Below are 40800 nucleotides of genomic sequence, written 5' to 3'. Positions count from 1 at the left end.
CGTTCCAGACGACGGTGGTGGCGGAGCCGAACCGGGCGTACTGGTTGGAAGCGCGAAACAGCCTGACGGAAGGAACGTGGACGTTCGTGCTCGGGGTGACGAACGTGACCGGGCCACAGGTATTGCAAGACGCGGCGGCAACCGGGGGCTTCAAGTTCTACCGGATCGGCAGCGCCCCAACGCCATAACCTTAGATTTCCGCGTCAACGGACGCGAATGCACACCAACACAAAAGCCGGGCTTAATCGCCCGGCTTTTTTTGTAGCCGTCGAGCAAGGAGACGGATACCAGAGATTTCGAATTTCGGGTTCACTATGTCCCTGCTTCACCGCCATGTGCTTTCTTGCATTTTCTACTTTACGAAAGTCTCCGGCTGGCGATAATTTCCAGCGTCATTCATCTGGTAGCACATTGTGAAAAAAATCATTTCAATTCTGCTTTGGGCAGGCTTGGCAGTGGCGGGTGCGTTTGCATACACCGCGCTGGCCATAAACCGTAATGAACCAATCAATTCCATTTATATCCTGGTTGCCGCGCTGTGTACCTACGCCATTGGCTACCGTTTTTATTCCAAATGGATCGCGACGCGCGTGCTAATGCTGGATGATCGGCGGGCCACACCGTGCGAGGTGCATGAGGACGGAAAAGATTACGTAAAAACCAACAAATGGATCGTCTTCGGCCATCATTTCGCCGCCATCTCGGGACCCGGACCGTTGGTGGGCCCGGTGTTAGCGGCCCAGTTCGGCTATTTGCCGGGCACGTTATGGATTCTCATCGGCGTGGTGCTCGGCGGGGCGGTGCAAGATATGGTGATTCTGTTCGCATCCGTGCGGCGGGATGGCAAGTCGCTGGCAACAATGGTGCGGGATGAACTGAATTCGCTGGCCGGTGCAATCGGCTTGGTCGGCATCCTGGCAATCCTCACGATTCTGCTGGCGGTGCTGGCGCTGGTGGTCGTCAATGCGCTGGCGGAAAGTCCGTGGGGCGTTTTCACCGTGGGCGCGACGATTCCCATCGCCATGTTCATGGGCGGTTACCTGCGTTTTATTCGCGCCGGCAAAGTGATGGAAGTTTCCATCATGGGCGTGATCCTGCTGCTGCTGGCGGTATGGGGCGGGCAATTTGTATATCGCGACCCGGAACTCTCCAAACTTTTCACGCTGGAAGCCAAGCCATTGGCGTGGGCGGTAATCCTCTACGGCTTGGCCGCGAGCGTGCTGCCGGTCTGGCTGCTATTAGCACCACGCGATTACCTGAGCACGTTCATGAAACTCGGCACCATCTTTGCCTTGGTCTTGGGCGTATTCATCGTGCTGCCCAACCTGCAAATGCCGGCGATCAGCCAATTCGTGGATGGTTCTGGCTTGGTGGTTCCCGGCAAGCTCTTCCCCTTCTGCTTTATCACCATTGCCTGCGGTGCGATCTCCGGCTTTCACACCCTGATTGCCAGCGGCATTACCCCCAAGATCATCACGCGCGAAAGCTACGTTCGCTCCATTGGCTACGGTGCCATGTGCTTGGAATCACTCGTCGCCATCATGGCCATGGTGGCCGCTTGTGCCATGGACCCAGGCATTTACTTGAGCATGAACGTCAAAGCCCCAGGCGCGGACCTTCCCGCCGTCGCCGCCGCCACCAAAGCACGGGTGGAAAATTCCGGTTTCAAAGTCTGGCAGACCGATCCCGTCACCAAAATCGGTCAAGCTGTGCCCGTCAAAGTCTCGACCGAAACCATGGATACCCTGGCCAAGCAGGTTGGCGAAAAAACGTTATACGGCCGCACCGGCGGTGCCGCCACACTCGCCGTTGGCATGGCACAAATCTTTTCCAAAGTCACCAAAGGTCGCTGGATTGACCTTTGGTACCACTTTGCCATCATGTTCGAGGCGCTGTTCATTCTTACCACGGTGGACGCCGGTACCCGTGTGGGCCGCTACCTCCTGCAAGATGTGCTCGGACGAGTTTGGAAACCATTGGGTGACATTAAGAGCACCAAATCCAACCTCATCGCCAGCACACTCTTCGTCATGGGCTGGGGATTCTTCCTCATCATGGGTGTACTCGATCCTGATGGCGGCATTAAAGCCCTTTGGCCAATTTTTGGCATCGCCAATCAAATGCTGGCGGCCATCGCCCTCTGCCTGGCAACGACCGTCATCCTCAAATCCCAACTTCAACCCAATAAAGCCGGGAACCCTTGGTTCGCCATGGTGACTTTGATTCCCTTGATCTGGCTCCTGGCGGTTACCCTCACCGCTGGTGGTCAGAAAATCTTCAATGCCGACAAACGCATCGGTTTCCTGTCTGCCGCCCATAGCCTTTCAGAAGCCCGTCCGGCGCTCGAAGCCAAACTGGCCGACCCGCAAATCACCAGCAACCCCGATGCCTTGAAAGCCGCGCAAAAGGCCTTGAAGGACAATCGTACCCAGCACTTCAACAACACCGTGGATGCAACCGTCACCGCCGGCTTCATTATTCTGGTACTGATCATCCTGGCACTGAGCATTCGCGAGTGGTTCTTTCTGATCACCCGCCGCAAACTCGCGCAACTCCAGGAAACCGAAGCCGTCTGGCTGCCGAACTACGCTGTGGCCGAAGGCAAGCCTGTCCAATGGTTGGGCATCTTTGCCTTTCTGGCGCTGGCTGCCCGGGAAATCTCGGGCGAAGCCGCCATCGAACGCGCCCAGAAAACCGGGAACGACTGTGCTTGTGTTGCCCAAACCACCCACACCTGTGCCCCAACTATCAGCCTCTTAGGTAGTTCCAGTCGCGCGAACACCAAAACCGCCGCCGAAGCTTACGTCGAAGTTGCTGAAAAGAAATACACCGGCATAAATCGCTGCTGCTAACCAGCCTATTGGCATAATACCTGCTATACACGGATTTTATGCGTGTATTTGTACGATGGCTTAATTGGTGGTTGGTCACAGCCAGCTTTGTGCTGTTTGTGATCTTGGAAGTGCTAGTTGTGGATATTGCGCTCCGCAAGTTGGGAATGATCCAAACGGGCCTATTTTCGCTTTACGGCGTGTAATGGACAGCCAACTTGGCCCGGTATGCACTTATGCGGCGGGCAAATAGGTTTATTTTGCCGTCCAATTGGCGAGGGGCTTGACGGCTGGGTTGGCCGCCGCCGATTCCCCTTCACGCAGGGGAGTCAACAGCACCACCAGTCGCTCATCGGCCACTGCCTTCAGGTTAATTGCCAGCTTTTTGATTTTGGCGTTTTTATTCTGCATTTCCGGGTTGAGCGACGTCGGCAAAGGCTGCGCGTTCATAACCGTGAACCGGGCGCTGGCAGGTGACAAGATGCTGGCCACTAAACGTTGACCGTCCCGCTGTAACGTCGCCTTTGAACCGCTATTATCGAGTTGAATGGTGGCCGCTGTGTGCATGAACCACCAGAGTTCTCCCGGCTTGGCCATCCGTACTTCATCCTGAATCAGCACTTGTTTTCGATTCAACAAGGCGATGCCGCGCAACACGCTGGCAGCCTGCCGCGCATACGCGGGCGACAAATCAGTGATGCCAAACGCCAGATTGGGCGAGGTTTCAAAACGAACTACCTTGGCGACGGACTTCGGGTCCTGATCCGCCTCTTTGCCAGGGTTAAGCACCAAAGTATTATGCCCTTCCGCGCGCATCCGGTAATAGTTCCATCGCTGCCCGCCAAAATATCCCGGCATGTTATAGTTGTCTGCGCCAAGGTCCACCGCCCAGCGCACCCCCAAGGCTTCCATGACAAATACCCCGAGATCCAAATTACTATGATTCGCCTTGTTATCGCCCGCCTTGAAAGCGACCCACGAGGCGTTCTTATCATTCCAAGCCCCGCGCAGCGAGACCACTTCCGCCCCGCGAAAATACTTGTCCAAGGGCGCTTGCTTGGCGGTCTTAAGGTCCAGGCGAGAGTTATACCAGATCATATCCGTTGGCGAACCGACGGTGCCTTGAATCTCATACACCGCATAATCCGGCCGGTTAAACTTGTTCGCCAGCCATAAGAGGCAGGAGGCGGTGATGCCGCCTTCATGGGCATCAGCATAGTTGAAGGATCTACCGGTGGGACCAACCGCCGTGATGGGAAACGAGCCGGCTTCCGAAAAGCCCGGGATGCTGGATAGCTTATAATCGGTTCCCAAGGCCGATTCGAGGCCCGCGAGGAACGTCACATTGTACATGGTGGCATAATTCCAATAGCCGGGCCCTTCCGCCCAAGCGCCATCCGGTCCATATTCCATCATCGCAAGTTGAATGGATTTCAGGGACGCCTCCAAAAACTCGCCCGCCAAGGCAGGCACCTCATCCGCGACGGCCAAGGCCCCCATGCCAATGCCGCCATTGCACACTTGGTTCCAGTTGTGATGCGCACGCACCCAAAAACTGCCGACTCCCTTGGCCGCCTTGCCACGTTGACAATCCACGCCCAATTTTAGCCCTTTTTCCACAATCGCGGTGCGCAGCACCGTCTTTTGCTGGGGTGTCCAATAATCAAACAACCAGTCGTAGCCAATGGCAAAGCCAAGACTCATTTCAGCGGTATCCAGAAAGTGTTTGGGATTCCAGTCTTGGAACGCCGCCGCTGTTTCCAGTTCCTTCCAGGCGCGTTCCGCGTATTTGGCATCGCCGCTCAGACGATACATGAGCGCCAGACAATACACCCGATCCACCACTTTTCGGCTGGTGGCCAAAAGACGCAACCCATCGGGAATTTCATATTTGACAGGGGTTTCCCGGAGGATTTTGCCGGCGTTATCGCGCACCCGTTGAAACCATTTCTGCAGGTTTGGATCGGTGTCCACTTCCTTGCGCAGCCGCGCAAAATCTTCGGTGGACATAAGCAGGCGTGGATGGGGCTTTTTGAGGGTCGCCAGAATTTCGGGCGCGGCAGGGGTGGCAACCGGCGATGGCTTCTCAGCGGCCTGGGCCAGCCAGGCAATCGTTATCAGCAGCAACACCGGCAAATATTTCTTTTTAAAACACGTATGCATGAAATGTCTGTAATCAGACGGTAGCCAGAGGAAGATTATTCGGTATCAGTTGCGTTTCATTGACCACGGTGGGAATTGCTTGCATTCTTGATCCTCCCGTGTCACAAGAATCTCATTCAGCCCGTGAATGAATTAATGAAAACATACATGAACACAAACATGAATCGCCGCCCGTTGCTCAGCCAAAGGGCGTACCTCGGATAGCCTGCAAACCATGCTGGCAAACCCAAACTCGCGTAGTCGAACCGCCTTGCGCGGACTGTTTCTGTTGGCGTCCGTCATTGTGGCATTGCCCGCACGAGAGATGGCATGGACGGCGTCATGCCTCCCTGCCCTGAGCCCTCATATTGCCTTGGCTTCCGTCCTCGCACTTCGAGAGGCTTCCATATTGGCCGTCCTCGCCCTGCCAGTGGTAGTGTTGGCTATGCTCATCCCGCGTTGGTTTTGTCACTATGCCTGCCCCACCGGAACCCTTCAGGAATTGCTGGCCCGAATTCATCCCAATGCGATGCTGAAAAATCGGACGCTGCTACCGATTGGTAAAATTTTGGTATTGCTGACCTTGGGTGGTGCGCTTGTGGGGTACCCTTTGTTGCTCTGGTTGGATCCGCTCGCCATTTTTAACAGTTTCATCAACGCCTGGCATCGCCCGCTAACCCTTGCGGCTTTATTGCCAGGCGTGAGCCTGCCATTGCTGTTGCTGTTCGATTGGCTCTTCCCGCACGTTTGGTGTACGCGCGTTTGCCCGTTGGGCGCCACCCAAGAGTTTCTGGCTTGGCCTCAGCGTTGCCGAAAATCCGGGAAGCGATGCGACGTTCTGGAACCGTCGGGAACTCCCACCATGACTTCCCGGTTCACAGCGGGGCGTCGTGAATTCCTTTCAAGCAGCGCTGGAGCCGCACTGGCCCTCTGGGTGACCTGCGGAAAAGGCCAAACGAAATCTCCCTTGCGCCCGCCGGGCTCCGTTGCCGAGGAAAACTTTGCCGGAGTATGCATTCGCTGTGGCAATTGCAGTCAAGCGTGTCCCGCGCACATTATTCAACCCGATCTGGGAACATACGGTTTTGCCAACCTGCTGACGCCCTGCCTCGCTTTCACCAGTGATTTTTGCCGCAGCGACTGTCATCGCTGCACCGAAGTCTGCCCCAGCGGGGCCATTAAACAACTCTCCTTGGAACAAAAAAATGCGTGCCACATTGGGCGGGCAATAATTGATTTGGATATCTGCCTGTTGGCGAGCGGACGGGAATGCACCGCCTGCATCAGAGTTTGTCCCTACCACGCTCTATTCATCCAAACCTCAAAGGACGGCTTCGCTACCGAACCCAGCGTTAATCCGGACAAATGCAACGGCTGCGGCGCCTGCGTACCCGCCTGTCCAGTTCGCCCTCAGCCAGCCATCATCATCAATGGCTCTTTTTCGCAGCGTCAAGGGTCTTGATCCACTTCTGCACATCGCCCTGGTACCCAACGTTTTTGTGAACCACCTCGCCCTGGGCGTCCAAAACGATCAGCGTCGGATATCCTTTTATCTCGTATTTTGACTTCAGTGCCTCGTTGGCTTGCTTTTGTTCAGCCGCGAGCGGCTTGCGGGGAAAATCCACAAAAACCATCACCAGTTTTTTGTCGGCGTATTCCTTGAATTCCTTTTTCGAAAACACATCGGCATCCATTTTTTTACACCAGCCGCACCAGTCCGATCCGGTAAAGTTCATAAAGACGAGTTTATTGTCGGCCTTGGCTTTTTTCTGAGCCGCCGGCAGATCAGTCATCCAGTTGAGGTCTGCCGCGCACAGCGCAAAAGCACCACCGCAAACCATGAGGGTGAAGAGTAATTTTTTCATGCCATTATTTGATATTATTTTCATGCACGGTCTAACGTGCCATCAACCTGCCAAAGTGCAACCACGACCGGTCTTCCTGATGCAACGCACACCCTGCCCTCAACCCGCTTCGGGCTTCTTGACGGTACGACGACGGCTGCCTTTCAGGCGCGGCGCATCCCCCCATAGACTTTCCAGGTCATACTTGGCCCGCACGTCATGTTTCATGATATGCACGATCACATCCAGATAGTCGAGCACCTGCCAGGAGGTGGGCATTCGGCCATCAATAGCTCGTGCCCGCTGCCCGTGCTCCTCGTGCAGTGTAGAAGTAATTTCTTCCGCGATCGCCCTTAAATGAGGCTCGCTTGAACCAGTGCAAATGACAAAATAGTCCGTGACGGAAGCCAACTCCCGCACGTCCAGCACCACGATATTTTCCGCTTTCTTGTTATCGGCCAGTTCCCGACACAAATTCGCCAGCTTTTTCGAATCCATTTGATTAGTCTAACAGAGGTTTGGTTAAAGATAAAGCCCGGATTTTTCGATTATTTCCACCGCGGTTTCCGGCACAAGCCCGGCGATGGGCAAACCCGCTTTGAGCCGCGCCCGCACTTCCGAGGCGGAAACTCCCAGCGGGAAACCTTTAAGCAGACGCCCGCGGAACGGCGGCGGCAACGCTGCAGCAACCTCGCCGGGGCGTGGAATGACGAGAAACTCCGCCAAGTTCGCCAAGGTGCCGGCATCCCGCCATTGCGGTAACTTGCACAGATGGTCCGCACCAATCAGATAACACAAGGTGGCATCGGGAAATCGCCGGGCGTAATCGCGCAACGTATCCACTGTATATGAAACCCCGCCGCGTTTCAATTCCTGATCGTCCAGTTCGCAACGTTCCCAACCCGCCAGTGCCAACCGCAACCAACGACAACGGGCGTCGCCCGATGCCAACAGTTGATCCGGCTTGAACGGTGATTGTGCGGCAGGGACGAAGTGCAAACGATCGAGTTGGGCCTCTTCCAGCGCGGCGCGGGCCACCAACAGATGTCCGCACGTCACCGGGTTAAAAGAGCCGCCATATATTCCAATCCGTTCCATAATCAAACCATGCCACGGGCAATCATAACTTATCCACTGGCGGTTCCAACCCAGCGTCTTGCAACCATTTTTTGGCGCATTCCGGGCACATTCCATGGCTGAACCGGGCACCCGAATGGCGTCCGACATACCCTTCCACGGTCTCCCAATAACCACGGTCATCCCGAATCCGCTTGCAAGAGGCGCAAATGGGCAGCAACCCACTCAAAGTCTTGACGTTGGCCAGCGCCTCGCGCAAATCGTTGACCAATTGTTCCCGTTCCTCCTCCAGTTGTTTTCGGAGGGAAATATCCTCTTTGACCGCAATGTAATGGGTAATCTGCCCCACCTCATTGCGGAGGGGAGAGATTGAGGCGGATTCCCAATAGATGGTGCCATCCTTTTTCCGGTTATGAAACTCGCCCCGCCACTCTTTGCCAGCGGTCAAGGTCTGCCACATTTCAAGATAAAATTCTTTGCCTTGCACCCCTGATTTCAAAATGCGGGGATTTTTGCCCAAGGCTTCCTTGGACGAATACCCGGTGACACTGCTGAACTTGGGGTTCACATACTCTATGGCACCCGCTACATCGGTGATGACGATCGTAGCAGGGCTTTGTTCTGTTGCCCGGAACAATTGACGCAACTTTTCTTCGGTCTGCCGATGAACCGTCACATCCCGCGCCATAAACAGCAATTCGCGCTCCGCCACACTGGAATCCGAAATATCCGTGAGCATCGCCTGCACTCGGACCTCCGTATGATCCGGACGCATCAAGGTGAATTCGCGCTGTTGCCCACGCCGCAACGACCCTTCCATCAGCCAGTTTTCCATGAGTTGACGGCTGGCTTCATCGAAAAATGAAACCAGCGAAGTGCCAGACAAATCACTACTGGGATGCCCGAGGATACGCGCAAGGGTGACATTCGCAAAGCGAACCGTGCCATCCTGCGAAAGCAGCGCCATGCCATCCTGCGCCATTTCCAGCAACGCGCGATATTTGCGCTCACTGTGCCATAGCGCGGACTCCGCCCATTGCAGACGCAGAAAGATGCCAATCCGTTCAAGCATATCTTCATCACTGATGGGTAATCGGATATGACCATCCGCACGATCCATGGAAGACGCCTTACCGACGTTTACTCCCACCGGTTGGTCCACATCCATGAAAACCACCCCTACTTCGGCAAAATCCGGCTCGCTCTTGATTTGAACGCAAAACGCATCCGCATCCAACCCGGCCCGATGGTGAGCCAGTAGAACGAGGTTCGGACGCTGCTGGTAAAGCAACTGCCAAGCGTCGTTGCCAGAGGTACTTTCCTGCACCTGCAAGCCCATGCTGCTCAATAGCAGAACCAGTTTTTGCCGGGCAGCAGCGTCGGGGTCCACCACGAGGATTAGCGGCTGTAACTCGACCCTAAAATGATCACTTGGCATATTTGTTTACCGGGCACTTCAGGCCAAACGGCGAGCGAAATGTACTCGTTCAATCATCATTTATCAAATCTCATTCGTACTATCTATCCGCTGCCGCCCATTTTTGGTATTCAGCCTCAATCACGTTCATCGCGGGATCGCCGGCATGAACCAGCACGCGATAGCGCAAGTTGAGCTTTTCTCCCTTCGCCAGTTTTAACCCGTCCTTATCCAGCCAATTCATGGGCGCGGGGGAAAAAAATCCGTAATCACGGGTGAACCACTGCGGTATGCTCCAACGGTTTTTAGGATGATTCAAGATCGCCAACCCCTCGACGGCATCGCCATTCTTGCCGCGCGCATCCATCCACGGTGAGGTTTTTCCAAAAGTGTCTTTCTCACCAGAATCCCCTTGGGCATTCCGCAACCTGCCGCCGCCCTTGACGGACAGCCCCGGTTTCATGCGGGCGGAGAACAACGAATGATTCGTCTTGCGGATGACTACGTCAATCTTCGGCGTTAGTGTGATTTCAAAATCAATATATCGCAATTCCCGGGTGGGCGCGGCCAGACGGATGCGACGTTGATCGTCAAAGGGCGATTCAGCACCTGGACGTTCCCATGAACATTGCTGCTCAAAGACCACCTCCCGCCCCTGCCCTGTCACAATCTTCACGCCCTTTGAAATAATACGCCCCCGGTCCAAGCCCTCCTGCCAGTAATTACCGCCATTGACCTGGTCACAGCCAAAGAACAGCGAACTATGATGCGGATAGTTGGTTTCCCGTTTGGTGGTGACGCCTTGAAGCGTGATTGGCCCGTTCACTGGAAAGAAATACGGATATTTCTCCGTGTCCAGGAAGAGATATTCCGTGAAGACGTCCTGGCCGACATATATGACGATCCGATCCGCCTTTTGTTCCGCTCTCAGTTCCAAGCCATCCGCCGCCGAGAGCGGCAGGCGCGCCGCGCACAGTGTCAAAAGTACGCCGGTCATCACGCAATAGTTCATGCATCTCATAAAATAAGTTTCCTGCCAAATCAAACGTCGCTCAAATGGTAGCAAGCCGTCCGTCGGCGTCGAGTCTCGAATTACTCTCCCTTACATTCTTGTAATGTTCAGGAAAGGCTCCGGCAATCCGGGTGTGGCATGGTTGAAGCAGATGAAACCGGGCGACCGTGGAACGGCACCCCAACGACAACAACGAAATTGAATTATACAACTATGAAAACCTGGATGATGAAATGGATGGCGGCGGGGGCCCTGGCCCTGGCCGGTGGAACAACGCTCTATCTGTCCGCTGGTAATGCCTTCGGCGGCGCACCCGCCATCAAACTGGCCAAGGCAGAAGTCAACGTGTCCGTGAATGACCACCCACTGACGCGTGACTCCCGCCCCACGAGCAGCTTCGCGAGTGTGGTCAAGAAAACCGCGCCCAGTGTGGTCAATATCTTCACCACGAAGAAAGTGCGCAATGAGCTGGCCATGGGCGGGAACCCCATGTTTGAAGATCCGATGTTCCAACAGTTCTTTGGCCGGCCCTTTGGCCAGAACCCGCAGCAACCCAAGACGCACACCCAGCGCAGTCTTGGCTCCGGGGTGATCGTCACCGAGGACGGCTACATCCTCACCAATAACCACGTTGTGGATGGAGCGGATGAAATCAGAGTGATGCTGGAAAAGGACCGCAGGGAATACACGGCCAAGGTTGTGGGGCGCGACCCCAAGACGGACCTTGCAGTATTGAGGATTGAGGCCAAGGGCTTATCCTATGCGACGTTTGGCAACAGCGACAACCTGGAAGTCGGCGACATCGTGCTGGCGATTGGCAATCCGTTTGGCATCGGCCAGACGGTAACCTCCGGCATCATCAGCGCCATGGGGCGCGGCGGCATGGGCATTGAGGAGTATGAAGACTTCATCCAGACCGATGCCTCCATCAACCCCGGCAACTCAGGCGGCGCACTGATTGACGCCGAAGGTCGCCTCATCGGCATCAACACCGCCATCCTGAGCCGCAGCGGCGGCAATCACGGCGTGGGTTTTGCCGTACCGTGCAACCTCGCGCGGCAAGTGATGGAACAACTCATTGAATTTGGCAAAGTCGAGCGCGGCTTCCTGGGCGTAGCCATCCAGGATCTCACGCCTGAATTAGCCAAACAATTCAGCCTGAACGATGCCAAAGGCGCGTTGGTCGGCGAAGTCACCGCGAACAGCGCCGCCGCCGAGGCGGGTTTGAAGGATGGCGACATCATCACCGGCATCAATGGTAAAGAGGTGCGAGACAGCCGGCATTTGCGGCTGACCGTCGCGCAACTCAAACCCGGCAACAAGGTGGAACTCAAACTCATGCGTGACGGCAAAGAGAAAACCGTCAAAGCCACTTTGAAGACCTTGCCGGAAGCACGCGTGGCCGCCGCCAGCCAACCCAATGGCAGCACCCCCGGAGAAGCGCTGGATGGCGTGGCCGTCACCGACCTATCCCCGGCATTGCGTCAGCAATTCAAGCTACCCCCGGCGCTCAAAGGCGCGCTCATTACCGATGTGGCACCCAACTCGGCATCGTTCGAGGCGGGTCTGCGCCCCGGCATGGTGTTGCAAGAGATTAACCGCAAATCCGTCACCAGCGCCGAAGATGCGGTCAACTTGACCAAGAACGTAAAAGAAAAACAAACTTTGGTCCGCCTCTGGGCCAACGGTGGCAGCCGTTACATCGTGGTGGATGAAACCAAGGTTTCGTGAAATAACGGCGGAAACGGCACTGGAATGGGTGGTCAACAGATGTACCACCCATTCCTGATTAATTTGAAATTGCAAAAGTTTTGGTGCAAAAGATGAACGAAAAGAAATTTTGTGGGCGATTTTTGCACGCCAACTGCTCCGAACGAGTATTGACGGCTGAATGGTGGTTCGGTAATCTCCACGCCATGCAAACAAGTATGTTTAACAAATTAAAGATAGCGGCCATGGCCGCGTTGTTTTCGACGGCAATCGTTTCTGATGTCCAAGCACTCGATTGGTATCGCTGGCGCGGGCCGGACCTGAACGGCATCTCGAAGGAAACCGGCTGGAAAGCCGACGCGGCCAATAATCCGAAAATCCTTTGGAAGGCAGAAGTAGGGATGGGTTTTGCTTCTTTCTCTGTCAGCGAGGGCCGGTTTTATACCAGCGGCAACGCCAGCGAAACGGATACCGTTTATTGTTTCGACGCGAACACCGGCAAGGAAATCTGGAAACAGAGCTACGCGTGCGGATTGGACGCCAAATATTATGAAGGCGGCACCAGCGCCACCCCCACGGTGGATGGCAAGAATGTCTATACCCTGAGCAAACGCGGGCATCTTTATAGTTTTGATGCCGCAACCGGTAAAATCAACTGGTCGAAGAACATCGCCGAGGAAGTCGGTGCCAAGTTGCCCACTTGGGGATACGCGAGTTCCCCATTGGTTGAGGGAGACCTGTTGGTTGTGAATGTGAACAAAGCCGGGGTGGCGGTGGACAAGGCTACCGGCAACGTAGTGTGGAAAACCGAGCCGGACGCCGCCGGTTATGCGTCAGCGGTGCCGTTCGACAACGAGGGAAAACGCGCCTTGGCATTCTTTGGCAAGGAGACGTTATTCTCCGTGGAGCCCAAGACCGGCCAGATTTTATGGCAGCATCCGTGGAAAACCCAGTACGACGTCAATGCAGCAGACCCGATTTTCAACGGTAACCAAGTGTTTCTGTCCTCCTCATACGGCAAGGGTTGCACGCTGGTAGAATTCAAGGGTGGACAGACCAAAGAGGTTTACATGAATAAAAACATGATGAACCACTTCAATAGTTGCGTGTTGCTGGATGGTTTTTTGTACGGCGTCACCGGCCAATCCGGAAAGACCTGTCACCTGATCTGCCTGGAGTGGAAGACTGGCGAAATCAAGTGGCAGGAGGCGTCGGTGGGCCTGGGCTCGCTGATGGCGGCAGATGGCAAATTGATCGTCTTGGGAGCCAAGGGAGAACTGATCATCGCCAAGGCACAAACAACCGCGTTTGAAGCGATTTCACGCGGGCAAATTCTGGGTGGTAAATGCTGGACAGTGCCCGTGCTGGCCAACGGAAAAATCTACGCGCGCAATGCCGCTGGCAATGTCGTGTGCGTAGAGGCCAAGTAGCCGAGCAACTCCTATAGCGCTTTACTCTGTAACAACCCGTTGGGCGTAACATCGCCTGACGGGTTTTGCTTTGGGAACGAGACCAACCGGGGCCTAGGCCGCAGGTTTTACGCGCAACCAGGCCTGGCGTTGCGTTTCCGGGTAGCGCTCGATGGCATACCGCAGCATCGTGCGCGGCATGGCCAGAGCGTGTTGTTCGAGAAAGGCTGACAACACAACCACCTCGCGTTTACCCACCTCGCGCAGCATCCAACCGCACGCCTTGTGCATCAAATCATGCGGATCATTCAACAGACGTTCACACAGCCGCAGCGTATCATCGAACTGCCCGTGACGGATAAAGGTGAATGTGGCGAGCACCGCAATGCGGCGTTCCCATAAAAGTTCGGAGCGAGCCAAGTCATCCAGAAGCTTGCGTGGCCGGATCAACAGCCAACCACCCACGATTTGCGGCGCGGATAAATCCACCAGGTCCCAGTTATTGATGTAGCGGGTTTCGCGCAGATACAGTTCGAAAATCTTCTGTTGCATCGGCGGTTCACTCCGCTGAAAGCGGCGCACCAGAATCAGCAGCGCGAGCAGGCGCTCCTCGTGGTAACGGGAATGCAGAAGCTCGCACACCTCGGCCAGCGCCATTTCATCGCCCGATGGCACCAATCGGCGAATCGGCGGAACCTTGATGCCCAGGAAGACGTCGCCCGCTCCGTATTGGCCGGGCCCGGTTTTGAAAAAACGCTGTAAGTTGGCCGCTTGCTCCACACTGGCGGCAGTGTGCAATTGTCGGCGAATGTCAGGCAACGTGGTTTTCAAGGCCAACACCGTTGCTTATTCGGGACGAATAACGGCCACCACCATGCGATCCGGCGTCAGAAATTTTTGCGCGACATGCCGAATCTGCTCCAAGGTCACCGCCGCATAGCGAGCATCCTCGGTTTCGTGATTCTGGTACCCCAACCCGTAAAGCTCGTCCAAGGCAGCCACAGTGGCACAGTGTCCTAAATCCTGGCGACCAATTTTCTTCTGACCAATGATCTTGGCCTTGGAACGTTTCAGCTCTTCGTCCGTCAACCCCTCGCTGCAGAGGGTGGCGACTTCCCTGAGCATTTCGGCTTCGCAGACGCTGATTTTATCCGGCTCCGTCCCCGCGTAAAACGCAAAGAAGCCCGGCGTGAGTCCCAACATATTTTGCGCACCGACATAATAGGCGAGCCCGAGTTTCTCGCGAATGCGGGTGAACAATCGCGACCCCAGATCGCTGCACGACTCCTGGATCAATTCGAGCGCGAAACGATCTTCATCCAGCATCGTCGTCCCGCGAAAGCCGATGACCAGCACGCCTTGTTTTTTATCGCGAGTCTCGTCGAGCCGCAGAATTTCCGTCAGCGCCGCCGATGGCTGCAACGCCGGAATGTGCGCCTTGCGCTGCCATGCCGCGAGTGCTTTTTCCACCTCGGCACAGACCTCCCCGGTCTGGAAGTTGCCGTAAATGGAGAGCACACAGTTTTCTGGCGCACCAAGGTCCTGCCAGCACTTGGCCGCGTGCGCAGGCGTCAACTGCGCCAACCCCGCCTCGGTCCCCAAGGCATCATACCCATAACCGGTATCGCCAAACAGACCGCGCCGCATCATCTTAATGGCGCATTGCAACAAATGATCCCGCTGCGCGCGGATCGAGGCCAATTGCACTTCCCGTTCGCGTTCAAACGCCTCTGCCGGAAAAACGGGATTCAAAATCACATCGGCAAACAGTTCCAAGCCCTTGGAGAAATCTTCGCGCATCACTTCCATGCTAAGGCCAAGGGTATTATTGGCGCTAAAGGTGTCCAGACTGCCGCCCAGCGATTCGATTTCGCGTGCGATTTCATCCGCCCGGCGCGTCTTCGTGCCCTTGAGCAGCAGTTTGGCGGTCAGCAAGGAAATGCCGTTGGTCGCCGCGGTTTCAGAAAGAATTCCCCCGCGCAAGACGGCGCGGAATTCCACGAACGGAAGGCGGTGATCCTCCTTCAGCAGCAACCGCATTCCATTGGCCAAAACAAAGCTTTGGACGGGAGTGCGTGTTGCCGTATCCGCCATCAGGGCGACGCGCTGCTTGCTCCCTTCCGGAACGAGCGCATAAATGGTGCGATTATCCCTGGTCAGATAACCACGGGCCACGCGCTGCAAATCGGACGGTGTGATCTGCTTAACGGTTTCGAGATAGCGTGCGGAGAAATTAAGGTCGTTGGCCGCAATCCAGTTGCCGCCCAAATCCTGCCCCTGCCCCGCCATGGTCTTGCGGGCGGACAGCGTGCCGGCGATGAATTGTTTGACAGCTTTGGCGAGTTCCGCTTCGGAGGGTAATTCGTTTTTGAACCGCTCCACTTGCGACAACAGCGCTGCTTTAGCCGAGTCATATTTATCGGCTTCGATCATGGCGCTCATGCCAAACAAACCAGGATTACCGGGATTGTAGGTCCAGGCATCTGCGGATACGACCAGGCCTTTCTCGCGCACTTCCTGATACAGGCGGGAACTCCTTCCGGAACCCAGCAAGGTGGCCAGCACATCCAGCACGGGGATATCCGTATGCCGGACATCGGGAATGTGCCAACTGAAATGAACATGCGCCATCTCCACCGGGGCTTCCTCCACCACTTCACGCTCGGCGAGTTGCCGTGGCTCCTCCGGCAGGACTTCGGGCGGCATGGGACGGGCCTTCGTGTTCGCGAACGCGGCGCGCACCTGGGCGATAACCTCCTCCGCCTTGAAGTCGCCCACCACCACCATGAACAGGTTGTTGGGCGTGTATTTCTCGCGATAATAATTAAAAATATCTTCCCGCTTGAGTTCGTTAAAAATATCCGGGTAACCAATGACGGTAAACCGGTACGGGCTGCGCGTATAGGCGGTTTCAAACAGCCGACGGCCAGACCGTTGATTGGGATCATCCTGGCCCATGTCCATCTCACGGCGAATGACATCCATTTCCTTGGCCAGTTCCGCCTCCGGCAGGGTGGCGTGCTGCATGATGTCGCACAGGATATCAATCGCCACCGTCGCACCGGTGTTGGGCACGTCAATAAAGTAAACCGTGCGATCAAAGCTAGTGTAAGCGTTCATGTACCCGCCCGCATCATGGACCTCCTGGTCAATCTTGCCTGATCCGCGCGTCGTTGTGCCTTTGAACAGCATGTGCTCGAGTACATGCGAGAGGCCGGCCCCCAACCAGCGACCTTCATGAATGCTGCCAGTTTTGCACCAAGCCTGGGCAGACACGACCGGGGCGCTGTGATCTTCGCGGAGAATCAGCACCAACCCATTGTCAAGGTTGACCACCTGCACGCCGGGCGGCAAAGCGGGAACTTCATCATTATTTGTCATCATGGCATCAAATTCATGGCTGTAAGCGAAATTACGCTCGGAAACAAAACGTGTGGCAGGCTATTACTTCACCATCCCCTGCCCTCCAGCCAATGCGGCAAGCATGCGGGGAACAGCCCCTCAGGTCAAGCGGATGGCGCGGGCGTTGGCGGACATTTCGCGGCAGGCAAAAAGGGTTTCCGAAAGGCATCCTGAAAATCATATCCGGTCTGAAAATCCGCCCGGCTGTCCTTGTCGGTCTTGGCCAGCAATCCGGCCTCAATCATGTTGAACACGATGTCGCCAAAATCCTGGCAGCGGGTAATGCCCCAATCCTCCAGCACCGTGATCGCCATGGGGCCGAACTCGCGCAAGGCGTACTCACGAATGCCGATGAGCAATTGCTGGCCGCTGACGTGACGCAACTCATCCTTGGGCGCTTTGCCGCTGATTTTCTGCGTGTGATCCAGACCGGCGCGGACAAAATGATACGCCTCCCGCTCAAAACGCGGGTCGCGACTCACAATCTTGTCCAACTCTTCCTCAAAATTAATCCGCTGCATAATCAATGTGACTGCGCTACCGGAACCACCGTACGGGTTGGCAGATGGGATAGCCGCCAGTGTTTGACGATCCACCCCAATAACAACAGCAACAAGATAGCACCGATCAGCCCCCGCTGCTGCCGGCTCAACCAATTATCCAGCCAGCGCATAAATGACGGAGACACTTGTACGGCGACTTTTATTCTTGTCAATCATTCTCCACGCCAGGCTGGCGTCCCACTGGTTCAGTCCTTTTCAAACGCTTCCATGAACTTAACCATCGCGCGCACGTCGTGATAGTTCGCCTTCCACGCGTGCGCTTTGCCAGGGCTTTTTGGGTTTCCTTCGCTCGTCACGGTATCCAACCAGATGCCGTCGGGTGCGGTTTGTTTTTCCGCGATAAAACGAATCTGTTTTTCCAGGGCAGCCTCGTACATGGGATTCCATTTGCGCTTGAGGCCATCGGTCAAGGCGGCAATCAATTCCGCTTCCGCCCACCAGACTTTCTCCGTGGCAGTAGCAGGCTGGTTGTCTATTCCACGGGCATAGATGCCGCCATTGATCCAGTCATAACCGTATTTCAACGCATGTTCCAGATGGGCATTGAAATGGCTCCAGGACGGCTTGCGTCCCAAAACCAGCTCCGCGCGAATCATCAGCCAGGCAAACTCCACATTATGCCCATAGGACAGTCCGGCACTGGCTGGACGCGTGACGAGTCGCCAATCCGGTTGCCGGTGAAAACAGGATTTGCCCGCTTCCAACGGATAGAAATAATCCTGATTCAAACGCAAGCATTCCTCCAACGATTTTTTCACCTCCGAATGATGGGTAACGTCATATAGTTCCGTAAGGCATTCCATCAGGTGCAGGTGCGTATTGGCGCTTTTGTGACCACCCAATTCGACCACGATGGTTTCATCATGCTGCATGAGGGGAGTCCAATCCCGTTTGAAATGTTCAAACCATCCGTCATTGTTGGCATCGTGTGAGCGCTGTTGAATCGAACGATACAGCTCCATGGCACGGTCAATGGGTTCCTGGCGGCCACTGGCCCGGGAATACTCGACCATGGCATAGATGACAAAGCATTGGCCGTAGAGAATCTTGCGATCATCGAGGATTTTCCCGTCGGTGCCCAACTTCCAGTAATAGCCGCCATTTTCTGGATCGCGAAAATGCTCCAGCAGGAATCGGTAGCCGTGTTCCGCCGCTTTAAGATAATTGTGCTGTTTGTCGCTGAATCCCTTTATATCAGCATGAGCGAATCCCCACACCATGCGGCTTTGCGTCACCAGGCTCTTATCCGTGGCGACCTGGCGTCCGCTCAGGGCGTCCGCCAGCAGGTAGCCACCGTGCTCCCGATCCATGGTGTCATACCAGTACGGCATGATTTTTTCCGCCAATTGTTTGCGATACTCTTTGGCGTAATCCTGGAGCGTCGCGGCTTGCCCCGCAATGCCCAGCCAAAGCGCGCACCCAGCGATCCAGATTGTCCGATTCCGTTGCATGGGACTACTGTAAACAACTTCAAATCCCGGGCAAGTGAAACATGCAGGAAATCCGAAGACCGAATATGACAGGATTAACAGGATGGACAGGATAAATCCAAAACCGAAAGCAGCACTACTGACCATCCATTGATTACCCGATCTAACGCCCATTTCGGAATTCAATTTTCGGATTTCTTTCGGTATTCGGTGTTCGGTGTTTAGGTCCAACTGGAACTTACGCCGTCTTTTCTTCCACACTCGCGGCGGCCAGTTCCACACCACGCAAATTATTCACATTCACAATGCAAGTGGCTTCATCAAAACCATTGATGCGCGCCAACCCGGACAGAATGCGGCCTGGGCCGACTTCAAAGAGCTGCACCGGTTGTTTTGCTTTCAGACAGTCCATGCTGGCACGCCATTGCACGGGTTCAGAAAGATTACGGATCGCCAAATCCCGGATGTGCGCCGGGTCGGTTTCCCAACTGGCCGAGGCATTCAGCAGCAAACCGATCTGCGGCGCATTAAAATGAGTGGCTTGCAGCCAAATGGCAAACTGCCGTTGCGCCTCCCGCATGAACGGGCTGTGCCATGGCCCGGCCACCGGCAACACCCGGCAATGCCCCAGCCGGGCACCTTGAATAAACCGGACGGCTTCCTCCAAAACCACGCGTTGCCCGGAAATCACCATTTGCTCGGGCGCGTTGTCATTCGCCACCGTCAGGCGTTCACGCCAGCTCGCCGCAGTCAACTCCTGCAACAGCGGATCGCGTTGCCGGGTGGTGACGGCCACCATGCCGCCATCCACCTTGACGGCAACCTCATCCATGTATTCACCACGGCGGGCCGCCATGTCCACCGCTTCCTCGAACGTCACCACGCCGGCGGCGGCCAGCGCCGTGATCTCTCCGAGGGAATGCCCAAGCACGCCTTGGGGATGAATCCCACGCACCGCGAGCTGCCGGAAATATCCCAGCGACACACAGACCAACAACGGTTGGAGATGGCGGGTTTGGACGAGCAGCTTTTCCGGCCCACGCAGGCAGATGCGCTGGAGATCGGCATGAACGTGGTCGCTGGCGCGTTGCACCAACCCCTGAAAGAACGAATCCGACTTGAACAAGTCGGCCGCCATGCCGACCTCCTGCGACCCCTGGCCCGGGAAAAGGAAAACATTCATGCAGCAATCACTGGTCCAAAGCGGCAACCAGATCAGGGCGCGGTGGCTGTAAGACCGCCATCCACCACGATCATTTGCCCCACGATGTACGACGCGGCTTCGGAGGCCAGAAACGTGACGACGGAAGCGACCTCGGCAGCCTTGCCAAAGCGTTTCAGGACGATGTGTTCCAGATTGCGTTCCTTGATTTGCCGCGGCACTTTGGCGGTCATGTCGGTTTCGATGAACCCCGGCACCACGGAATTCACCCGAATCCCCTTGCTGCCCAGTTCCGCCGCCAGCGAACGCGAGAAAGCGAGCAACGCGCCCTTGGAAGCCGCGTAATTCGCCTGCCCCATCACCCCCACCAGACCGGAAATCGAGGCGAGATTAATGATCACGCCGCGCCGCGCCCCCAGCATGGGACGGCTAATGGCTTTGCACCAGCGAAACGCGCCGTTCAAATTCGTGTCAATCACCTTGTTCCAATCATCGGCGGACATAAACAGCAGAAACATGTCGGCGGTGATCCCGGCATTATTGACCAGCACATCAATCTTGCCGGCCTCCGCAAGAATACTGGCCACCGTCGCATCAATGGCTGCCGCATCAGTTTGTGAACATTGAATGGCCTTGGCCCCGGCGGCTTCCGCCACCAGTTTCGCCTGGTCTTCCGCCTTGTGATAGGTGAAGAACACTCGCGCCCCTTGGGCGGCAAAGCGTTCCACGACCGCCCGGCCAATGCCGCGCGATCCACCGGTTACCAGCACTACTTGTCCCTCAAATTCTCGGTTCATAATTATTCATTCTTGCCGTCCATGGGGTAAGTGATGGCCATGAATTAGTCAAGGCTTATGGCAAAGTACTCCAAGAGTAGCCCAAAATTACACCAGCGTGGGCGATGTCGTGGTGGCGTCCGGAAAGGGGGGCCGGACCACCGGAAAACCGCCTCGCGGCCACGATTTGGAATTACCGCCCGAATAGTCGTCGAATTCAGGAAACGCTCCATTCCGCAATCCGCATTTCCCCAAGTATCCGGCACTCTGGCACATGTGTCCGGCGGGAAAACACCAGTTAGCGAAACTCGTGGGCCAGGAATTCTTCAAGCTTTTGGCACGCGGACCAAAGATGGTTACGACAGCGCACGGCGGCGGCGGATTGACTGAAGTCCCAAGGCTGAGCCAGCATCGCCTGATAGCGCTGGCTCAGGGGTTGCGCGGTTTCCGTCGCGCCTAATTGGCGCAATCGGCGTTCCACGGCGGCCATCAGGCGACGGGCTTGGCGGATGCGCTGAAGGGCCTGGGCGGGAGATAATTCCCCGCTTCGCACGTTCAATAGCAGCCGGCATTCAAAGGCGCGGCAGCGTCCAGGACGGTCGGCGTAGCAGCGGCACCATCTGCCGTCAAAGGCCGGACACGGCTGCGGCAGCCGCCAGGTTTTCCCATGACGCGACGCGGGGAAACCGAGTTGCCGTAACTTCCAGGCCGTCACGGCGGAGCGCAACCGGACATCGGCGAACAAGCCACCGTTGCAACACAGCCCGCATTGGCCACACAGCTCGGTCATACGCTATTTCTTCCCGGTCAACTTGGCCCACCAGGTCGGCAGCAGGAAAACGGAGATCAGCATATTGGCGCCGATGCCGACGGCGCAGACTTTGCCCAGACTGGCCATCCCGGCGTTGCCGGACCACGCCAGGGAACCAAACCCGGCCACCGCCGTAGCCCCGCATAGCATCAACGCACGGCCCACCGAGCGCCGGGCCTGGATCAGGCTGCCGTGATAACGTCGCAAGGCGAGCTGCATGAAGATGCAGTAATCCACGCCAGTACCGAGGATGAGCGGCAGCGCCATCAGGTTGAGCAGATTCCAAGACCAACCAGCCAGCCCCATCGTGGCCAGCAGGCAGAGGCCACTTAGCAGGATCACCGCGATGCCCAGCAGCACTTCCGTAAGCCGCCGGAACGCGAACAGGAGCGAGGCCAGCACCAACAGCACCATCGGCAACACCAACTGCCAGAGATTTTGGCGTACTTTGTTCAACGTGGCCGCGCCCAGTAACTGCCAGCCGGACAACCAGACCTTCTGGTCCGGCAACCGGGACAACAGATCCAGCCGCGCCGCGCCAGCCACTTGGTTGGTGGCGGGATACACCAGCCCCAGCACCAGCCATTCGTTTGTCGGATGAGCCACAAACCGTTTCAGCAGCCATTGGCTCGTGGCGTTGGTGGGCCAGAGCACACCAGTCGCGCCATCCAGGCGGGTAAAGGTGCGCAGCATTTCCGCCGTGAGAAACAAGGCGTTGGTGGAGAAGCCCTCCTGCAAGGCCGTCGCCGTAAACAACGGTCCCCGGCTCGCCAACACGCGCGCGGCGGCCTGGTTGGACGCCTGGCAATCCGGACGCGGCCACAACATTGAGGGCAATAGATACCCGCCGATGTCCTGCCGCGCTTGCGCCTCATTCAGGAAGGTCTCGGTTTTTTGCAGCCGCTGAGCGACGTCGCGTTCGTCCGCGCCGGCGACAATAATCCACAGCGGATCCTTGGGAACGCCCAACGCCGCCTGCATCTCTTCAAGCGCCGCCTCCGCTTCACTCTCCATTGGGCGCAATGGATCGGCGCTTTTATCCAGCACCGGATGCTTGACCACCACCACGATGGCACACGTCACCAGCAACACCGCCGTAATCGCCAGCACCCGTCTCGAATAATCGGGCAGCGCGGAATCGCTCGGCACCTCGGCCGTGGCAAAAGGATTGCGCCGAGGAGCGCCGGCCGGTTCGGACGGCGGCTTAAGCCGATGAGGAAACAGCGGTGGCAGATAAGCAAACACCATCACCAGCGCGGCCAGCGCCACGCCAATGGCGACGAGCGACCCAAGCTGCGCCAGGCCAGGCAACCCCCCGAAGTTCAGCACCAGAAACGCGCTGATGGTGGTCACCGCCGCCCAAATGATGCTGGGCGCAATCGCCCGGCGAATCTCTGGTATTGTGGCGTGTGGATGCGCCAGCGCTTCCTGGTAATGGACCACCGCGTAATCCACCGCGAGCCCCAGGAGAATCGCGGCGAACCCCATGCTGACGACGCTAATACTTCCCAGCACCAGGCTACCGACGGCCAGGGTGCTGACCAAGATCAACGCCAGCAGCACCAACAACCAGAGCATGGGCATCAGCCGCCGGTGCGCCAGCCAGAACAGAATGCCGATCAGCAGCGCCGTCCCGATCACCGAGCCGCTCATATCCCGCTGCATACTGCCCGCAATCTCCGTGACAAACGCCGGACGCCCGGTAAAGCGGATGGTCACCCCTTGCCAATCCGATTGACTGGCCCGCAAGTTCCCCACCAGCTCACGTACCGCCGCCAGCCACGGTTCGCACGCCTGGTAACTCGTCAGGTCCTGACTCGCCTGCACGTACAGCACGCGGAACGTACCCTCGGCGGAAGCAAACATCGCCTGCGAATTCTCGAAAGAGGCGCCGCCGAACCCATTCGTGCCGGGCAGATGAATCAGATCGTACGGATCAAACGCGCGCCGGGCGATGTCCATGGGGGAAAACGACGTGGCCAGCACCTCGCGGGAATTGGCCAGCACCGCTTTCAGGTTGCCGGGCGCCAGGCGGTTGGTCAGTTCGGCAAAGGCCGCAGGCTCCTGGTTCAAGCGCATGAAGGCAAGAATCTCCGCCATCTCCTCCGGGTGCTCCATCCAAGGCGGCTGCCACATCACGCTGGCCGCCAGGTTCGTGGCCGCGCGCAGCCGTAGCGCGACGGTTCGGGCCACCGCCTCCGCCTGCTCGGCAGTGGGAGCTTTGACGGTCACCATGAGTTCTCGCGCATTGGCGAAATGCTGCTGATACAATTTCAGCCCTTGCACGGGGATTTCCGTCGGCGGCAGCAGATCGAGCACGTCCGTACCCAAGCGCAGCCGGCTCAATCCGATCCCAACAATCGGAATGAGCAGCAGCCAAAGCCAGTACCGCGACCATTTCATGCCCACAGGAAACCCAATAACTGCTCGCGAGGCGAGCAAAACTTGTCATTCCGGTTTTCTGCGGCATCTTGCCGGTATGAAATTTGGCGCTCACATGTCCACCAGCGGCGGTCCGTACCGCGCATTGCAACGCGGCCTCGGCATCGGGTGCGAGGTAGTTCAGATATTCGTGAATATTTGTGTTGTATGACCTATACATTTATGGTAGGTTTGCTTTGCTATGAAACGAGCATACAACTACGTCAGGTTCAGCAGTCCACCGCAAGAGTGGGGTGCCTCAGAACGTCGCCAAGATGATGCCGCTAAGGCGTATTGCGCCAAAAATGGCCTAACCCTCGTTGAAAAGTACATAGACAAGGGCGTTAGTGCTTGGAAGGGCAAGAACAAGAAGAACGCACTGGGAGAGCTTGTTAAGGTTTTGACTGCTGGGGATTACCTTTTGGTGGAGGATGAGGATAGAATAAGCAGGGAGAATCCATTAACTGCTGGCAACTTCCTGCTAGAAATCGTCAAGAAGGGCGTCTCTATCGTGACTGTGAAAGACGGCAAGATTATCACCGAGAAGAATTTCTTTGAGCCAAACGTCTTCCTGCCAACGATTCTGAAAGCAATGTTGGCCCACCAAGAGGATAATAAAAAGTCAGACCGCCTTTTGGACGCATGGGAGGAAAGGCGACAGGACATCATTAAAGGCAAGGACAGGTTTGGCAAGCTCCCCTTCTGGCTCAAGAGGGACAAGAACACCAATGCGCTCATTCGCATACCAGAGGCAGAGAAGGTGGTAAGGGATATTTTTGAGATGTGCAATAATGGGATGGGTATTAGGACTATCGCAGCGAATCTAATTAAAACCAATACGCCAACCTACAGAACATCCAAGGGAAAGCCAACCAACTGGAATATATCAACGGTCAAGCATGTCTTAAGCTCTCCTACGGTGTATGGAGCCTACCAGTCTCGCCGCAAAATCAATGGCAAAAAGATAAACGAGGGTCCACTGGTTGAAAACATCCTGCCAGTGATTGTCCCCAAAGATAAGGTCAAGGTTATACAGGACAAGATTTCGCGCAGAAAACATTTTGGAACACGGGGGGTTATTTGCGTCAATAACATTTTCAGCAGGATAACAATATGCCACCATTGCCACTCCACTATGGTCTATACCACTAAGGGAAAACATGGCTATCTGACTTGCAGCAAGTTTCACGAAACAAAGTCCTGTAAGGCTGGTGTCATCAACTACGCTGTAATAGAAAAGGTGATTCTTGGGACATGCATTTTCGCGCTAGAACAGTTTGCCCCCTTCCTACCATCTCAAGACCCCTTGGTCGCCAATGATGCCTCTGTGACCCTGAAAGCACAACTGGCAGAGGCTAAACGCAAGAGCCAGAATATTGCAAAGCTGTTGGTTGAATTTCCTGATTCTGATGACTTCAAGACCCAGTACAGGGAAATGCAAGAGCAGCAAAAATTAATCACCCAATCCCTTGAAAAGATAGATTTGCAGGGCATCAAGGTTGAATCTATTGGAGAAGAGTGGGCAGAATTCATCAATAACATGCTTGAGGGAAAATTAAACAGACTCAAAGCTAGAGAGATCTTCCGTGATGTTATCAAGACTATTGACGTTGAATTTAAAGAAGGCCGTTTTACCATCAATTGGGTATCAGAAAGGAAGCCAGATACCTTTGAGATCAAACAGACCTTTCGTGGGTGCAAGCCTGCCATTTGGCACTGGAGAGCTAAATGGGGTTGTATTAGCGATGAGTGGACCGAGTGGCGAAATGTAGCCATGTTTAACACCTTGGCCCAAAACAAAATTGGCACTAAATCAGTCTCGCTTGGCTATTGATGTCCAGACGTTGTCACACTAGCGGTCATTTAAATAAAGCAATGCGGGACTGGATACGATGAAGCAAAATCATCGTCAAGGACTTCATAAACCCCTGTTGCTTACTGCGGCTGTCGTTTATGCACCAGTATCACCACTCCCCTACTCTTCCCTGAACACGTCCCCACCCAACCTGCAAGCGGTAGTCGGAGCCATAGCCATAGTGTGTTGTGATCAGCTAGATAGTCAGCGACTGAGGAGATTCATGCGTTGCCTGTAATAAAGTGCGTGTCGTTTGCGATAAACCACATGCTGCGAGCGCAACCTGAGTTTGACGACCTTAAGCTCAGCGTTTCTTGAATTTGGCTTCCTGTTTTTTTTGATAGGCTTCCACATCCCGGTTGTAAGTCTCCATTGCCCTGTCATAGTTTTTGCGCTCAGCTTCCAGTCTATTCTCTGCGCTTTGGAGGCTGCTTTCTGCCATCTTCAAGCTAGACGATGCAACGCTCACCTCGTAGTCCTTCTTTGCCTTACTCACGCGGGTTTGAGCTTCGCGGTAGTTGCGCTGGGCTTGCAAAATATCACTTTCTCGCTGGCTCAGATTCGTTCGGTTTGGAATACGAGGCGGGGCGGTTTGAGCCGAAGCAACAACCACGACGGCAAGGAGCACCATTACCGCAGCAAATCTTGGTTTCATGATGCTAAACATAGTCAGTTGCGCCGGTGCGTCAATGTTAAATTAAGATGGCATATGGGGCGGCCACCTTCAAAAAATCGATGTGAACACCCAGTGCGCCACGCTCTGTTTAAATTGACCTGCCTAATCGTATCTACAGCAGAGGGGACTCATTTATATCGTTGCAACAGGTCTTGTGCCATGGAGCGAATACGTTCCTGCACAGCCTTTGGTCGAACTACCGTCGCATGTGTTCCCCAGCCCAATACCCAACGATCAATCTCCTCGATGCTGTTTAAGCGCATAGTCAATCGAGACCCACTCCCCGGTAATTCCTGGAACTGTTGACTAGAGTGCCAATGCCGGCCACGTATCAGGTCCGTCGCCCAAGCATCAAACTCAATCACCACCTCGTAATCATCATGCCCTTTATACACCGAGAAGCTACCGCGCAGGTATTCATCGGCATCAAATTGCTTGGGCATCTTGAACCGGGCTGACAACAACTTCGGCTGTGTCAATCGGCCCAAGGCAAAAGTTCGGATAGCCTGCCGATTGACATCAAAGGCGAACAGATACCAATGATTCTCAATGCAGGCGAGATGGTAAGGATGGGTCAGCCGTTCCTGTACAGTTTTAGCTCCCAGGTTCTTATACCTGAACTTTAGTGCCCGCCGCTCCCTTAATGCACGGGTGATGATCTGGAAGGCGTTCAAATCAGCGTCTTCCGGAGCAAAGGGACGGAATGACAGGGCAGCACCAAAGTTATCCAGCGAGTACCCTTCCTGCTGATTAAGTTGTCCCGTGATCTTTTGAAAAGCCATTTCCAGCGGTTGTTGAAAAGGTGTCCCGTGGTATTGGGCAATGGCTTTGTGCGCGACTAGCATAGCAAACATTTCCGCCTCACTGATCTCGACCCGGGGAAACTGATCTACTGACTGCGTGTAATAGAACCCATATTTGACTGCATCATACTCAATCGGTAAATGCAGCCGATCCTTCATGAATTGCACGTCGCGCTTCATGGTTCGCAAGGATACCTCCATCTCCCTGGCCATCTGCACACAATTAGGATATTCCCCCTGCTGAATCTTTTCATGGATCTGCATCATCCGTTCCCAGGGTGGCCGGGTATAGCGTACGTTTTTCGTATTCTTCATAAAGACTTGATGGACTGTGCGTTGGGAGATTGATAGCAGACCGTAAAAAATTCTCAATAAAAAAGTACCCAGGGTCCGTAATTGGCACTCCCCTGGTAGTATGGTTTGCGTATGAAACTGAACATGGATGAATCCAAGCGGTCGTTTCTGAAGTGGCTGGTGGCTGTTCCTATGTCGGTTGCTGCGGCCATGGTTCAAACCAGACGTGCGAGTGAATTAATATGGAGCGTAAGAAAACTGATTTATTGCTCAGACGTTTATTCTATTCGCCAAATAAAAATTGAACAAGGGCAAGTTGGTTGCGAAGCTAAACCGATGCGCCCTTCAGTCATGCGCGCGTGCGTTGAAAAAAGAGTACATTATACTTGCGCATCTATTACACCTGCCATAGGCTCTTACATATGCAATTAAATAGAAATTCGCGAGTCGGTTTTACTTTTTGAGAATTCACTAAGAATTATTTAATGAAATTAGGTGTTGAGGGTTATGGAATTTAATATTTCATGTCCGCTATGTAGTCAAAAGCTCGCAGTGGATGAGAGTTACGCAGGACAGTCGGTTACTTGTCCCATCTGTCAGGGTGAGTTTTTTATAGATGGAACAACTACTGATGAAGCAATCCAGCCGTCTACGTTGAGCATACAATCCGGAGACGACGGTTTGCCATCCACGCCGGAATCAATTGCTTCGGCGGTAAATCCTGATGGTGAACTCACCTGTCCGGTTTGCTGGTTGCACTTTGACAGCAGTGTCATCATGAGCATAGCAGTACATGATTCATTGCGTGGTGATCCGGTTCTTGGTGAAGACGCACAACAACGGTTTTTGGCAACCCGATTCAACAATTCTGGACAGGCTCTGGATGCCATGAGCTTGCCGTGTTCGGACGTGGCTTGCCCGCATTGTCGGCGTAAGCTGCCGCCCGGTTTTATGGAGATACCGCACCATATTATTTCCATTGTGGGTGATGCAAGTGCCGGAAAGTCCTATTATCTCAGTGTCCTCACAAAAGTTCTGCCAGCCACCCTTTACAGTCAATTTGGCGTATTTTTCCAAGATAGTGATCCAACAGGAAATGCACCGGTTAACGACATGCGAAAAGCTTTGTTTGGCGCCCAAACACCTGGACAGGCTAAACTTGCCAAGACCGTATTTGAAGGGGCCATGTACGAACGCCTGCCGCGACAAGGCCGTATGGTTGCTTTGCCTCGACCGTTTGTGTACACAATGTCGCCAGCCGCGCAGGAAGAAGATCGGTGCGCGCTGATCTTCTACGATAACGCCGGTGAACATTTCCAGCCAGGCGTAAACGTGGTGGAACAACCCGGGGCGCAACATGTGGCCAGTGCGGCTGGCATTGTTTATCTTTTTGACCCGTTCAACAGTCCTGAATTCCGCCGCCGAATGCAGAGCACAAAGGACCCGCAACTCGAAAAGCCCATCGTTGATCAACAGGATATCATCCTATCAGAAATGCGCACCCGAATCTGCGCGCTACGCAACCTGCGGTTTGGCGCGAAAATTCAAACTCCGGTTGCCTTCGTCGTCGGGAAATGCGATGCGTGGTCGCACTTGTTTAATGGGTCACCCATCGAAAACCCCATTCAAAACGGGAAATTAAACCTTGGGGTTCTCCAAAGTAATTCTGACCGAGTTCGGTCGCTCATGCGCGAGATCTGCCCTTCCGTTGTCGCCAACGCGGAAACACTCAGCGAAAACATCGCCTTTTTTGCCGCCAGTTCCTTCGGCCATACGCCTATTAAAAGCGGCCCTGGAGAGTATGTCCCTGACCCGGCCAGATTGGAACCCATCCATGTCGAAATTCCACTGCTTTGGATTCTTTCACAGCTTTGTCCCAACGTTTTGCCAACCGAACCAAACCATCAATCTGTCTCTGGGCATCCTTCCCAGCCCAACTGAAAATGCCTCAACAACTCATATATACCAGCGCACCTCGGGGTTTGGTGTCCGGACGCTCTGGCTATTGCACTGTCGCGCGCAGTGCCGCCATGCGAGACGCACTCATGCTGCGCTTGGAGCAGCTCAGTTATTATCATCACCTTTCCCTGAGCGGGGGAAAAGACCGTCCGATCTTTGCCTATCGTACCGTTGATATTCGTGGCAGCCGCTATCATGTGTTGAGTCGGATTCAGGATGCCGGATTGGATTACTCAGGGCGCACCAATTTCATCGCGCATCACCTTGCGTTTAGTCCCGAGGAAATCGGCCAACTTTCCACCCCTGCCGTCATTTTGCGGGACTGGTCCGGCTGGTTGACATCCTGGAATCGTGAGCCTCAACAGTTGAGTAATGAGAACTGGGGCAATCTTAATTCGCTAGTGAGAACGACCTGCCTACCGGGGAAAGCGTGGCGACACCTGACGGGTGACGCGGCTAATGGGTATGCGCTGTTGGAAACAAAACCTGGCACGTGCTTTTGTGCTGACGGAGTTGGGGAAAGTGATCTGCTCACATTGTTGGGTGAAAGCATGGAATTGTTGGAACTCAGGGATTCCCGCGGCGACTTTAAAATGGCATCCTGGCAATATACGCTGACAACATCCATGCAGGAGCAGGACAATCCCACCGACTTCCGCTGGCGCTTTGTGCATCGGGACAACCCCGCTTTTGCCAAGTTCGGCGGAAATGTTAGCCCGCCTCTGGCCAGTCTTCGCGCTGCCCCAGGTAATTCGGAAGAGCAATCTTTTGCCCAAAAAGGCTGGCAAGCCCCAAGCCATGTTGAGATCAGGCTGAACAAAAGTTTCATTACGGAAGGTGATTTTGTACACCTTGAGGCCAAAGCGGATGGAATACCATACCCAAGTTTTAGCTGGTTTGAAATCGAGCAGGGAAAACCGGTTGCAATGGTTGGACGTTCCGGGCCAACTCTGGACGAGCAACCCAAAGGCCGGGCCAAACGCTATACGGTCCAAGCTTATAACTCTATTGGCGCAAAAAACAGCCAGATTATTGAACTCGAGATTCATCAGCCGGTGAGGCTTTCGCCGCGACCAGCATTGGCTGTCTCGCCAACTCCGGTGAAGCATGGGCCAGGCTACATTAAAACCGAGCAGGAAATTGAGGCTCAGCGCCAGCGGCTGGCGGCGAAAAACGAACAAGAGCGGCGCGCAAAACGACACCAGACTATTCAAATGTTGGTCATGAGTATTCCGGTCGTGGTAGCCATCTGCCTATGTGCATACACAGTCTGGGCGAAACCTTGGATGAAAACTCAATTGGCTATCGTACCAACAGTTCTGAATTTTGATCCCACTGTCGTTGGTAATGCTGTGACTACCAACTTGGAATTTGTAAATGCCAACCGATTGATTTTGGCTGGAAAAGTGGAAGCAAAATCGCCCTTCGCCATCCAAGGCGATGCTTACTTCTGCCTTCGGCCTGGTGAGACCGGCCATGTCGCGGTTAGTTTCATGCCAACCAGCACTACTAACATCGAGGAGACGATTCGCCTTATTTGGACAAATCAGTTTTTTGTGCATCGCCTTGGTAAGGAGTGCGCCGATACTGTAAAGGTTACTGGTGGTGGTTTGCCACAAGTGTTAGCTCCAATGACCTCGTTAAAATTTAACGATATTGCTGTTGGTGCCAATGCTACTAATCTTTTTACAATAACTAATCAAGGAACGGTGCCTATCAAGATAAAAGCAACAATCACTAATTCTGCTAAAACTAATGTTGAAGGGGCCTTTAAACTTCTTTCCCCTGACGAGTTAACTCTGAATAACAATGTCAACTTTTCCGTCAGCTTTCATCCCACAACGACTGGACTTTTTGTCGGTTGGTTAATCATCGAAGCGAATCAAAATTACAGGGTAGTACTAACTGGTTCCGCAACAAATGCATCGGCCTCTAATGCTGTCGGTCCCCGTTCAAATGTCGTGTTGCAAGCAAATCCACCACCAACTAACCACTCAAACCCAGACACTTCAAATCACCAAAAAAAGAAAAAATAACTGATTGAATCATCCCACATGACCCTACTCGACATAGAGCGACTGGTACGTAAAATCATCGAGATTTTGCAGGAACCTGGTAATGCGTCCATCGCACCCAAGCTGGCGGAAGATTTTTCTGCGGCCTGCCATTTGATAAACCTACGGCTCCAACAATGCGAGACGATGGTTAAAGCGCGGGATTTTCAACAGGCGCTCCAAATGGCGGAAACCGCGCCAAACCTGCTGGATTGTGTCACCGCGCTCGAATTTCGTACGTCTGACGACTGGCGGACTTTCTGCCAGCAACGGGGGCTTCCAGTTGCCGATAAAATTGATGCGCGTGCGGTTCAAACGCTGAACGAATGTTACGCGCAGGGAATATCCACGGATCATCCTCTGTATGCGGCTTATCGCAAAGCTGCCTTCGCACGCAACGATGAAAAAGCGCTGCAAGCACTCCAAAGCATCACCCGGTTGAATCCAGGCGATACAAACGCAATCGCTGAACAGACACGTTTGGATGGCAAAGTGCTTCAACTCAAGCTGCAACAGCTTGGTGATGTATTGGCTGCAGGCAACCCGGAGGTTGTGGTCGCACAAATTGAAGCCATCGAAGGCTTTGGTTTTAAAAACCAACCGGAGGGCGAGATATGGCGTAATGCCCAAATAATACGCTGTGGTACATTGCTGGAGAAAGGTGAAACCGCAAGGCAGGCAGCGAATTGGATGGAAACCTTGTCCTTATTGGATTTCATCCAACGGTTGCGGAGCGAGCATACATTGGAGTTGAGTCCAGAGGTGCTAAAAAAAGTTGAGCAACTTAAAGAGTGGGCATTAGGCGAACAGGAAAGCTACAACCGTGATCGGGAGTTTCAGGCGCGAGTTGCCGAACTGCGGTATCTGATTCAACAAAGCGAAGAAAAGGACACGCTGGCGCGTCAGGTCGGTCTCGTGGAAATGAAAGAGGACTTCGAGAATCTGCACAAAGTATGGCGCATACTTCAGGATTTCACTCGTCCCATTGCCAGCGATGCCACGGCGGCTTTTCAAAAAAGGTCGTTATTGCTTGAAGCCGAGATAAATCGTCGAACCCTGATACGCAAACGCGCATTAATTACCGGGGTCATTGCGTGTCTGGTTATTATTGGAGCAGCCTCATGGGCGACGCTGGCCTATTTCAGGACCCGTGACTATGCGAAACAGTTGAATGAAGCGGTGACCCAGCGGCAAGTCCGCATCGCCGAGAAACTGCTTGAGACGCAGCAAACCTACAAAAAACCGTTCGCATTTGGGATGCTCAGCACCGCTACCGCTGCCGCCGAAAGTTTTGTCAGCAAAGAACGGAATCTATTTAAAAACTTTGAAGAGATAACCGTTAAACTGCCAAAGGAACTTGAGGACAATCTCGCCGGCACCGAGCTTAACAAAATTTACGAACTGCTGGCCATGGCACGCACTAATTTAGACGCGTTGTCTCCAGATTTAAAAGAAGAACATTCGGCCAGGGTCAAAGGGTTTGAGATTCGCTGGGAAAAATGCCTTGCCGAAAGAAGCACAGCCATAAATGAAATGCTTGAACAATGGCTGGCGTTGGCAGAAACGAAATGTGCAGCCTTGGATTATGGGGCTCCCGTAGATCAGGTGCGCGCCCAGCTTGCCAGCCTATCAAATCGCGTGTTCCAAATTACTGAGAGTGAAACAGGGTTTACGAATCGTCTTCAAATCCGTAGCGACTTGGTGCAAAGAGCGGCGACGATTCGGACGAAATACGGCGCATACGATACGGAGTTGAAGAAACTCGATACCGGGTATTTCAATCTGCAAAAAGCGCGCGCCACGACCAACTATTCTGAAGCATTGGCTTTAATGGCTTCCTCCGAGTTCTCCACCGCCCCGCAGGTGAAAGCAGCGATGGCCATGCTAGCCATTGGCCCGAATGAAGAAACGCTGCTGCGATTTCTTCTGAACGCCACCAATGCCAGTGAATGGGCATTTTTAAACAAGGAACAACCAATGCTCTTCGTGCCAGAAACGGTGTTTCCGGGTGAACAGGCATTCCTCAATCATATAAAGCAAGATACTGCGATCATTGGCAGGCATCAGCGCTTACGATTGTGGCTGGACGAGAAGGGAACCAAGGTATTGGAATGGATTATTGAGGGCACCCTTAACTCTGATGCTGGCTGGCACACGATCAACGCATACGATCCGTCCAGTTCAAAGAACGCCTGTGTTTATAAAGTGTCTGAATACGGGGTTTTTGAAGGGAAATTCAAATTAACGCCTACTCAACCAATCTACCGCATTGAGACAGCAGAAATGAACAATGAGACTGCGGCTTATAATTCGATTGGTTTGCAGGATATGGGGGGAGAGACCACGTATCGAAAGCCGCTATTGGAAATCCTTGATAATCTAAAAAAATGCCACTCTGGCTCCCCTGTTTTCCGTGCATACCTATATCTGCGACTGGTGGAAATCATGCGGGTTCAACCTGAAGCCTGGGGCTTGGCGTTTGCACCGGCAATTTCCGCCGACTACAACACCATTAATAGCATTGTTGACAATGGCTTGAATAGCGGGGATTGGTTTGTTCCGGCTAAAATAAATGCCTATGCTGACCGGCTTGACCGATTCTTCAGTTCCGTCGAAAATATTTCGTACACAAAACAGGCGACGGGATTGGTTCAGTTGATGCGCGAAATATCCAAAGGGGGACTGCAATATGTTGGATTTGTTGGTCTTGATGGCCAGCCGGTGTTTGCCGATGGTGCCGTACCTGAAGAAATTTGGGGCTACAGCATTACACTGAAACAACCCACATTGCTTGGGAGCAGAGCCAACGTGCGGTCTGGATTCACAGAAAAAGCTATGCCCTTGTCTCCTTTATACAAACTCTCCAAAACACGCGCTCAATTTCTTGAAGGCGCCGGGGTCAATCCCCAAGCGGTGACATATATAAACGTTTTGCCATGGATCTTTAATCTGAATAATTAGGGCATCCAAACAAGACCATGAATAAACCCAATTCTCCAAGCCATGGTGCAAGTTTTCAGCGGAACCCACCACCTTCGAGGGTTCAGGAATCTCTGCTCGTGCCGCCATTAACCTCAAATATAGAGGAGTCATACCAACTCCGGTGGCGTGGAAAACTAATGGGGACGTATGCGCTTTCAAACATTAAAACCAAACTCGACACGAATGAAATTGGCATGTTGCACGAGATACTCGTTGATGGGGGATGGCTTACACTTCGGGATTTTCAAGCGCAACAACGGCTAGTCATGGAGGAAATCCGTATTGAAAATGAACGCGCTTCCCAAGCAGAGAAAGCACAGGCGGAAAGCGAGCGTGCAATACAGCAAAAACGTGAATTGCTGTTAGATGAGAAACGGCGAACCGAGTTGATGAAAATCGAGCAACATGCTAACAATAAACATGTTGCGATATTATCAAACAGAAGCCAGACCCCAACAAAGTTAATGTATGTCGCCATTATTACTGCCTTGGTGCTGGTGAGCACTTTGGTATATATTGTAATAAGCAGCCGAATTGAAGCAGACCGAGCTGCTGCCGAGGCGGTTAAGGAGGCAGCAAAGGCTCAGGAAAAAGCTGCCGCTTTGAATGCGGCTGCTTCCATGTTTAAGACAATCGTTGATGGCGCTGTCGAGGCAAACAAACCACCACCGATTATCATCCAACCTAGGTAGAAATCATACGGCTCGTGGAACAAAAATTTTCATTACGGTGGCATGGAGGCGTGACGGGACCATTTTCTTTGGCGGACATTGAACGCCGTTTGGGAAAAAGTGAAATTGGGATGCTTCACGAAATCCAATACCAAGGTAAATGGATTACGCTCCGCGCATTCTTTGAAGTCCAAGTTTCTCTGCAAAAAATGGAAATGGAACGCCTTGCCGAAGAGCAACGTTTGGCAGAAGAGGAAGCTGAACGGCAGTCCCAAATCGTGGCGAAACAACTGGAACAAGAAAAACTTGATGAACAAAGGCGGCAAAACGCGCTGCTGGAACAACGCGCTAGCATGGAAACCCTGCCAGCAGAACCAGGGGTACGGCCAGAATCAACGGCCATAAAAACCTTGGGAACCCTCGTTTTGATCATTGGCTTGTTGCTGGCTGGATATTATTTCCTATTGTTTGATCAGAGTGTTCCGAGCGGCCTTGGGGGGAGAGTCAATAATTTAGGCCTCATCGCTGATCGCCAAAATGGCATTATTGCTGGCCTTGGCTTATGTGTGGTTGGTGCCATTCTCTATGTTTTTGGAAATCGAAGGAAACCCTAACAATAAATATTTATAACTAAAATCCTATGGCGCAATTTCCCAGCAATATAAAAAACGAACAACGCCCGGTCTTGCTTGCCTGGGCTCAACAGGATATTGAAAATCGGCTTGGCTTCAAAGGCGGACGTTACACGGATGTCAACCACCTGTTGGCCTTTCTGATGGGTGCTCTGTTGTCAGGCATCCTCTATGGTTTGGTGATTTTTGTCTTCAGCCATATTGCGTGGCTCGCTCCGGTAACAACCATCTATATGCGTCCCAGCAACCAGTTTGCCGTCATTCCAGCCACCCTCTTCCTGTTCTGGGGAAGTTCAATTCTCATTCTGAAAAATATTAAACTGAAGTTTCAACGTCGGGCGTTGACGCTCTCAGCCGTGCCCGTTGAACCAGAGTTCGTGCTAAACGAAACGACAGCCGCCACGGTCTTGGCTAGGGTTCATGCTCTGGTTGACCATCCTCGTCATTTTGTCCTGCTAAACCGGATTGATCGCGCTTTGTCCAATTTCAGGAACATAGGCCAGGTTAACGATGTTTCCGCCATTCTCCGCGCGCAGGCGGAAAATGATGAGGACCAAGTCGCTTCAAGCTATACGATTGTAAACGGGTTGGTTTGGGCCGTTCCAGTGCTTGGATTCATCGGAACCGTTCTCGGTTTAAGTCTAGGCATCGGACGTTTTACGGAAACCCTTCAGGCAGGTGGTGACATAACAATGATACGTAATTCGCTTCAAGGCGTCACAAGTGGTCTTGCCACGGCGTTCGAGGCCACACTGGTCGCATTGACCTTTACATTGATCCTGCAATTGGGCATTACGTTTCAGCAAAAGCGGGAGATGACCTTTCTCGATGAATGCAATGATTACTGTCATTTGCACATTGTATCCAAACTCCGTTTGGCCGATCGCAAACCAGCACCATTGGAAACCAATACTCCAGAATCCAAATCATGAGAGGTCGTCTCAGAAATCTGGATACGAAAATCAGTTTCTTTGCTTTTGCGGATGTGATAACCGCAGTGAGCGGCATGCTTGTCTTTATCACTTTGATATTGGCGACCGATTTGGAGCAGCCGCTGGCTGGCGATTCCGCCTCCCCTGCCGATCTCAAAATCGAGCAACAATTGCAGGAAACGTTGCGCCAACAACTCGATGCCGACTCTCAAAACCGTCGGTTGCAGGAATTGCTTGCTGCGGTTGAAACTGCTCCGGCTGTAGAAAAACTTGAGGCGGATATTGCCCGCCTCCGCACCGAACTATCTCAGGCACAACAAAAACAAGCGGCAATCCTTGCGCAGTTATCGGGCAGCAAAGCGGCAATCCTGGCCCGTGACAACGCTCTGGGACTCACGGATCTCAAGGCTTCCATTCAACGAATAACTGAAGAGAACGATACCCTTGTAAAAGCCGAAGCTCAAGCGCGCGGAGAAATGGCCAGGTTGGAACAACAAGTTGCGCGTGTACAATCGCAACTCTTAAAAGTGCGCCAGCGAGAGGGGCAACTCTGGCTTATTCCAGATAAAAATGCCTCCACCAAAGAACCCATTTTAGTGATTGTGGCAGGCTCGGGCATCATCCTTGAACGCTTTGACCATCCTGAACAGCGGAAGAGTTTCGACAAATATAATGCTGGGTCAGATTTTGAAAACTACCTTCAAGCAGCCAAAAAACTTGACCAGTATGTCGTGTTTCTGGTGCGGCCATCGGGGATAGATTTGTTTCAAGATCTTCTAAACACTGCCCGCAAGCTAAATTTTGAAGTTGGCTATGATGCCTTGGAAGAGGGGCGGCAGATTCATTTCTCCACACCACCGTCCCTGGACGAAACTACGGCACCTACCGACACAACGGTTGCAGCATCAAATCAAAATGGCACAACCAACCGCAGTCAAAGTGTCCCAGTCACCAACGCCACTCCGCGCCAGACGGTAAACAACGCATCAAACACTATGCCTGCCGAGGCTCCACCTGCCCAGAAAACTGATTCTTGGTGGCAACGTTTTCGCAAAGCTATAGGACTATGAGACCATGAAATTACGACGCAACCATCCGTCCGATAGTCTTTACATGTTGCTCGATACAATGTGTAACGCGTTTGGTGGCATCGTATTACTGGCTGTGTTGGTAACTCTGCTTACCAGCAAGGAACGCGGAAAGCGTTCCGAGTCCGCATCGGACACGCAGGAAATGCTCAATCGCCGACTGACCCTTGCGCAGACTAATTTGCAACATTCCCAGGAACTTGCGGTGCAATTGCAAAATAAGGCCAACGATGAACGCTGGAAAAAGCAAGTCACCTTATTGGCGACCCGCAAGGAATTGCAGGCAGGCGTGACGCAGGCAAAAGAGGACGTGACGCAAAACAACAAGGAACTTGCAACAGCCGCTAACGGGACCCCGGCCGAGAGACTAAAATTTTTAAACGCACAGATGGCAACTGTTCAAGCTCGGAAGTTGGAAGCGCAAAATAGCCTTTCTGCTGCCAACGAAAACAATAAACGACTTAAACAGCGCGCCGAAGCACTGCAACAACAGGTCTCCGAGGTTATCAATGAATCCCAGCATTCGCTTCGCCTGCCCAAAGAATACGCGACTGGAAAGCACCCGTTCTACGTTATCGTGCAGTATGGGAGCATTTATCCTTGCCGATATGCGGACATGAGAAAAAACGAATTGTCCATCAAGTGGACCTCTATCGGTGGTAGTGATATTGCCAACCCTATTCCCGGTAGTGGCTATGCTGGGGGCGATAGCACGCGAATACGGGATTTATTTAAAACCATACCTAGGGACGATGTATACTTAACCTTTTGCGTCTTTGAAGATTCATTTCCCGAATTCAACAAGGCAAAGCAAATTGCCACTGCCCTAAATTTGCCATACGGATGGGAGCCGTTTCTGAAACAAAACGGCCCCGTTACCTTTAGCTCTGTAGGGCACCGCCCAAAACCACAATAGGCCACATCGCACCGGATATGATCTAACGCATGTAACATCGAACAAAAAGGTTTCAAATGCGCGTCAAATACACTTGCAGCGGTTGTTCTGCCCAGATTGAGGTTAACGTAGATGGTAAACCATCCAAGGTTGTTTGTCCGCATTGCCAAACTGAATCCGCCGTCCAGGCTCCTATTGTTTCACTAAAAAATCCCGGTATTAACCAACCAGTGCAGCAGGAAACATACCAAATCCGTTGGCGCGGACGTTTAGCAGGCCCCTTTCCGCTGGAGGAAATTGACAACCGTTTGGAATCCGGCCAGATCGGGTTACTTACCGAAATTCAGGTGTGTGGTGAATGGATTACTTTACGGGAATTTTATCAGGCTACCTCAAGTAGTTCTGCGGAAGCATCTATTGAGCCTCATGCTGAGATGCAAATGTCAGGTGCAGCCGGTAAAGATTCTGAAGAGCCGCTTTCGCAATCACAGCATCCTCAAAAATCAGCCGGCCGTTTTGCGAGCAAGGTATATGTGGTTTCTGGAATTGCTCTTTTGCTCGCGTTACTGGTTGGTGCGGTTGTTTTTATTGATCCGTGGTCTGGAAAGTCAAAAAAGTCCGTGACAACCAAGCCAATCTCTAGCGCTGCAACAAATGAGTCCAAGTTGGTTGTGGCTATTCCCACCCAAACAAATGAGTCCAAGGCCCCGATAATTTCCGCTGTTAATAACACCGTGGCCACAAATGCTTTCACCAATAGCCCAACAACCAATTTAATCACCGCGAACAATCCGCCTGTGTTGTCGAATGTATTCCGTGTAATCAAATTACCGACCAAAACTGTAGCGCTTCCGCCGCTACCGGAGAACGAACCGAGAACTTTTCATTTAAAACTCGACAATAACTATGTTGGGAAAATTGTTGATGTGAATGATGAGGGCATCGTTATTAAACAAATGGACGGACGTTTTTCAATCCGGCTGGCTTGGGAGTTGTTCGATTCTGATTTAGTCGAGCGTGAACCAAAAGTCATTGCCTTTCGGTTGGCCAAAATCAAAGCCCGAGAGGCTGCGGAGCAGGCCAGAGTGGCCGCCGCCAAAGCCGCCGCCAAAGCAAAACGCGATCAAGAGGAGAACGCAAGAGCGATGGCCGAATACCGCGCTCAGAGGGAAAAACTTGTTGAAGCTGGCATAACCCGGTACGGATGGAAAGTTGTTACCAGAGGGTACTTAAAGGCTTGGGGAGGCAATGTTACGATTGGCGAAATTTTCGCAGTGGTGGCCCCAAGCGCGATTTGGACTGCTGGCAAGCTTTCTGACTTGGAACCTGAGCGTTATACCCATTATTTAGTTGAAGCACGTTGGGTGAACGACAGTGGCGAAGTCGTCAATATGCAGTATTTAGTTACCATTGATGGTTCTGATTTCAAGCTTCATGGTTGTTTTGTTTCAGGAAAGAAAATGGCAGATATACCCTTTTTACAAGCCGTTAAAAACATCTATACAAAGAATTAGGCCATAATATAAGTACCCCCCCAGCGTATTTCGTTGAGTGCTTACAAAGGGGGCGTGAGCAAGGAAACCTGAGGAAATAAAGAATAACCCGCAGATCACAATGAGAACAAAGAACCATACGGCCGAACAAATCCAGAAGGCGATGCTTTGCCTTATTTTGGGTGACAAGCCCTTACGCGAACGAGTGGCCGAAGCGCAAGGCTGCCTGATGAGAACCGTTTCCCATAAAGGGTTCGAGCAGGACTTTGAGACGATTGTATAGTGCCTTGAGAACGTGCAGGCCGGCGATTACAGCAAGGTCTCGAATGAACAGTTGACCAAAGTTGCTGTTACCATCGCGAATATGTATCGGCGGCTTCCCAAAGAATAAGTGCGCTACCGAATGTCGAGGTAGGGACACCGGTTGCCCGGTGCCCCCCTCACAGATCCCGGCGGGCG

Annotated in this window: 32 protein-coding genes; 15 read left to right on the top strand and 17 right to left on the bottom strand. The window is 53.4% G+C overall.

Annotated elements, in window-relative coordinates:
* Both WCO56_11370 and WCO56_11365 read left to right on the top strand, forming a co-directional pair.
* On the top strand, positions 1-188 hold a 188-nt coding region (locus WCO56_11370), incomplete at its 5' end, for a hypothetical protein (protein MEI7730164.1).
* Between the two features lie 225 nt (positions 189-413).
* Entirely contained in the window at positions 414-2852 is a 2439-nt protein-coding gene (locus tag WCO56_11365) for a carbon starvation CstA family protein (protein ID MEI7730163.1), read from the top strand.
* Between the two features lie 234 nt (positions 2853-3086).
* On the opposite strand, the gene WCO56_11360 is transcribed toward WCO56_11365, so the two are convergent.
* Complete coding sequence (locus WCO56_11360; protein MEI7730162.1) at positions 3087-4994, bottom strand: DUF4962 domain-containing protein; 1908 nt, start codon at positions 4992-4994, stop codon at positions 3087-3089.
* A 214-nt stretch (positions 4995-5208) separates the two neighbouring features.
* On the opposite strand from WCO56_11360, the gene WCO56_11355 reads away from it, so the two are divergent.
* Entirely contained in the window at positions 5209-6435 is a 1227-nt protein-coding gene (locus tag WCO56_11355) for a 4Fe-4S binding protein (GenBank protein ID MEI7730161.1), read from the top strand.
* On the opposite strand, the gene WCO56_11350 is transcribed toward WCO56_11355, so the two are convergent.
* The 5 genes from WCO56_11350 to WCO56_11330 form a co-directional block, all read right to left on the bottom strand.
* A complete protein-coding gene (locus WCO56_11350) occupies positions 6401-6838 on the bottom strand; it encodes a thioredoxin family protein (GenBank protein ID MEI7730160.1) in 438 nt (145 codons plus the stop codon). The genes WCO56_11355 and WCO56_11350 overlap by 35 nt on opposite strands.
* Before the next feature lie 99 nt (positions 6839-6937).
* Positions 6938-7315 carry a ribosome silencing factor gene (gene rsfS / locus WCO56_11345; protein ID MEI7730159.1) on the bottom strand — a complete coding sequence of 126 codons (378 nt, stop codon included), beginning with the start codon at positions 7313-7315 and terminating at the stop codon, positions 6938-6940.
* Between the two features lie 24 nt (positions 7316-7339).
* Complete coding sequence (nadD, locus tag WCO56_11340; protein MEI7730158.1) at positions 7340-7915, bottom strand: nicotinate (nicotinamide) nucleotide adenylyltransferase; 576 nt, start codon at positions 7913-7915, stop codon at positions 7340-7342.
* A gap of 22 nt (positions 7916-7937) precedes the next feature.
* Positions 7938-9332, bottom strand: a complete 1395-nt coding sequence (locus tag WCO56_11335) for a PAS domain S-box protein (GenBank protein ID MEI7730157.1) — start codon at positions 9330-9332, stop codon at positions 7938-7940.
* A 79-nt stretch (positions 9333-9411) separates the two neighbouring features.
* Complete coding sequence (locus tag WCO56_11330) at positions 9412-10332, bottom strand: PmoA family protein (protein MEI7730156.1); 921 nt, start codon at positions 10330-10332, stop codon at positions 9412-9414.
* 204 nt (positions 10333-10536) lie between these two features.
* Between WCO56_11330 and WCO56_11325 the strand changes: the two genes are divergently transcribed.
* Together WCO56_11325 and WCO56_11320 are read left to right on the top strand one after the other, a co-directional pair.
* The gene (locus tag WCO56_11325) at positions 10537-12054 is read left to right on the top strand and encodes a DegQ family serine endoprotease (protein ID MEI7730155.1); all 1518 of its coding nucleotides are present in this window, start codon (positions 10537-10539) and stop codon (positions 12052-12054) included.
* 197 nt (positions 12055-12251) lie between these two features.
* On the top strand, positions 12252-13463 hold the full coding sequence (locus tag WCO56_11320) for a PQQ-binding-like beta-propeller repeat protein (GenBank protein MEI7730154.1): 1212 nt from the start codon (positions 12252-12254) through the stop codon (positions 13461-13463).
* Positions 13464-13556: 93 nt separating this feature from the next.
* Here the strand turns inward: WCO56_11320 and WCO56_11315 are convergent, their stop codons facing one another.
* The 8 genes from WCO56_11315 to WCO56_11280 form a co-directional block, all read right to left on the bottom strand.
* On the bottom strand, positions 13557-14273 hold the full coding sequence (locus tag WCO56_11315) for a DNA alkylation repair protein (GenBank protein MEI7730153.1): 717 nt from the start codon (positions 14271-14273) through the stop codon (positions 13557-13559).
* 15 nt (positions 14274-14288) lie between these two features.
* Positions 14289-16826 carry a pitrilysin family protein gene (locus tag WCO56_11310; GenBank protein MEI7730152.1) on the bottom strand — a complete coding sequence of 846 codons (2538 nt, stop codon included), beginning with the start codon at positions 16824-16826 and terminating at the stop codon, positions 14289-14291.
* Between the two features lie 122 nt (positions 16827-16948).
* Complete coding sequence (locus tag WCO56_11305) at positions 16949-17365, bottom strand: Minf_1886 family protein (protein MEI7730151.1); 417 nt, start codon at positions 17363-17365, stop codon at positions 16949-16951.
* A 227-nt stretch (positions 17366-17592) separates the two neighbouring features.
* Positions 17593-18858: an AGE family epimerase/isomerase gene (locus WCO56_11300; protein ID MEI7730150.1), complete on the bottom strand. Its 1266-nt coding sequence runs from the start codon at positions 18856-18858 to the stop codon at positions 17593-17595.
* Positions 18859-19075: 217 nt separating this feature from the next.
* Complete coding sequence (locus WCO56_11295; protein ID MEI7730149.1) at positions 19076-20020, bottom strand: ACP S-malonyltransferase; 945 nt, start codon at positions 20018-20020, stop codon at positions 19076-19078.
* A gap of 32 nt (positions 20021-20052) precedes the next feature.
* Positions 20053-20796 carry a 3-oxoacyl-ACP reductase FabG gene (gene fabG, locus WCO56_11290; GenBank protein MEI7730148.1) on the bottom strand — a complete coding sequence of 248 codons (744 nt, stop codon included), beginning with the start codon at positions 20794-20796 and terminating at the stop codon, positions 20053-20055.
* Between the two features lie 277 nt (positions 20797-21073).
* Positions 21074-21565 carry a YkgJ family cysteine cluster protein gene (locus WCO56_11285; GenBank protein ID MEI7730147.1) on the bottom strand — a complete coding sequence of 164 codons (492 nt, stop codon included), beginning with the start codon at positions 21563-21565 and terminating at the stop codon, positions 21074-21076.
* A gap of 3 nt (positions 21566-21568) precedes the next feature.
* Positions 21569-23989, bottom strand: coding sequence for an MMPL family transporter (locus tag WCO56_11280; GenBank protein MEI7730146.1), 2421 nt, complete (start codon positions 23987-23989; stop codon positions 21569-21571).
* A gap of 220 nt (positions 23990-24209) precedes the next feature.
* On the opposite strand from WCO56_11280, the gene WCO56_11275 reads away from it, so the two are divergent.
* Positions 24210-25841 carry a recombinase family protein gene (locus WCO56_11275; GenBank protein ID MEI7730145.1) on the top strand — a complete coding sequence of 544 codons (1632 nt, stop codon included), beginning with the start codon at positions 24210-24212 and terminating at the stop codon, positions 25839-25841.
* A 325-nt stretch (positions 25842-26166) separates the two neighbouring features.
* Here WCO56_11275 and WCO56_11270 read toward each other — a convergent pair whose 3' ends face one another.
* Positions 26167-26529 carry a hypothetical protein gene (locus WCO56_11270; GenBank protein ID MEI7730144.1) on the bottom strand — a complete coding sequence of 121 codons (363 nt, stop codon included), beginning with the start codon at positions 26527-26529 and terminating at the stop codon, positions 26167-26169.
* A 137-nt stretch (positions 26530-26666) separates the two neighbouring features.
* Complete coding sequence (locus WCO56_11265; protein ID MEI7730143.1) at positions 26667-27656, bottom strand: WYL domain-containing protein; 990 nt, start codon at positions 27654-27656, stop codon at positions 26667-26669.
* A 486-nt stretch (positions 27657-28142) separates the two neighbouring features.
* Here WCO56_11265 and WCO56_11260 point away from each other — a divergent pair, with 486 nt between their 5' ends.
* Genes WCO56_11260 through WCO56_11220 form a run of 9 tightly spaced genes read left to right on the top strand, consistent with a single transcriptional unit; the run spans position 28143 to position 40362 of the window.
* On the top strand, positions 28143-29576 hold the full coding sequence (locus WCO56_11260) for a hypothetical protein (GenBank protein MEI7730142.1): 1434 nt from the start codon (positions 28143-28145) through the stop codon (positions 29574-29576).
* Between the two features lie 2 nt (positions 29577-29578).
* Positions 29579-31630, top strand: a complete 2052-nt coding sequence (locus tag WCO56_11255) for a choice-of-anchor D domain-containing protein (protein MEI7730141.1) — start codon at positions 29579-29581, stop codon at positions 31628-31630.
* A gap of 18 nt (positions 31631-31648) precedes the next feature.
* Positions 31649-34609 carry a hypothetical protein gene (locus WCO56_11250; protein ID MEI7730140.1) on the top strand — a complete coding sequence of 987 codons (2961 nt, stop codon included), beginning with the start codon at positions 31649-31651 and terminating at the stop codon, positions 34607-34609.
* Positions 34610-34626: 17 nt separating this feature from the next.
* Positions 34627-35322: a hypothetical protein gene (locus WCO56_11245; GenBank protein MEI7730139.1), complete on the top strand. Its 696-nt coding sequence runs from the start codon at positions 34627-34629 to the stop codon at positions 35320-35322.
* 14 nt (positions 35323-35336) lie between these two features.
* Positions 35337-35915: a hypothetical protein gene (locus tag WCO56_11240; protein MEI7730138.1), complete on the top strand. Its 579-nt coding sequence runs from the start codon at positions 35337-35339 to the stop codon at positions 35913-35915.
* A gap of 26 nt (positions 35916-35941) precedes the next feature.
* Positions 35942-36865, top strand: a complete 924-nt coding sequence (locus WCO56_11235) for a MotA/TolQ/ExbB proton channel family protein (protein ID MEI7730137.1) — start codon at positions 35942-35944, stop codon at positions 36863-36865.
* Positions 36862-37935: a hypothetical protein gene (locus tag WCO56_11230; GenBank protein ID MEI7730136.1), complete on the top strand. Its 1074-nt coding sequence runs from the start codon at positions 36862-36864 to the stop codon at positions 37933-37935. Before WCO56_11235 ends, WCO56_11230 begins: the two co-directional genes overlap by 4 nt.
* Before the next feature lie 4 nt (positions 37936-37939).
* Complete coding sequence (locus WCO56_11225; GenBank protein MEI7730135.1) at positions 37940-38869, top strand: hypothetical protein; 930 nt, start codon at positions 37940-37942, stop codon at positions 38867-38869.
* Between the two features lie 56 nt (positions 38870-38925).
* The gene (locus tag WCO56_11220) at positions 38926-40362 is read left to right on the top strand and encodes a hypothetical protein (protein MEI7730134.1); all 1437 of its coding nucleotides are present in this window, start codon (positions 38926-38928) and stop codon (positions 40360-40362) included.
* Positions 40363-40534: 172 nt separating this feature from the next.
* On the opposite strand, the gene WCO56_11215 is transcribed toward WCO56_11220, so the two are convergent.
* Positions 40535-40800, bottom strand: a 266-nt coding sequence (locus WCO56_11215; GenBank protein MEI7730133.1) for a hypothetical protein, incomplete at its 5' end; no start/stop codon positions are given.

This window comes from Verrucomicrobiota bacterium, from assembly GCA_037139415.1.
GTDB lineage: Bacteria > Verrucomicrobiota > Verrucomicrobiia > Limisphaerales > Fontisphaeraceae > JBAXGN01.
The sequence above is the reverse complement of the archived record's forward strand: the minus strand, read 5'-3'. Positions and strand labels throughout refer to the sequence as shown.

Coding starts and splice junctions, on each gene's coding strand:
- WCO56_11360 (MEI7730162.1), bottom strand. CDS start 4,994: ATGCATACGTGTTTTAAAAAGAAATATTTGCCGGTGTTGCTGCTGATA.
- WCO56_11355 (MEI7730161.1), top strand. CDS start 5,209: ATGCTGGCAAACCCAAACTCGCGTAGTCGAACCGCCTTGCGCGGACTG.
- WCO56_11350 (MEI7730160.1), bottom strand. CDS start 6,838: ATGAAAAAATTACTCTTCACCCTCATGGTTTGCGGTGGTGCTTTTGCG.
- rsfS (MEI7730159.1), bottom strand. CDS start 7,315: ATGGATTCGAAAAAGCTGGCGAATTTGTGTCGGGAACTGGCCGATAAC.
- nadD (MEI7730158.1), bottom strand. CDS start 7,915: ATGGAACGGATTGGAATATATGGCGGCTCTTTTAACCCGGTGACGTGC.
- WCO56_11335 (MEI7730157.1), bottom strand. CDS start 9,332: ATGCCAAGTGATCATTTTAGGGTCGAGTTACAGCCGCTAATCCTCGTG.
- WCO56_11330 (MEI7730156.1), bottom strand. CDS start 10,332: ATGAGATGCATGAACTATTGCGTGATGACCGGCGTACTTTTGACACTG.
- WCO56_11325 (MEI7730155.1), top strand. CDS start 10,537: ATGAAAACCTGGATGATGAAATGGATGGCGGCGGGGGCCCTGGCCCTG.
- WCO56_11320 (MEI7730154.1), top strand. CDS start 12,252: ATGTTTAACAAATTAAAGATAGCGGCCATGGCCGCGTTGTTTTCGACG.
- WCO56_11310 (MEI7730152.1), bottom strand. CDS start 16,826: ATGATGACAAATAATGATGAAGTTCCCGCTTTGCCGCCCGGCGTGCAG.
- WCO56_11305 (MEI7730151.1), bottom strand. CDS start 17,365: ATGCAGCGGATTAATTTTGAGGAAGAGTTGGACAAGATTGTGAGTCGC.
- WCO56_11300 (MEI7730150.1), bottom strand. CDS start 18,858: ATGCAACGGAATCGGACAATCTGGATCGCTGGGTGCGCGCTTTGGCTG.
- WCO56_11295 (MEI7730149.1), bottom strand. CDS start 20,020: ATGAATGTTTTCCTTTTCCCGGGCCAGGGGTCGCAGGAGGTCGGCATG.
- fabG (MEI7730148.1), bottom strand. CDS start 20,796: ATGAACCGAGAATTTGAGGGACAAGTAGTGCTGGTAACCGGTGGATCG.
- WCO56_11285 (MEI7730147.1), bottom strand. CDS start 21,565: ATGACCGAGCTGTGTGGCCAATGCGGGCTGTGTTGCAACGGTGGCTTG.
- WCO56_11280 (MEI7730146.1), bottom strand. CDS start 23,989: ATGAAATGGTCGCGGTACTGGCTTTGGCTGCTGCTCATTCCGATTGTT.
- WCO56_11275 (MEI7730145.1), top strand. CDS start 24,210: ATGAAACGAGCATACAACTACGTCAGGTTCAGCAGTCCACCGCAAGAG.
- WCO56_11270 (MEI7730144.1), bottom strand. CDS start 26,529: ATGTTTAGCATCATGAAACCAAGATTTGCTGCGGTAATGGTGCTCCTT.
- WCO56_11265 (MEI7730143.1), bottom strand. CDS start 27,656: ATGAAGAATACGAAAAACGTACGCTATACCCGGCCACCCTGGGAACGG.
- WCO56_11260 (MEI7730142.1), top strand. CDS start 28,143: ATGGAATTTAATATTTCATGTCCGCTATGTAGTCAAAAGCTCGCAGTG.
- WCO56_11255 (MEI7730141.1), top strand. CDS start 29,579: ATGCCTCAACAACTCATATATACCAGCGCACCTCGGGGTTTGGTGTCC.
- WCO56_11250 (MEI7730140.1), top strand. CDS start 31,649: ATGACCCTACTCGACATAGAGCGACTGGTACGTAAAATCATCGAGATT.
- WCO56_11245 (MEI7730139.1), top strand. CDS start 34,627: ATGAATAAACCCAATTCTCCAAGCCATGGTGCAAGTTTTCAGCGGAAC.
- WCO56_11235 (MEI7730137.1), top strand. CDS start 35,942: ATGGCGCAATTTCCCAGCAATATAAAAAACGAACAACGCCCGGTCTTG.
- WCO56_11230 (MEI7730136.1), top strand. CDS start 36,862: ATGAGAGGTCGTCTCAGAAATCTGGATACGAAAATCAGTTTCTTTGCT.
- WCO56_11225 (MEI7730135.1), top strand. CDS start 37,940: ATGAAATTACGACGCAACCATCCGTCCGATAGTCTTTACATGTTGCTC.
- WCO56_11220 (MEI7730134.1), top strand. CDS start 38,926: ATGCGCGTCAAATACACTTGCAGCGGTTGTTCTGCCCAGATTGAGGTT.